Source organism: Pseudoalteromonas sp. SM9913 (genome assembly GCF_000184065.1).
In the GTDB taxonomy this organism is placed as follows: domain Bacteria; phylum Pseudomonadota; class Gammaproteobacteria; order Enterobacterales; family Alteromonadaceae; genus Pseudoalteromonas; species Pseudoalteromonas tetraodonis.
The window spans coordinates 2,826,001-2,883,671 of the sequence record NC_014803.1 but is presented as its reverse complement, the minus strand read 5'-3'; the positions used below and the strand labels follow the sequence as shown (position 1 = coordinate 2,883,671).

The following is a 57,671-nucleotide window of genomic DNA, read 5'->3' as shown; positions in this document are numbered from 1 at the left end:
TGTTGCTGCAACGGATTATATGAAAAACTACGCAGAGCAAGCACGTTCATTTATCCCAAGCAGTAACTACAAAGTATTGGGTACAGATGGTTACGGTCGTTCAGACAGCCGTGAAAACCTACGTCGTCACTTTGAAGTTAACGCAAGCTACGTGGTAGTTGCGACATTATCTGAACTTGCTAAACGTGGTGAAGTTGAAAAGTCAGTGGTTGTTGAAGCAATTAAAAAGTTCAACATCGACACTAACAAACTTAATCCACTGTACGCATAAGAGGTTTTGCAATGAGTATTGAAATTAAAGTACCTGATATCGGTGGCGATGAAGTAGAAGTAACCGAAATACTAGTGAGTGTTGGCGATAAAGTTGAAGTTGACCAATCACTATTAAGCGTTGAAGGCGATAAAGCTGCGATGGAAGTACCTGCTGAACAAGCCGGTACGGTAAAAGAAATTAAAGTAAATGTGGGCGATACAGTAACCACAGGCACTTTAGCATTCATATTTGAAGGTGAAGCGCAAAACTCTGCTGCTGACTCTAAAGAAGCTGAAAAAACCGAAGAAGCAGCACCGGCTGCATCATCGGGCTCGTCAACCAAAGAAGTGACTGTGCCAGATATTGGCGATGACGAAGTTGAAGTGACTGAAGTGATGGTTGCGGTTGGCGATAGCGTAGAAGAAGAGCAATCTATCTTAAACGTTGAAGGCGATAAAGCCGCCATGGAAGTACCAGCACCATTTGCTGGCACCGTAAAAGAAATTAAAGTAAATACTGGTGACAAAGTGAAAACGGGCTCATTAGTGTTTGTTTTTGAAGTCGCTGGTGGTGATAACGACACTGCAGCTGCAAGTGATTCAAAAACGCAAGAGAAGCCTGCTGAAAAAGCTGCTTCATCTAAAGCGTCAGAATCAAGCACAAAAGAAGTTAGCGTACCGGATATTGGTGATGACGAAGTTGAAGTAACAGAAGTCATGGTTGCGGTTGGCGATAGCGTAGAAGAAGAGCAATCTATCTTAAACGTTGAGGGCGATAAAGCTGCTATGGAAGTACCGGCGCCGTTTGCTGGTACTGTAAAAGAAATTAAAGTAGCGACTGGCGATAAAGTTAAAACGGGTTCCCTGATTTTTGTATTTGAAGTGGCGGGTAGTGCACCAAGTGACGCGCCTGCAAAACAAGACGAGCCAAAGGCTGAATCTAAGCCAGCGGCTCAAGCAGAGTCAAAACCAACTGCTGCGCCTGAAAAAGAAAGTGCTGAGAGCTTTGAAAACAACAGCGCTTATGCTCATGCATCGCCAGTGGTTCGTCGTTTAGCACGTGAGTTTGGTATTAACCTTGCGAACGTAAAAGGCACAGGTCGTAAAAACCGTGTTGTTAAAGAAGACGTGCAAAACTATGTTAAGCAACTGGTTAAGCAAGTTGAATCTGGTCAAGTACCTGCAGCTAAAGGCAATGCCGGTGGCGGTGAGCTTGGTTTAATTCCATGGCCAAAAGTTGATTTTGCTAAGTTTGGTGAAATTGAAGAGAAAAAACTCTCTCGTATTCAAAAGCTATCAGGTAAAAACTTACACCGTAACTGGGTACAAATCCCACATGTTACCCAGTTTGATGAAGCGGATATCACGAGCCTTGAGCAGTTCCGTAAAGAGCAAAATGCGCTTAACGAGAAGAAAAAGCTGGGTGTTAAAATTACGCCACTCGTGTTTGTAATGAAAGCAGCAGCTAAAGCGCTTGCTGAGTTTCCGACATTTAACTCATCACTTTCTGAGGATGGCGAAAGCTTAATCCTTAAAAAGTACATCAATATTGGTGTAGCGGTTGATACGCCTAATGGCTTGGTTGTGCCAGTATTTAAAGATGTTGATAAAAAAGGCATTATTGAACTCTCTCGTGAACTAATGGAAGTATCTGTTAAAGCACGTGATGGCAAGTTAAGTTCATCAGATATGCAAGGTGGTTGTTTTACTATTTCAAGCCTAGGTGGTATTGGTGGTACGGCATTTACGCCGATTGTGAATGCACCTGAGGTGGCAATTTTAGGTGTGTCTAAATCTGAAATGAAGCCTAAGTGGAATGGTAAAGAGTTTGAGCCTAAGCTAATGGTTCCACTTTCAATGTCTTACGACCATAGAGTGATTGACGGTGCACTTGCTGCACGCTTTACTGTTACTCTTGCAAGTTACATGAGTGATATACGCCAGTTAGTGATGTGATCACTACAGAGTGAGTAAAATCAAATCCCAGCCAGTTGTTTTTAGCTGGGATTTTTATCATTTGCAATGATACAATATTTGCACAAATGCCCTTTTCTGCCTTGCAGAAACATGGCAGTTAAATTTTGGGGCTGTGTCCCGTTCAAACAATAAAGGTAATAGCATGAGCAACGAATTAAAAACTCAAGTTGTTGTACTAGGCGGTGGTCCTGGTGGTTACTCTGCGGCTTTTCGCGCTGCTGACTTGGGCTTAGAAGTTACATTAGTAGAATCTCGCGAGACATTAGGCGGTGTATGTCTTAATGTTGGTTGTATTCCTTCTAAAGCACTTTTACACGTAGCTAAAGTGATTGATGATGCTGCAGAAATGTCATCTCACGGCGTTACTTTTGGCGCACCAAAAATTGACTTAGATGAAGTTCGTTCTTGGAAAGAGTCTGTTGTTGGCCAGCTTACAGGTGGCTTAGACGGCATGGCTAAAATGCGTAAAGTAAAAGTTGTTTCTGGTTACGGTAAATTCACTGGTAGCAACACCTTAGACGTTGAAGGTGCTGACGGTAAAACAACCATTACTTTTGATAACGCAATTATTGCTGCGGGTTCTAAACCTGTAAACTTACCTTTCATCCCAGAAGATGATCGCGTTATTGATTCAACGGGTGCGCTAGAGCTTAAAGATGTTCCTGAAAAGCTACTTGTTTTAGGTGGTGGTATTATCGGTCTAGAAATGGGTACGGTTTACCGTGCACTAGGTTCTGCAATTGATGTTGTAGAATTTGCAGACCAACTTGTTCCTGCTGCTGATAAAGACATCATTAAAATTTACCAAAAGCATGTTAAAGACAAGTTTAACGTGATGCTTTCAACTAAAGTAACTGGCGTTGAAGCAAAAGACGACGGTTTATATGTTACTTTTGAAGGCAAAAATGCACCAGCAGAGCCAGTACGTTACGACAAAGTACTTGTTGCTGTAGGTCGTACACCAAATGGTAACATGTTAGACGCTGATAAAGCGGGTGTGAATGTTGATGAGCGTGGTTTTATTAACGTTGATAAGCAATTACGTACTAACGTAGAACATATTTTTGCAATTGGTGACTTAGTGGGTCAGCCTATGCTTGCGCATAAAGCGGTTCATGAAGGTCATGTTGCTGCTGAAGTTATCTCTGGTCAAAAACATTACTTTGATCCTAAGTGTATTCCTTCAATTGCTTACACTGACCCTGAAATTGCATGGGCGGGTGTAACTGAAAAAGAAGCCAAAGAGCAAGGTTTAAGCATTGAAACAGCAGTATTCCCTTGGGCTGCATCGGGTCGTGCAATTGCCTCTTCACGTACTGAAGGTTCTACTAAGCTTATTTTTGATAAAGAGAGCGGCCGTATTATCGGTGGTGCTATGATTGGTATTAACGCAGGCGAAATGCTGGGCGAAATCGGTCTAGGTATTGAAATGGGTGCAGATGGTGAAGACCTAGCGCTAACAATTCATGCTCACCCAACATTGAACGAATCAATCGGCCTTGCAGCTGAAATTTTTGAAGGTTCAATCACTGATTTACCAAACAAAAAAGCAGTTAAAAAGAAGAAGTAATTTAACTTTTTAATTTAGTTTTTAAAAACCCAGCTTTTGCTGGGTTTTTGTTTTTATAGCCGCCAATTCAAAAATAGATAAAACAAAACTAGCTTTTGTTGGTATCGTTTTTTATTTTGAGCTGATAGCTGATAGCTGATAGCTGATAGCTGATAGCTGATAGCTGATAGCTGATAGCTGATAGCTGATAGCTGATAGCTGATAGCTGATAGCTGATAGCTGATAGCTGATATCTATTCCCTTTTATTTTAGCTACAATGCGCAGCCATCAATTTATAGGTAATAAACCACAGTGACTCAAGGTTTCAAAAATTCAGTTTTAGCGTTACGTGCCCAGCAAATAAGTGAATCTCGACGCGAGTTTAATGCCCGGGGCGGTAAGATGGACCGCTGTGAGCAATGCTTAATTGCCAAGCATTACTGTATTTGTGAGGGCGCTGAGTACGCAAGTTGCGACGCTGCGGTTTGTTTACTGATGTATCATAATGAAAGTTTTAAACCGTCTAATACAGGGCGTTTAATTGCTGAAATAGTCCCTGACAATTATGCGTTTCGCTGGGATAGAACCTCCCCAGATCCTGCTTTATTAGCATTATTGAATAATGATAAATATCAACCTTTTGTGATTTTTCCTGCAGAAGATGTTGAAACAGATAGAGTAGTAACGCAAGTAGAGCCTGTTGCAGGTAAAACGCCTTTATTTATATTCTTAGATGGTACATGGCGTGAAGCTAAAAAAATGATTCGCAAAAGTCCTTATCTAGATAATTTGCCCGTGCTTTCTATTACTGCACAAAAGCTCTCAGATTACCGATTACGTGTAGCACCCCATGCTCACCAGTTAGGTACGGCAGAAGTGGCTATTATGGTATTGGCATTAGCGAATGAGGTTGATGCGAGTACTAAATTAGAACAGCATTTTATCAAATTTCGCGACGCCTACTTACTCGGTAAGCGCAACAAAGGCAGGCCGGAATAAACTGCAAGATGTTGATACGAAAAGGCTGGATTTGATGTTTGTTCATAGTTTGAATGTATATAATCTTGGCTGACCGCTGACCGCTGACCGCTGACCGCTGACCGCTGACCGCTGACCGCTAATTTTCAGGCAAAAGAAAAGCGCGAACCATCTCTAGTCGCGCTTGCGGAATCTTCTAACTTTGTTGCATCCTGCAATTGAACCTAATCAACTCCAATTTTTACGATCCGTGTTATTACAATATTACTTTCTAGTTCTATGTAATATAGGCTATCCGGGCCTGTCTCCCTAAATCCTTGAAACATCCTGTAAGGTAAAATCTATTACCAATCCTTATTGCACATCCGAGTGCATTCCTTTTGCTACCATTCCGTTGTGTTGCCCTAAGGCCTGTCCGTTTTATTCCCTATCCTTTAGCAACAACTTTTCCGTGTTGTTATCCATTACGCATCATCCTGATGCTATCCCTTATGCAACATTCCATTGCGATACTCATCCTGAGCCTGTCCTTAAATCCCTGTTATCCTAAAAACCAAACCTTGGTATTCGAGTAGTTAGTCCGTTTCCATTTACTCGGTAAGCGTCGTTGCTTATTTATGGGTTAATTATAGAGAGTGATTTGCAGTAAATGTAGGATAAAACCGCTTATGGTTTTGGTTCTTACAAATGAAATATTTTTAAATTATATAAAATACAATAACTTGCTATGTTTTTGTGGTGTTATACAGAGTGTTTTTACTCATTAGCTGTCATAAGCGTAAGAGATGTCTTACAAGGGTTTTCTTTTTTGGGCGTATTTATCACGAAGTGATTATATAAAGTGTGCACTTTTTAGTTCATCGCGGTAAAATTAATGATAATAATTATTAGTTAGGTAAGACAATATGAAAAAAACACTCGCGCTTGTTGTTGGGTTAATTGCCTCAGCACCGGCTGTTGCAACCGATGTTGTGAATATTTACTCATTTCGACAACCTTTTTTAATTAAACCTATTTTAGACGATTTTACACAGCAAACGGGCATTAAAACCAATGTTGTGTTTGCTAAAAAAGGCTTAATAGAACGTGTTAAGCGTGAAGGTAAACACAGCAAAGCCGATTTAGTTTTAACCTCAAACTTTAGTGCTTTAATTCAATTAGAAGAGCTAAATCTTACGCAAACCATAGAAAGCGAGCTGGTTAATAATAATGTCCCGGCGGCATTTCGTGATGGCGATGGTCAGTGGGTAGCGCTCACTAAGCGCGTGCGTAATGTTTACTCTTCAAAAGAGCGTTTAGGCGCATTGCCTAACCTTACCTACGAAGCGCTTGCTGAGCCGCAATACAAAGGACAAATTTGTACTCGCTCTGGCAAACACCCATATAACTTAGGCCTTGTAGCTTCTATGATCGCTCATCATGGTGAAGCACAGACGAAAACATGGCTTGAGGGTGTAAAAGCTAATTTAGCGCGTAAACCTCAAGGTAACGATCGAGCGCAAGTTAAAGCGGTTAAAGAAGGTTTATGTAATTTAGCCTTAGGTAATAGTTATTACTTGGGCAAAATGCTGCAAGACGAAGCACAAAAACCATGGGCTGAAGCCGTTCATATTAACTTTCCAAATCAAACTGACCGAGGATCACATATAAATGTATCGGGTGCGGTTATTACTAAGTATGCTAAAAACCCTGAAAATGCCTTGAAACTCATAGAGTATATGACAGACAATAAGGCGCAAAATATGTATGCCTCGCTCAATATGGAGTATCCGGTTAAGCCAGGTGTGAAACTTTCTAGTTTGGTTGCATCATGGGGAAGCTTTAAGGAAGACAGCTTACCGCTTGATGAAATTAGCAAATATCGTCCGTTAGCACTTAAGCTAATTGATGAGGTGAAGTTCGATCTTTAATGACTTATAAATTTCAGCTGTCAAAATGGCAGCTTATTGCGTGGTCGACGGGGTTATTGCTGTCGACCCCTTTGTTTTTCCTACTATTAGAATCCTTACAAGGCGACTCAGAGGTATTTACCCACCTGTGGAATACCGTACTGTGGGACTATATAAGCAATACCGTATTACTTGTTTTAGGTGTAGGGCTGCTTAGTTGCGCCATTGCATTGCCGCTGGGTTGGTTAACCGCTTATTGCCGTTTTCCTGGTAAAAAACAATTTGAATGGGCACTGATGCTGCCTCTTGCCATGCCTACTTATATTATTGCTTATGTGTACACCGATTTACTCGATTATGCGGGGCCGGTACAAATAACTCTAAGAGAGTGGTTTGGTTGGCAGTCGCCAAGTGATTACTGGTTTTTTGATATACGCACCTTACCAGGGGCTATTGTTATGATTGCGCTGGTACTCTACCCGTATTTATATTTAATTTTTAAAACTGCACTGCGAGAACAATCTTTTAAGTTAGTCCAAGCCAGTCAGTTAATGGGGCTAAATGCATGGAAAAGCTTTTTTAAAGTCAGCCTTGTATTATCCCGTGGTGCCATTGTAGCGGCACTTGCTTTGATCAGCATGGAAACCATGGCTGATTTTGCCACCGTAAGCTATTTTGCTGTCAGTACATTAACCACTGCCGTATACGATACCTGGTTTGGCTATTATTCATTAACTGCAGCAGCAAAAATTTCAGGGGTGATGTTGTTATTGCTGTTCTTAGCATTGATCACCGAGCGTTTTAGTCGTCGTAACCAAGCGGTGTTTGAGCGTCAATCGAGCGTGAACAGCGAGGCGCTTTATATCCTCAAAGGCAAGTCTGCGTGGCTAGCAACTGGGTTTTGTAGCTTTATTTTAATTATTTCGTTTATTATTCCGATGGTTGTATTGCTCAAATATGCAGTTATGTATTTTGATCAAGCATGGAATAGTGAGTTTTTTAGCTATGCATGGCAAAGTTTAAAAGTGGCGGCTGTAGTCAGTGTGGTGACTATTATACTGAGTGTTTTAGTGGTGTTTTATCAGCGCATTGCTAAACAAACAAATCCATTAATACCCGGGCGTTTGGCCAGTACGGGCTATGCGTTACCCGGCACAGTATTAGCGATAGCGGTATTGTTGCCACTCACCCTATTAGAAAATACTATCAACCGCACTTTAGCTCCTTATGATTTAGATATTGGTTTATTACTTACTGGCAGCTTACTCACTATTATTTTTGCTTATATAGTGCGGTTTTACGCCGTTGCACACGGAGCTATTGAGTCGAGCTTTTCACGCATTAGTCCCTCCCTTGATATGGCAAGCCAGTCAATGGGAAAAAGCCAAGGGCGCACATTACGCTTAGTGCACTTACCTTTATTACGCCGAGGCTTATTAACCGCCGGTTTATTGGTCTTTATTGAGTGTATGAAAGAGCTACCCGCAGCTTTGTTGTTAAGGCCTTTTGATTTTGAAAGCTTAGCAACTCATGTGTTTCAGTATGTAAGCGATGAACAATTAGAGCTGGCCTCTATATCGGCTTTGTTTATTGTGGTGGTGGGGTTTATTCCGTTATATTTTATTAACCGTTCAATGGAGCAACGTAGCTAAATGAGTAGTTTGATTTTACAAGGCGTGAGCTATGCATATAACGGGATTAAGGTGATAGATAATTTAGATTTAACCTTAGGTAAAGACGAAATAGTGTGTTTACTCGGAGCCAGTGGCTGCGGTAAAACCACCACACTAAAAGCCATTGCAGGATTAATTGAAGCCAAACAAGGGCAGGTATTTATTGATGGTAAGCTAGTCAGTGATGCTAATACGTTTGTTTCACCTGAGCATCGTAATATTGGCATGATGTTTCAAGACTATGCGTTATTTCCGCATTTAACGGTGGCTAATAACATTGCGTTTGGGCTAAGCGGCATGAGCAAAGCAGATAAACACGCACGCGTAAGTGAAATGCTAAAGCTGGTACACTTGGTAGGCTGCGCCGATAGATTCCCTCATCAACTCTCTGGTGGGCAACAGCAGCGAGTAGCGATTGCACGCGCATTAGCTTATAAACCTAGCTTACTGTTACTTGACGAGCCATTTTCTAATATTGATACCCAAGTACGATTTGAGTTAATTGCCGACATTAGGCGCATTATTAAGGCGCAGCAAGTATCGGCTGTGTTTGTTACTCACTCAAAAGAAGAGGCGTTTGCTTTTTCAGATATGCTTGCGGTTATGCACCAAGGTAAAATTGCGCAGCAAGGTACGCCAGAACAGCTTTTTGCTAAACCGCGTTCAAAGGAGGTTGCAGAGTTTCTGGGTCAGGGCATATACTTAAGCGCAACCGCATTAACCGCCACTGAATATCAAACGCAGTTTGGGGTGGTTGAATCAATACAGCCACAGCAGCATGGCGTGGCGGATAAGGGCGTTATTTATGTGCGTCCGCATCAACTTGAACTTGTTAGTAATAACGATACGCAACAGCAATCTGAGCGGGTTAGTATATTAAGTAGTCGCTTTATTGGCTCCGCTTATGTATACACTGTGGTTATTGATGAGCAAGAAATAGAAGTTGCAGCCCAGTATGGCCAGTCATTTGAAATTAATGAACAGGTTATAATAAAAATAAAACCGCACACGGTGAATTTTTTTGAATCGTAATTAATCGCTGTGTTTTGCTCTAAAAAGTAAGGAATGACAATGGCGCAAGCGCAATCAGGGATTTGTGCTGAAGCAAACTTACACGGTTTGCACTTATTTTTTAATGTACTTGATGGTCACGACGAATCACTTCGCGCTAAGCTTAAAAAAGTGAGCGATATTGAAGATGAGTTTAGTGATCAATTCTCTGAATCTATGCTTTCTTGTATGGTCGCCATTGGCGCGCAATATTGGCCACACATTCTGCCTGATTATATGCCAAGTGAGCTGCAAAGCTTTCCTAATATCACCCATAGCGATTTTGTGATGAGTGCAAGGCCATGCGATTTATTTGTACAAATCCGCTCAGACAGAGAAGATGTAAACCACCTGTTTGCATTGCAAATATTAAAACTTTTCAACCCTGATGTTGAGCTGGTGGAGCAAATTCGAAATTTTCGTTTTTTAGATGGCCGTGATTTTAATGGTTTTATTTATGCGGGCGATACTCCGCATGGTCGTCAAAAACGGGTAACGGCCCTCGTTAATAAGCCTGATAGCTTTGAAGATCAAGGCAGCTATATTCATGTTCAGCGCTATAAGCATGACTTAACGTTATGGCAGCACTTGTCGTTGCAAGAACAAGAACAAATAATGGGGCGTACTCGTCTCGACAATACCCTAATAAGCCCCGCACTTGAAAGCAGCCATGCAACCCGAAGTGAATTAAAAGATGAACAGGGGCAAGCATTATTACTAAATCAAAGTATGCCTTATGGCGACGTGTATGAGCAGGGGATGTTAATGATTACGTGCTCGGCTAAAGGGGATGCGTTCGAGAAAGTACTCAATAGCCGATTAGGGCAGGGGGAGTATTACGACCATTGGCTTGATTTTACTCAAGCAGATATGGGCTCTGCGTTTTTTGCACCCTCAGTGCGATTTCTAAAGCAGCTATAAAACAAGCCAGTAACGGCTACGTATTAGTATAGCCGTAACAGTGATAACCAAACGAGTTTAAACCGTATCAAACAAAATACGCACACGCTCTAATGTGAGGTCTATTTCTGATACTTTCGCTGGCGCAATAAAAATAGTGTCATCGCCGGCAATTGTTCCTAATACGCCATCTGCTTTACCTAATGAGTCAAGTAAACGGGCAATTAGCTGCGCAGCGCCTGGGCTGGTGCGAATAATAATCATCATTTCGTTATGCATAATGTCAATAACTAACTGGCGTAACGGGCTTTTAGCGGTTGGTACACCCATTTCGGCAGGTAAACAGTACACCATTTCTTGTTTTGCATTGCGGGTACGTACCGCGCCAAACTTACTTAACATCCGCGACACTTTACTTTGGCTAATATTATCAAAGCCTTGTTCTTTTAATGCGTCAACTATTTCGCCTTGTGAGCCAAAATTCTCTTCTTTTAAAAGTGCTTTAAAGGCTTTTACCAATGCTTCTTGTTTGTCTTGTGGTTGCATAGTGTCTAATTAGTTATGTTGTCGATACTGCAAATTCTACACAAAAATGCATATTTATGCAGCAGTTGTTTAGGTTTTGCTGCGTTTAAACAGCAAAGTTTACAACTATGGTCGAAAATATAGCTAAAATAGGCAGGATAAATTTGTTTTTAGTCGCTAATTTCTTTATCTTATAAACCACAAATATTTCCTTCCTCAAATCACGGAGAATTCCAATGAAAGTTGCTGTATTAGGTGCTGCAGGTGGTATCGGTCAAGCGTTGTCTTTATTATTAAAAACAGGCTTACCAGCTGGTTCAGAATTATCACTATATGATGTTGCGCCAGTAGTTCCTGGTGTTGCTGTTGACCTTTCTCATATCCCAACAGATGTAAAAGTTGAAGGTTTTGGTGCAGATGCACTAGATAAAGCATTAACAGGTTGTGATATTGTTTTAATCCCAGCGGGTATGCCACGTAAGCCAGGTATGGATCGTGCAGATTTATTTAATGTTAACGCTGGTATCATTAAAACATTAGCAGAAGGCATTGTTGCTAACTGTCCTAAAGCGCTTGTAGGTATTATCACTAACCCAGTTAATGGAACTGTACCTATTGTTGCTGAAGTATTCAAAAAAGCAGGTACTTACGATGCTAAGCGTGTATTTGGTATTACAACTTTAGATGTGATCCGTTCTGAAGCGTTTATTGCTGAACTTAAAGGCGTAGACGTAGCAAGTGTTAAAGTACCAGTGATTGGTGGCCACTCAGGCACAACCATTCTACCGTTACTTTCTCAAGTTGAAGGTGTTACTTTCACTGATGAAGAAGTAGCTACACTAACTCCTCGTATCCAAAATGCAGGTACTGAAGTAGTTAATGCTAAAGCGGGCGGTGGTTCTGCAACATTATCTATGGGTGCTGCTGCAGCACGTTTTTGTATGTCTTTAGTTAAAGGCTTACAAGGTGAAGACGTTGTAGATTATGCATACGTTGCTGTTGAAAATGGCGATGCAGAGTACTTTGCACACCCGGTACGTTTAGGCAAAAATGGCGTAGAAGAAATTCTTTCTTACGGCACTCTAAGCGCATTTGAAGAGCAAGCTAAAAATGACATGCTTGAAACGCTGAAAAAAGATATCAAAGAAGGTGTTGATTTTATGGCGTAATAGCCAAAATTAACCAATAAAAAGCCTGCTATTTGCAGGCTTTTTTATTGCTCGGAATTATCTACACAGTATTACTTAGTGGTCGCGGTCAACCGCTATTCTAGCTAAGCTAATTAGTGCTTGCTTGTAACTCGACTCAGCTAAGCAATCTAAACATGCAATTGCTTTATTAGCTTCTTGCTCGGCTTTTTTCATTGTGAACTCAAGGGCATTGGTATGTTTAAGTGCAGCCAGTATCTCGTCAAGGTGCTCCATACCATTACAGTGCTCAATAGCGTCTCTTATTAACTGTGTTTGATGCTCACTACCGTGTTGCATTGCATATATAAGAGGTAACGTCGGCTTACCTTCAGCTAAATCGTCGCCAATGTTTTTACCAAGTTGGTCGGCATCAGCGTTGTAATCTAAAACATCATCCACTAACTGAAAAGCAGTACCTAAATGCATGCCATACAAATTAAGTGCTTCTAGTACACTATCGTCTTGATCAGTAATAATGGCCGCAAGACCCGTCGCTGCTTCAAATAGCTTGGCGGTTTTAGAATAAATAACCTGCATATAACTGGCTTCAGTGGTATCAGGATCGTTGCAGTTCATTAATTGCAGCACTTCACCTTCAGCAATAATGTTGGTTGCATCAGCCAGTACTTGCATTATTTGCATTTTACCAAGACCCACCATTAGCTGAAACGAGCGGGTGTAAATAAAATCACCCACCAGTACGCTAGCAGCATTACCAAACTCAGCATTTGCTGTAGGTGTGCCACGGCGCAAATTAGATTCATCTACAACATCATCATGTAAAAGCGTTGCGGTATGAATAAATTCAATGATAGTTGCTAGCGTAATGTGATCTTTGCCTTGGTAACCTAGCGCTTTAGCCGCCAAAATAGCCAACATAGGGCGAACGCGTTTGCCACCGCTGTTAACAATATACAAACCAAGTTGATTAACTAACGCCACATCTGAGCGCATTTGCGCATGTATTAGTTGATTGACGTCATTCATATCGCTTTCGATTAACGCCTGGATAGCTTTTATATCCATTGATCTCCGAGCCAATTTTAATGTGTGAACGGCGCAGATTGTACAACAAAAAATGCATTAGCTCGATATTTTGTGATGATTCCTTAAAAAAACACCCTTAAGTAGGTTAAATGACCTATTAACCTTGTGAATAATTGATTAAACATTCTGGTTTAATTTTGAATCACCCCTGGCGGTTAATTGAACTACATAGGCTCGCTTTGCTATTGCTAATTTATTTTCTGTAACCGTTAAAAAGCGCTTGGCAAAGGGGGATTTTAATATAAAATAGGGGAAATATTGAATTGCTCTCAATGCAGCTACTTTTTATTCATTTAATTACAAAAAGAGGCTTGCTAGTTTTTACGCATTAGCGTAAACTTCGCGCCCTATTGAAGAATATTTTAGTTGCGTCGATTTGAGGGCGCACAGACGGAGTTAATTATGTACGCGGTTTTCCAAAGTGGTGGTAAACAGCACCGTGTGACTGAAGGTCAAACAATTCGTCTTGAGAAATTAGACGTTGAAACTGGTGCAGCAGTTGAATTTGATTCAGTACTTTTAGTTGCTGATGGTGAGAAGATCGAGATTGGTGTACCGTTCGTAAACGGTGGTAAAGTAACAGCTGAGGTTGTTTCACACGGTCGCGGTGAGAAGATTAAGGTTGTTAAATTTAGACGCCGTAAGCATTCTCGTAAGCAAATGGGCCATCGTCAATGGTTCACAGAAGTTAAAATCACTGGCATTAGCGCTTAATTAGAGGTACTTAGAAATGGCACATAAAAAAGCAGCTGGTAGTACTCGTAACGGTCGCGATTCAGAAAGCAAACGCCTAGGTGTTAAGCGTTTTGGTGGCGAATCAGTTCTAGCGGGTAGCATCATTGTTCGTCAGCGTGGAACTCGTTTCCACCCAGGCGCAAACGTAGGTATCGGTAAAGACCACACTATCTTCGCAAAAGCAGATGGTAAAGTTCAGTTTGAACAAAAAGGTCCTTTAAACCGTAAATACGTAACTATCGTAGCTGAGTAATCAGTAAGGTAGTTAAAAAACCCCGCCTTTGCGGGGTTTTTTGTTTTAAGCATGTTTAAATATATACCCAAGTGTTTTTATGCTCAGTGTGCTCTATAGGCCACTTAGGTATATAATAGAGTTATTAACAAGCCAATCCCTAAAGTGAGTAATCATGAAGTTTGTAGATGAAGTAGAAATTCGCGCAGAAGCTGGTGACGGTGGCAGCGGCATCGTGTCTTTTCGTCGTGAGAAATATGTTCCAGATGGTGGACCTGATGGCGGTGACGGTGGAGACGGTGGTAGTGTTTATCTACAAGCTGATGAAAACTTAAATACCCTTATTGACTATCAATTTGAGCGTTTTCACAGAGCAGAACGCGGTACAAACGGTCAAAGCCGTAATTGTACAGGTAAAAAAGGTGAAGACCTGATCGTTAAAGTGCCTGTTGGTACACGTATTATTGATGTTGATACACAAGAATCATTAGGGGATTTAACCCAAGATGGTCAACGAATTGTGGTTGCAAAAGGCGGTTTCCATGGCTTGGGGAATGCGCGTTTTAAATCAAGTACTAATCGTGCTCCACGTCAAAAAACACTTGGCACACCGGGTGAAGTACGTAACCTTAAGTTAGAGCTAATGCTACTAGCTGATGTCGGCTTACTAGGCTTACCAAATGCAGGTAAATCAACCTTTATCCGCAGTGTGTCAGCTGCAAAACCTAAAGTAGCTGATTATCCATTTACTACGCTGATTCCTAACTTAGGGGTTGTTCGTCCTGAAGCAAACAAATCATTTGTAATTGCTGATATTCCAGGTTTGATTGAAGGCGCGTCAGAGGGTGCGGGATTAGGTATTCGCTTCTTAAAGCATTTAGAGCGTTGTCGTGTGCTTTTACATATTATAGATGTAATGCCAGTTGATGGCTCTAACCCTGTTGATAATGCATTTGCAATCATCAACGAGCTACACCAGTACAGCCCTAAGCTTGCTGAAAAGCCACGCTGGTTAGTATTTAATAAAATTGATTTATTGCCTGAAGATGAAGCCAAAGCCTTATGTGAGCAAATTGCAGAAGAGTTGGGTGAGTCTGAAAATATTTACAGTATTGCTGCAATTAATAAATTAAATACGCAGCCATTAATTCACGACATCATGACGCTACTTGATAACATGCCTAAAGAGAAGTTTGTTGAAGTGGCAGACGAAGAGGTTGAATTTAAGTGGGATACCTACCATCAAAAAGCCACTAAAGGCGATGATGATGACTGGGATGATTGGGATGAAGATGATTACGACGTAGAAGTTGTCTACGAGCGTTAATAATTGTTTATATTTAAAAGGAGCTAACGCTCCTTTTTCTTTGATTAATAATAAAGTATTGGGTATTTAGTGTGATAATTTCAATGATTGCAGCAATGGCAAATAACCGTGTCATTGGCTTAGATAATAAAATGCCATGGCATTTACCTGGTGACCTTCAGCACTTTAAAAAAGTAACCTCTGGTAAACCCGTTATTATGGGGCGCAAAACATTTGAATCAATAGGCCGACCGTTACCTGGGCGACGTAATATTATTATTACTCGTAATAAAGACTATCACGCATCAGGAATTGAAACAGTAACCACACCAGAAGCTGCACTTGAGCTTGTTAATGATGTTGCAGAGGTGATGATAATTGGTGGCGGAAACATCTACCAGCAGTTTTTAGCGCAGGCGCAGCGCTTGTATTTAACCTTTATAGACTTAGATGTTGAAGGGGATACACAATTTCCTGATTATGAAAGTGTTGCAAACTGGCAAATTGAAGATGAAATGTTGATGGCGCCCGATGATAAAAATAAATATAGTTATAAATTCGTAACTTTGAATAAAGTTTCTTAACATTATTGCGAAAATCTGAGCGTGTTGGTACAATATTAAACAGTCGAGTACGAAAAAAGTATTAATATAGGGTGTCCAATCAATGATTAAATTACCAAAGCTAGTTGTAATTGCTGCTATTGCAGCGGGTTCGTTCGCTTATACTGCGCCTGTAAGCGCTGATGATCAGTTAGCTGTTTCAGTCTGTGAATACATTGCCGCTGATGATAAAAATCGTCTGCGTAGCAAACTAAAAAGTTCACGTGTGAAAGTACGTAATATATATGATGCAGTTTTCTGTAATGGTAACAACTTATTGCGTCACGCTGTTGCAAGTAATGCGGTTGATACGGGTGAGTACATTGTTAAAAACTTATCAAAAAGCTCACTTGAAGATGGCGCAGATATCGCTTGGGCTGAGGCAAATCATGCTGGTTCAGCTTTAATCCCTATTATTAAAGACCGCGCAGGCCTTTAATTAAAAGCTTAATTTAAAAAAACCGCGTTTATACGCGGTTTTTTATTAGTTACTTAAAACATCCTTCTATTGAGTCTTTATCTATCTCTCAATACACCTGACTATTACCCTAATTAAGTCTTTTACATAAAAATGTCATAAAAATTCAATACTCTGTATGAATGTCACTTTTGAGATATGTTTATGCGTGTATCATTTTTTACCCGTCTTTTAGCTATTTTATTAACGTTAGCCAGTGTGTTGCTCGCCGCTACCTTGTTATGGGCAAGTCATACATTACTAAAAATTCAACAACAAGATATTGCTTATAGCCAATTAAAAAATACCATAATGGTCGATCTTGCTGGCCTTTTAGAAGACTACTTGGCACGAGGCAATAGCCAATACCTGACGCAATCTTCAGCTTTAATTGAGCAACTTAAAGCGCAGCAGCTAACTGTACTTCCCTCTGAGTTAGAAGTGCGCCTTTCAACACAGCTATTTTCACTAAATAAAGACATTAACGGTAAATACAGAGCACTAGGAAAGCTCTCAGGTAACGAAACTGCGCTTTTAGACAATGCTCTGAGACAAATGGCGGGCTCAGCGTCATCGCTTATAAATTATGTACAAAAAGCATCAACTCAAAGTAGTCATGCTCTAAGCTACAATAAGTTGGCGAGTGATTATTATAGTGAAGTGGTTAATTTATCTTTATCGACCTATCAACTGCTAAATGATTACCAGCCTGAAATTGAAAAAAGCCTGCAACAAAGCGTAAAAAATTTAAACTTACTCGCTGCAAAAATTGCACAGTTGCCTAATTTAGGAGTGATGACTGAGGTTGATGAATTTGCTTTATTTGTAGATGAGGAGCCAGAGGATTTGGCTGCTGATATAAAAGCGGAGTTGGTTAGTTGGCCTAAGCGCTATTTACGTGATTTAAGCAGTACTTTATCGCAAGCAAAGCAGCGTAATTCTGGAACGAATGAGTTACGTAAACAAATTAGCGTGTTATCAAAAACAGTGATTGAGGCAGAGCAAACATTAAAAGCGCAGCAAGATACCGTTAAACAACAAGTATTTTGGGTGTTTGGAATTGCAATAGGTGGTTTAGTAATATTAGCTTTTGGTGTTTATTGGGTGCAACGTAAACAGGTTTTACAGCCTTTGCGGCAACTGCGAGATGGGTTTGCATTTTTAATCGAAAGTAATGAGTTAAAAAATATTACAGTGAATAATCCTAAAACAGAGGTTGGTGAAATAGCGCAGTATTTTAACCAGTTAATTGAGCGCCAGCGTCTGGAGGCGCAAGAAAGAGCGAGTATGCTTGGTGTCGTTAGTGACTTCATGGAGCAAATGAGTGAGCATTTAGAAAAAATAGGGTCAAAAAGCGCGACTAGCTACGAACAAGTTGTTAAAAATGAAAGTTTACTAGTAAATATTCAACACATAGGTGAGCAGGTTAATCATATTAACGCTCAAGCTGCTGAAAATGCTCAAAGTACTTATGAGGCAATGCAGCAAAGTGTTGGTTTTGCTAAAAATATGCTTAATGCGAGTTCTGATACACAGCAACGTATTGAACAAGGTATGCACAGTGTGCAAGAGTTACTGAGCGGCGTACAAGGAGTGAGTAATATAATAACGGTTATTCGCACCATAGCTGAACAAACCAATTTATTAGCACTGAACGCTGCAATAGAATCAGCAAGGGCCGGTGAGCAAGGCCGAGGTTTTGCGGTGGTTGCTGATGAAGTAAGGCAATTAGCCATGCAAACCCAAGGTTCGTTAAAAGAGATTAACGATCAGCTGGCGTTATTAAGTGAGAACTCTCAAATGGTCTATTCACAAATTAATGCGTTAACTGAGGATGCACAGCTACAAACCGAAAATGCCCAAGAGCTTCAAGCAAACTCTGAAGGGGTCGCAAATAATGCTCAGCAGGCAAACACAGTTGCAGTTGAAGCAATGGAGCTTGCAAAACAGCAAAGCAATTTCCTTAGTGACTTTACCCAATCAATGCATAATATGAAAAGCCAAGTAAATGAGTCGAGTGAGTTGGTGTCTGATATTCGCTCGCAGCTAGAGCTGCAAATGGCAACAATTAGAAAGGGATTGGGTTTAGACAGTGATGCAGTTTAATCGCGGTATAAACTCGAAACCGTAAATATTAACCTGTATGCTAAAAGTCTACGTAATTACCCAAAGGGTTTAACATGATTGAACAAGGTCAAACAATACCCGCAGTTAGTCTATCTAAGCTAACCGATGACGGTATGCAAACACTGACAAGCAATGAATTATTTGCAGATAAAAAAGTCGTGTTATTTGCAGTGCCAGGCGCTTTTACACCAACGTGTTCGAATGCTCATTTACCTGGATATATCGCGCTAGCCGATAAAATTAAGGCTAAAGGTATTAACGCTATCTATTGTGTATCGGTAAATGATGCATTTGTGATGAAAGCGTGGGGTGAGTCACAAAATGCAGAGCATATAGATATGCTTGCAGACGGTGATGCTAGTTTTACCCGTGCTTTAGGGCTTGAAAAAGATACCGCAGGCTTTGGTGGAATACGCTCAAAACGATACGCGATGGTTGTTGATAATGGTGTTGTTACTGGTCTATTTGTAGAACAAGACAAAGAGTTTGTAATAAGCAGTGCTGAAGCTGTTTTAGCAACGCTTTAACACTGACGACTTTAATCAGAGAATAAAAAGCCGATACAGTGTATCGGCTTTTTTTATCTAAAGAGAGGATGTTTTATGGCTGGTATTGACCGCTTAGCGTTAAACCAGAGAATGTTTGATACGCATTAACACTTAAGTGCCATGTTCCCGCTTGAGGATTACTAAAAGTACAAGTTTCGGCGTTACCATTTTTATATGGACGACAATCATAGCTTGAGCTTGTTGGCTGGCTACCAAATTTTACAAATAAGTCTGCATCACCGGTGCCGCCTGACGTTGTAACAGTAAAGTTTGCCATACCCGCCGGTACATCTAGCGTGTAATGTTTCCACTGACCTGCATTTGCTGTGATATCAGACACTGTGCCGCCACCTGCTTGAGGTGTACCTGAACCACCACCTGTTGAACCACCCGTAATGTTACCGACTAAACTCACGCCACTGTAGGCTGAATAACCACGCAGCATTACATGGTAAGTGCCGGCTGTTGGACTATCAATAGAACATTCTTCACTGTTTCCACCTTTATATGGACGACAATCATAAGTGGTTGAGGTTGGTTTACTACCTGCACGTACATACAAGTCAGCATCCCCTGTGCCACCACTCATAGTGAAAGTAACATTGGTTGCACCACTTGGTACTGTCATAGTGTAAAAGTCTTGTGCACTTGCCGCACCGCTTAAACCGGTTTTGACTTCTCCATCAACAAGTTCGTTATCACCCGTTGTTGGCGGTGTACCACCAGATGCTGCAGCAACCGCAGCGGCCGCATCAACAATACCTGTACCACAGCTGGTACACGTGGCAGAGAATGGACGAGTGGTTGTTTTTAAAATACTTTCTATTTCATCAGGAGTCGCGTTTGGTTTTGCTTGTTTGATCAGTGCAGCAACACCCGCAACATGAGGAGCCGCCATTGAGGTGCCTTGCGAAAAGCCATAACTGTCGCTTGATGGTGTTGTTGAACCCGAATTGTAAGTTGATAAAACACCTTCAGAATCATTGGCAAAGCTTTGCGCGCCACCCGGTGCTGCCACATCAATATTACTTCCATAATTTGAGTAATAAGCGCGGCCACCATTACGGCCAACTGATGCAACATTAACAACACCATTACAGTTACCAGGGTTGTAGTTTGCAGAATTATCGTTATCGTTACCTGCAGCAATAACAACAACTGTGCCGTTGTTACGAGCGGTATTAATGGCATTTTGCGTGGTTGAACTACATGCACCCGCACCACCTAAACTCATGTTAATTACATCGGCTGGATTAGCATTTGCTGATGTACCCGATACATTACCACCTGAGGCCCAAATGATACCGTCAGCAATATCTGAGGTTAAACCGCCACATTTACCCAACACACGCACTGGTACTACTTTGGCGTCATAAGCAACACCAGCAACGCCTTCACCGTTATTCGTTACTGCAGCGACAGTGCCTGCAACGTGAGTACCATGCCAACTAGAGCCTTGTGCACCGTTATTACCACATTCACCAGCTGCAACCGCATCCCCTGGATCGCGAGCATCGTTGTCACGGCCATTGCCATCATTGGCGACTGATAGATTAGAGATCATATCGTAGCCTGGTAAAATATTAGCGTTTAAATCAGCGTGAGGGCGGTAGCCCGTATCAAGCACAGCGACAACCACACCACTGCCTGTTGCCGTATCCCAAGCTGTTGGTAAGTTAAGTCCACCGGCTTGCTCATAGTAATGCCATTGATCGCCATAACGCGGGTCATTTGGTGTCGCAAATGGTTTTAGCATTTGATCGACTTCAATATATTCAACATTACCCGAATTAACCATTTCCTGCATGAACTGCTGGGCCTCTTCAGCGTTTAGTTTTTTATCGGCACGCATTACGTGATGGTTATTGAGTGCCATTGCGCGAACATACTTGGCTTTAACTTTGCCTTTTTTTGAGGTGAAGTTTTTTACAAAGCTTTGCGCTTCTTTATTCATCATTGCTGGTGATACATCAGCGGTTGAGGTACTCATCATATCGTTGTTATTCTTATATTTAATGATGAATTGAGTCTCAAAACCACCTTGATTTTGTAACTTAGCTGAGGTTTCTGCCATTGAAGGTGCGATTGCTTGCGCTGGGTTTGCCATGCTTGAGCTGGCAGCAAAGAGTGTACTTATTGTTAGCGCAACAGCGCATTTTTTGAATGAATTATTAGAAGTCATAATTACCCTTAGTTTTATTATTATTTGTGAAAATCCACAAAGCGGGTACAAAGGTAAATGATCTGTTAACTATTTTGAAATATTAAATACGTATGTACCTATTTCATTTAGTTATAACCGCGTATTTAGTGCGCTTTCAGTTGTTTTGTATTTGTTTTATTGCTATTGACGATCCTAATGTATTAGATTTTTTTTGGTGTTTTTTATCATTAATTAACTTTTATTGATAAATTAAAAACAATACAAAAGGGGGGTTGACCTTTGCGGGTTAAAACAAGCCTTGTAGGCTAAGTAACAAATCGAGCAAAGCTACCGCGCCCTGTTTACGCTCAAGATAAACACGTTCTGGCTATCTGGTTATTATTGAAACTTTGTTATAATTCACAAAAGTTTTTAAGAGATAACTAAATGACTCACGTTGATGTGATAGTGATTGGTGCCGGAGCCGCTGGTTTAATGTGTGCTGCACAAGCAGGGTATCGCGGCCGAAGCGTCACAGTACTTGATATGGGTAAAAAGCCAGGACGTAAAATTTTAATTAGTGGCGGTGGGCGTTGTAATTTTACCAATGAAAATGCAAGCCCTAGCAACTATTTATGCGCAAACCCCCATTTTGTAAAATCGTGCTTAAGTCGTTATACGCAACACGACTTTGTAGAGCTTGTAGACCGACATGGTTTGGCATATCACCATAAGACACTCGGGCAATTATTTTGTGACAATAGCGCACAAGACATTGTTGATATTTTACTAACCGAGTGTGAGTGGGCGGGCGTTACTATTAAACTGCGCAGCGAAGTGTTAAATGTCGCTAAAACAGCTACCGGCTATAGTGTGACCACTGAACAAGAAACACTTACTTGTGAGTCGCTTGTGGTTGCATCGGGTGGGTTAACCATGCCTAAACTGGGTGCTACGCCAATCGGCTATAAAATTGCAGAGCAATTTGGCTTAAAGATATTGCCGACTATGGCTGCTTTAGTTCCCTTTACCTTACATCAGCACGATAAAGACCGTTTTGAAGGGCTTTCGGGTATTAGTATTCCTTGTGAAGTTGCAAGCGAAGATGGCACCGTATTTAAAGAGAATATTTTATTTACTCATCGTGGTCTATCTGGGCCTGCTATATTGCAAATAAGCTCATTTTGGCGAGCAGGTCAGGCGGTAACGATCAATTTACTGCCTGAAATAGATTTAAAGCAACAGCTAGCTGATTGGCGAGAAACACAAGCGCAAAAATCGTTGAAAAATAGCCTTGCGACTATCCTACCTAAGCGCTTTGTAGAAATACTCCACGACAGTAACGCCATTCCCGATTGTAATATTAATCAACTGACGCATGGCCAAATAGACGCGCTTGCTGATTATATTCATGCGTGGCAAATTAAACCAAATGGTACCGAGGGTTACAGAACCGCAGAGGTTACTTTAGGCGGCGTAGATACCGACGAGTTGAGCTCAAAGACATTTGAGGCTAAAAAAGCCAAAGGCTTATACTTTATTGGCGAAGTAACCGATGTAACGGGTTGGCTAGGAGGCTATAATTTCCAATATGCGTGGAGCTGTGGATTTGCCGCCGGGCAGTACGCGTAATTGTTTTTAAACAATTATAAAATTTAGCTGCAAACTGCGTATTGACACGCCACTTCATCTTTGAGGTGGCGTTTATTCCTGCTCTGTTTATAACTTAAGTTTTTAACTCGTCTGGGTAAGTTTATACTGCTGCATTTTGCTATTTGGTTTTTCGGGAATAGTCATTTCTATAATTCCAGCATCAATGGCTGGCTTTAAGTAGCGCTCTCTAAAATGTTTACGGTCTTTTAATCCAAGCTTATTTTGTAGCTCTTGTCGGTTTAATGGCTTTTCGCTTTGGGTAAATACATTAATTAAAGCGATGACTTGGGGGGCTTGTAAGTCTACATTTATAGCCTGTTTAACTTGAGGGGGTTGTTGGGGGTTTTTGGTTTTTGTTATTGATTTTAAATCACTTTCTAATGAATTTAGTGCCGCTAGTAATGCTTCCAATATATACTCAATAAACACGGATGAGTCACCGGACTTGGTACTCAGGTTAATGCTTTCAAAATAATGTCGGCGAGTTGTCGCTATAACATTGTTAATATTTATTAGTGAAAATAGCGAATGCCACTGCGATAATTGCAGGGTTTGCCACGTACACGCTATTTCAGTATTACCCTGTGCAAAAGGTTGAATAAACTGTAATTCATAATGGCATACTGCACTACTGATTAAAGGATGATGCGCGGTTGTTTTAAACCAAGCAAATAACTCCTCTACCATTTGTGGTACTCGCATTGCTTGTGGTGCCATTTGCAAACCACTTTTTAACGCTAAACTTTGCTGCCTATAACTGCCCGATTTTTCACTCAGATCTTTGATTAAGCTTCGATGCAAGGCTAATAAGCTATCTGGGGTTGATAGACCAGATGATATTGATTGAATATCAAGGTTATTGATTTGCAGGGAGGCGGTTTTTTGTTGCTTATAGTGCTCAAGCATTGCTGGCGAATATAAGGCACTGATTTTACCTAAAACTTCACTAATATTTACCATACTGTGAGTCATGCTAGCTGAAATAGAGAAGGGGGGAGTGGCGTTGCTCATTTTGGTATAGGGGTTATTCAAATCAGGGGGTTAAGAATACGCGAACTGAGTTTAAAAGTCAGTTTTAATGGGTTTTTAGTCTGGTTTTTTGTGCTGTTATTAGTTCTTTATAATTAGTTTGGTGTGTGTCGATACATTAATTGGCTATCTTACTTAGTTATAAGAGGCTAGCTGAAGCGACTATCGTTAGTTTATTGTCGCTAAAATAAACTGAATTACGACCATTATTTTTAGCTTCGTATAGTGCGCTATCGGCACGTTCTAACACGCTAATAACTGAATCATCAGAACTGATGGTAGCTACCCCTATGCTTATGGTTAGCTGAATGTTGGCAACAGGGTGCGTCGAAATATAGTCTTTTAACGCGTTTGCTTGTGTTAATGCATTGGTCAGTGAGGTGTTTGGTAAAATAATAGTAAACTCTTCTCCCCCCCAACGCGCAATTAATGAATGGTTGGGCATGTTACTTTTAATCAGTTTAGCAAACTCAGCTAACACTTTATCACCGACTAAATGACCATAGGCGTCGTTTATTTTCTTAAAGTGATCAATATCACAAATAAATAAGCAGTTTGTGGTTTTTGTTTCTTTGCTGCTGGTAATGACTTGCGACAATGCATAATCAAATTTTTGTCTATTATAAAGCCCTGTGAGTTTATCTGTTTCAGCGAGATGTTGAATCTCTATATTACGGGTTGTTAAATGCGCATATGCAGAAAAACGTGTTTTTTCATAAAATCTGAAAATTAAGATATGGGCAATGCTGACCTCAATGATATTAAATAAAGAGCCCAGCCCGATAGTGACGGTTAGCTGTTGTTGCTTATAAGTTAGGTAAGCACAAATACAAAAAGCAATGGCGCTAAAAATGCTCCCCCAATTTCTACCCACTAAAAAAAACGCAAAAGGGGGAATAAGTGTTGCCCAAAATAAAGAGTGAGCAAGGCCACCGACAGAGATAACAAATGTCATTATTAAACTAACGACCATAAATGTAACTGCCCATGCCGCAGCACTTACATTTGCAGTTTTACTAAACCAGCCATAAATAGCTAATGATATAACTAAGCCTAATGCATCAATGGCGGCAATATCGTAACTGTGAAAGTAGAACAGGTTGAGTAGGGTTAAAACTAAAAAGTAGCAGGTTGCCGTTAATAATGAATGAGCAATTAAGCGTGTGCGCCAAAAGTCTTTATGATCTTTTGGATACTGTGGTAGTCCTTTGTACCAAAAATCTAGCATGCTTTATTTCTCTTAGACTGTGTCTTTTTTATTGACTGATTATTACTCATAACCCGCTCATATAAAAGTACCGAGTAAATAACTACAAAAAGAAAGGGTTATCTAGCTTGCGCTATTTTTGTATGCAAAATACAGTTCTGCATTGCAGTGATAGCGAGTAGATCTTCAGCTAGAGATATGACGGGCACATTATTACTTTGGACACTCTCTTTAAAGTGATGATGATTACATAGTTAAAAACCCCGATATCACGCAGTGCTATCGGGGTTTTTTAACTTCTAGTGGTTACTCTTCGATAAACGCTTCACCTTCTTTCATCCACTTAGCGGCCGGTTTGCCTTTAAGATAATGATCAAAGTACTGCATCATACGCACTGAAAAATCGACCTGATTAGGAAACTTTTTCAAGTGGTGTGGTTCACCTTCGTATTGTAAAAAGGTTGCATCTTTACCTGCGCGGCGAAGCGCTAAGTAATATTGCACGCCTTCATGCCATGGCACCGCATCATCTTTGTCGCCAAACATAATTAAGATAGGCGTGTTTACTTTATCGGCAAAAAATACCGGTGAGTTTTCAATATAAAGCTCAGGTGCTTCAAATAAATTTTTACCAATACGGCTTTGCCCTGTTTCGTATTGAAATTGGCGTGCAAGTCCAGATTTTAAGCGAATGCCACTGTAAGCACTGGTCATGTTAGACACTGGCGCGCCCGATACCACTGCTTTAAACATATCAGTTTGGGTGATCATAAATGCACTTTGATAACCCGCCCAAGAGTGGCCTTGTAAACCTATTTTATCTGGGTCGGCAATGCCTAAATCAATCAGCTTTTGGGTGGCGTTGATCATGGTTTGAGTTGAAGATTTACCGGGGTGTCCTATTTCAAAGCGAATGTCAGGTAAAAAAATGGCGTAGCCATTTGAGGTAAACATCGGGAAATTAGGGCGATGATTTAATTCCATTTTTGGAAAGTCATACATGCGCTGGCTCATGTAGCGGTAAAAGTACACCACAACAGGCACTTTATCGCCTTTTTTGTAGCCGGCAGGCTTGATTAATACCCCTTGTAAATCTTCACCATCAAAGCCTTTATAGCTAATGAGTTCAGGTGCTTGTCCCCAAGCAAAGTTGCTTATCTGAGGGTTAAGGTTAGTTACGCGTTGTGGTTGTTTAAAGTTAGAGTCTGTTTGATAAATGTCTGGAAATTGCTGATAGGTTTGCTCAGTAAATAAGTATTTATCGGCATGTTTGGCCTTTTTAATTACATCAAAGCGCTTATTACCTGTAAGTAATTCAGTGACTTCAAGAGTTGCTAAATTAAGTTTTGCCACTTCACTTTGCTTGCTTTGTAAATTAATTGCAGAAAGCAGGAGCGTATCATTGTTGTTAAAGGCTACTTGGTTTTTATCAAGTTTGATCACTCTGTATTGCGTGTTACTTTTTTTACCATTAGTTAAGCGTTTAGCTTGCTTGGTATTGACGTTAAACGACCAAATATCGTATTTGCTGTAAACCAGTATTTCGCTGCTATCGTTCAGCCAGCCTGCAAAACCATAACCAGGCTGCTTGGATGGATAGTCGTGTTTGTCATCGGCAAACGTGGCGTTAATCGCCTTGCTGAGTACGCTCACTTTATTATTACCTAAGTTTTTAAGCTGTACTTGGTTATTATCAAAGTAAGCAGCAAACTGCCCATTGGGCGCAAGGCTCGGTCTAAATGGATAGTCGTTAATGATAGGAGTCTGTTTACCCGTGTTTATATCAACAGCAAAGTAGTCAGCAAAAAAACCGCCATACATTACTTTTTCAAGATGCGCTAAATTTGAGTAGCCTAACAATGAAGTGGCACGCTCAGTATTAAGCGACAGCTCAGGCATATTTGGCGTGCTTAACTGAACGACTTGCTGTGAGTTTACATGGTATACCGCCGTGTAATGACGGTTTTTATTATTTTCATTCCATTGCTGCTCTTCGCGAGGTTTAATTTGCGCGTCATTGTTGTGCCATACATTTAACCCTTTATGGTCGCGAATTACCTCAAAGTCATACAGTGATGACTCATCTGTGTATTCTTTTTGTTTAATTTTTGCTGCGAGTTTTGGGCGGTTTTCAAAGTATAAACGTGTACCATCTTCGGCCCAAGTTAATGTCGCGGTTTTGCCCATTAACCATTCTGGGTTAGGTGATTGCACAGTGGTTAGCGTGTCGTTTTGCCACAGCGTTAATTCGTACTGACGACGACGCTTATCATCGTTTACATAGTTGCCTAAGGTAAACGCAACGGTTTTTTCGATTGGGTGCCACGCTATTTTGCTAGCAACCACACCAGGCTCATCAATTAATACGGTGCTGGTAAAATTATCGAGTGAAAATAAGGTAATTTGATTATTGCCGCCATCCACATAGCTTTGACTCACCAATAGTTGATCGCTGGTGGCACTAATGCCATAGGTAAAGGCACTTTCAAGAGTATGAGTGCGTTTGTCACTTAAGTTGATGATAACCAGAGGATAGCTTTTATCTTTTTTGTCGGCAGTGATAGCGCTGTCGCTGTCGAGCTTTTTATCGTCTTCTTCAGCGTTTTCATTTTTGCGATAGGCCAGCCACTGGCCGTTATTAGCTAGCACGTAATCTTTTACATTATTAAAGCTTTGCTGCTCACCGGTTTGGGTGTTCACTAATACTAAGTTATTTTTTAAGTCACTTTTTTTCTTAGTGGTTTCTTTTTCAAGCAGAGTAGGCACCTGCGTAAATGCGACCCAGTTAGCCATTTTGCTAATGGTAGGACGGGTTCCTCGTTCCACTTCAGCAATAAGCTTATTGCTATTGAGTGAGTAGACTTTCCCGGTAGCATTCCCGCGATAAGGGGTTGCACTTAAAGAAAGGATTTGACCATTTTCAGAAAGCTGCGTGCCTTTTGCAGATTTAAAATCAAATACATCTTTAAATTCTAGTGGCTTATTAGCTAAAGCACTGGCGCTCGTTAAGCTGGTAATAAGTGCACAGCCTACAAGAGTGAGTTGTGTTTTCATTATAGATTCTCGTTTTTTAACATTATTTTATTGTAACGAGTTTTAATAACAATTCGAGTAGATACGATAAGTGGTAGCAGGGCAGAGATGAGAGGTTAAAAATATAAGGTAAAAGGTAAAAGGTAAAACTTTCGGGCTACGGAATGCGAGGTGCTAAGTATCCGTAAAAAGTTAGGGAAGCGGAAGTTTAATTGTGGTTTTCAATTTTTTTACTTTCAGCTCTGTGTTCAAATTTATTTTTAAGTCTAATTTATAAAAAGAACACAGAGTTTATGTGGAATAGATTATAAGAAATGGCTAAATAGTTTAATTTAATAACCTTGCTAGCAAAATTAACTAAAACCTTATAACCAAATTTTTTGAAGCTCTGGCCATTGTTTTTCAAATTGCTCGCTAGGTCGTGCACTAAAATTACTGCGCACAAACTGATTCATTTTACCTTCAACGTAGGCAAGCAAAAAGTTAGCTAGGGTTAACTCATCGCTTTGGAAGTTTTTACCTTCACGTAGCTTACGCTCTCTAAGGATTTGTTTAAATTGGGTTTCTAGCTTTTCAAATAAGCCTTGTACACGCTCACGAAGTCGCTCTTGTTCACCCTGTAGAGCATCGCCTGTTAATATACGGGTTATGCCTGGGTTTTTTTCGGCAAACGTTAGCAGCAGTAATAGGGTGTTGTATACACGTGCTTTACTTTCTTTCTCGTTATCTAAAATAAGATTAATACGTGATAGCAGCGTGTCTTCAATAAATTCAATTAACCCTTCAAACATGCGCGCTTTACTAGGAAAGTGGCGATAAAGAGCGGCTTCAGATACGCCAACTTCTGCGGCAAGTTTGGCTGTTGTAATACGCTGGCCTGGGCTGGTTTCTAACATTTGTGCGAGTGCTTGCAGTATTTGCTCTTTGCGATTACTTTTTTTTGTCGCAGGCATGAACATTCCTTTTTAATAGTTATTTTTTTCAACATAAATGTGCGATAACACAGCTTTGTGCCAAGTGTTACAGCGCGCAATACTCAATGGGGTGTTTTTGCACGTATTACAGCGATACATTAGTAATGCGCAAGCGTTAAGCTATTTTAGCGTAGTAAAATTACACCAAAAGGTCACAAGGCGTCATCATGTTAATGTTTTATTCAGTTTGTTTCCAGCCTTTTTATAATCGTTTGGCGAGCTGCTCGATCACTTTAACCGCTATTTCTATTTTACTGGTTTCAGGTAAGTCGAGTTGTTCATTTTGCCAATACAGGGTGAGTGCGTTGCGCTCAGAATTAAAGCCTACATCACTGTGCGATACATCGTTGGCACAAATCATATCGAGGTTTTTATTGGTTAGTTTCCCCTTTGCGTAATTAGCAACGTTCTGCGTTTCTGCGGCGAAGCCGACGGTGTAAGGGCGGTTTTGTGTGAGGTTTGCAACCGCGGCTATTACATCTGGGTTTTTAACTAAGCTAAGAGTGAGTTCATCGCCTTGTTTTTTCATTTTTTGCGTGGCGATACTTGCTGCACGATAATCGGCCACAGCGGCACAACCAATAAAGGCATCTGAGTGAGGCGCATATTTGAGTGACTCATGCAGTAACTGTTCAGCACTTTCTATATTAATTAAATTAACACCTTGCGGTGCTGTAATAGTTACCGGGCCTGAAATTAAGTTCACGTGTGCGCCAAATGATAACGCAGCTTGCGCCAGTGCATAGCCCATTTTTCCAGAGCTATGATTTGATATAAAACGAACAGGATCGAGAGGTTCACGGGTTGGGCCTGCGGTAATTGTAATTGTTTTACCTGCTAAGAGTTGTGGTTGCGCAGGTTCAGTGCATAAACTCACTAATTCATGCGGTTCAAGCATTCGCCCAGCACCGACATCACCACAAGCTTGCTCACCCTTACCTGGTCCCCAAACAGCAACGCCACGAGCCTTTAAAGTGGCTATATTAGTTTGCGTTGCAAGGTGTGCGTACATTTGCTGATTCATAGCTGGCGCTATGGCAACTTTTGCGGGGGTCGCCAGTAATAAAGTCGTGAGCAAGTCGTCAGCAATCCCTGCGGCCATTTTCGCAATAATATTGCTGGTGGCAGGGGCAACTAAAATTAAATCAGCCCATTTGGCAAATTCAATATGTCCCATAGCGGCTTCGGCTGATGGGTCTAGCAATGAGTCAGACACCATTTCACCACTCACAGCTTGCATGGTTAGCGGGGTGATAAAATGTTTTGCTGATTCGGTCATTACTACTTTAACGTCACAACCATGGTCTTTTAAGCGTCTTACGAGTTCAGCACATTTATACGCTGCAATTCCACCGCTAATACCCAGCACTATTTTTTTATTTGTTAAATTAATCATGGTTGTTCATCAATTTTATAAAATATGGTGGCTAAAATAACAAATCTTGAGCGTGACAGCTAAGATAAAATGCGTTTTATCGCGCTAATTTTTGATTTTGCATTACAGTTATACAGTACAGTAATCTTTCAAGGATGAATCATGCAATTAACGTCACTGCCTAATTCGCTCCGCCCGCGAGAAAAACTGCTAGAAAAGGGCGCAAAGGCACTCTCTGATGCTGAACTATTAGCTATATTTTTGCGCACGGGCCTACCCGGCATGAATGCCATAGAGTTGGCGCAGCATCTGATCAACGAAAATAAAACCCTGCATAATTTGTTTAATGCCAGTATGGATGAATTTTGTGCGCAAAAAGGCTTGGGAATGGCTAAATATGTTCAGCTACAAGCAGTACTTGAGCTAAGCCAGCGTTACATGCAAGAAGGCTTTGTACGCGACGCCGTTTTTAACTCTCCACAAGCCGTTTATGACTATTTAACGCTGCAAATGCGTGGATTGCAGCAAGAGGTATTTATGGTGTTGTATCTTGATAGTCAAAATCGTTTATTAAAAGATGAAATATTATTTTACGGCACAATTAATGCGGCCAGTGTATATCCGCGTGAAGTGGTAAAGGCGGCACTGAAAAATAATGCGGCGGCGGTTATTTTTTCACATAATCACCCCAGTGGTATTGCAGAACCGAGTCAGGCCGATAAGCTCATTACCAATAAGTTGTGCCAAGCACTGCAATTAGTCGACATAAATGTGTTGGATCATATTATTATTGGTGGTGAAAGCAGTGTTTCGTTTGCCGAACGGGGACTGATTTGAGTTTATCGCTTCAGATATGTGCTAAAAATGAGCGGTTTAGTGCGTTTTGGCAAATTAGTTTAATTTAAATGCAGTTTTTACTTTCCCTAAGGGCATTCGATCTTTATAATTAGCCGCTATCAAATTTACACATGAGCTGGTTGGATAAGATCAGTATTTGATCTTTGCCTGTAAAAGCTGTATAAAGAGCGCCCTTCGATTTATCTCTAGGGCACAAATACATGGCCTTAGGGAAAATTAAGCTCGAGCGAAGTTATTGGAGATATATAGACATGTCTAAAGTATGTCAAGTTACAGGTAAGCGTCCAGCGGTTGGTAACCACCGTTCACACGCGAGAAACGCGACTAAACGTCGTTTCCTACCTAACCTACAAACACACCGTTTTTGGGTTGAAAGTGAAAAACGTTTTGTAACATTACGCACTACTACTAAAGGTATGCGTATTATCGATAAAAAAGGCATTGACACGGTTCTTACTGAAATCCGTGCTCGTGGCGAAAAAGTTTAAGGAACTGAATTATGCGCGATAAGATCCGTTTAGTTTCAACTGCTGGTACTGGTTTTTTCTACACTACCGACAAGAACAAGCGTAACATGCCTGAAAAAATGGAAATCAAAAAATTCGATCCTAAGGCTCGTAAACATGTGATTTTCAAAGAAGCTAAAATTAAGTAATTTAGTTTTCTTTCAGAAATGTAAAAACCCAGCTTATGCTGGGTTTTTTGTTTTTAAAATCTGCTCTATCATCTACCGAAACCATATCACCGTAATGATACCCATTGAATTAAATCGCTAATTGGCTTTTGTTAAGCACCACGAATTATTCCGTAGATAATGGCATCAGTTGTTTATAACTAAAAAACATAAAGAGTATGAGCATTAAATAATTTTACGAGCTAAGTCGTTTGGTGTTGTGTATTTAGAGTGGGGTTATGAGCTGTTTAAGTATGCCTGAAGAGGAATAAGGGGGCTTTACGCTGACTTACTAGGGTATGAGCTGTAAGTAGCTCTAAGGCTACTTACAGCGCGATATTTATACTTTAAAGTTCTCTACTGATATTCTTAGTTCTTCGGCTAATTTAGCCACTTCTGAACTTGAAATATTCGTTTGTACAGCGCCTTCTGCTGTTTGCTCGGCAATAGCAACAATAGACTCTAAGCGCTCACTGATCTCTTGTGATACTTGTTGTTGCTCTTGTGCTGCTGTTGATATCTCTTCACTGACATTATGCGCTTGTGATACTGCAAGGGTAATTGAATCCAGTGCACTGTTGGCTAAGTCACTTTGCTCAACACACGAAACCGCGCGTTCTTTACCTTTTTCCATAGCTTTAACCGCTTCTTCAGCGCCCGACTGTAGTGACTCAATCATAGATTGAATTTCTTGGGTCGACTCTTGTGTTTTACTTGCAAGTGATCTTACTTCATCAGCTACCACAGCAAAGCCTCTGCCGTACTCTCCGGCACGAGCGGCTTCAATCGCTGCATTAAGTGCAAGTAAGTTAGTTTGCTCGGCAATACCGCGAATAACATCTAAAATACTACCAATTGATGCGCTATCTTTGTGTAGTTTATTGATAACACTTGATGCTTCGTCTACCTCGTAGGCGAGTTGCTCAATGGTTGCTTTATTTTGATTTGAAATACCTTTAACGCGCTCCGCTTCTTTATCGGCATTTTTAATTTCGCTCAGTGCTTGTTGCGCACTATTACTCACTGTTTGTGATGTGCTGCTCATTTCAGTGGTTGCGGTTGCTGCTTGCTCTACTTGCGCTTGCTGATTACTGATTGCTTTGCTTGATTCACCGGTAATTGTTGAGGTTTGCTCAGAAGCGGCTGCAAGTTGTGTTGAACGTGAAATAATACCGGTGATTAAGCTACGTAAACTATCAATTAAGGTATTACAGCTTTTCGATAATTCACCAAATTCATCTTTTGCGCTGTCATCTAAGCGTTGAGTCATATCACCACTGGCAACAATATCTAGAATACGATTTACTTCCGCTAATGGCTTAGTAATACGGTTAACCGTAATGATGGCTACAAGCACAGCGATAATAGTCGCAATGATCATACCTATCCATGTCCATAAATTAGCTGAGTTTACGTCACTACGTACGCCCTCTTGTAATGTAAATGCAACGCCACTGGCTTGTAATACTAATTCGTCAATTTGGCTGAGCGCTGTTTTAGTCGCTTTTTCAGACTCTGCTAATTCACGCTCGGTTGTGCTTATTGCGTCAATAAGGCGTTTTTTATTCGCTGAAAGGCTATCGTTACCTAAAATATTGCTCTCTAGGGTATCTACATAACCCTTTAAGTCATTAAACAAGCTGCTGTGACTTTGCTCTATCGCCGGCTTTATTAATGAAACGGTACGAACGACTTCTTCAAAGTAATACACTTGCTCGTTTTTGATAATATCGAGCGTGTTAAGCGTTTTAACGGTTAGCATGTCGGTGCTGCTGGTAACCACGGACATAAAGTTATTTTCTAGATTATTAGCTGCTTGATAAGCGCGTGGATGATTATCCTCTAAACCATCAATATCAATAATATCAAGTACCATAGAGTTGGCATCTTCTGCTGCTAGCTCTACGGTTTCTAGTTGCGCTTTGAGCTTTTTGTTAAGCACTAGCTGGGTGTTTTTATCTTTAAGCAGGCTGTTTATGATATTTGAAAAGCTCTGGTAGGTTTTTTCAACTTCAAGGCTGCTTTTGTTTAACTGTGGATCGTCTTTAACAACTTGTTGTAGTTCGCGGTGCAATTTATTAAATATTTGTTTTTGCTCTTCTATTTGCGCTTTTAACGTGGCGAGTTCTTGAGCCGATGTTATATGGAAACTAGCTTGAGCGGCTTTACTCATCAAAATAAATTCTGCTTGTAACTGAGCGCTCTTGTTTAATGCAGGAAGCGATAGCTGATTAACTTTTTGAGTTGAACGATCTATATTTGCTATTTTTATTAAAGAGTTACCGCCAATAATTAAAAGTAATAAAGTGATAAATATAAAACCACCCCAAATACGTTGACTCACTGTTAGATTCATATGGTTTTCCATTCAAAAATACGTCTATTAAAACTTATCGGCGCTTTCAACAATAAGTTAAGTAATTAAAAATAATTAATTTTTACTGTTAATAGTTAGTTGCTAAATTTACCGCAAAACTTAATTACAAACTAAGTCTTTTATTAAAGATAAAAAATAATGTAGGCAATAACACTCGTTTACTGTCTATGTTTAACTCAATTATAAGAGCATTGCTATTTTTTACACATTATTGTGAATGTTTTGTAATTATACAATTTAACATCCACTCTTAAACTTAACAGATGTATTAACTTTTTTCAGTTTATTTAGACAAAAGTTGTGATTTTTCTGAAAATTTTTGCTTACTTTGCAGTTCTATTAGTGTCATTGAGCCACCCCATACGCAACCCGTGTCTAGAGCATAAAGGTGGTTGTAGGGCGTTTTGCCTTCAAGTGCTGCCCAGTGTCCAAAAATTAGGTCATGTTGAGCGTTCATAATGGCAGGATGAGAAAACCAAGGAATTAGTGATGATGAATTTGTTGTTGCTTCTTTTGCATTAAAATCGAGCAAATTATCAGGCGTAATAAAGCGCATGCGAGTGAAATAATTAACGATGTAACGAAATTTAGCAGCATCATCAAGTTGCTCAGTCCATTTTAGCGGGTGAGGCTGATACATGTTTTTAAAATAGAACTCGGCATTGTTTTGACTGTAACACTGTTGAGCAAATTGAGCGTGTTTAATAGCGTGTGCGCACGACCAATCAGGGTTAAGGCCTGCATGAGAAATAAAACAATTATATTGTTCTAAATAAAGTGCTAAAGGCTGAGTTTGTAAAAACGCGATGTAGTGGGGCAGTTTACTACTGTTAAACAGTGCAGTGAGTCTGTCTTTGGGGTTAGGTGTAACATTATTTAAATAACAGGCAATCATGTGTAAGTCATGATTGCCTAATGTGACGCTAACGCTGTCTTGATGTTGATAAATATAATTAAGGCACGCTTTAGAGTCTGGGCCGCGAGCGACAATATCACCCACTAAATATAAGTGATCTTTGCTAGGGTTAAAGTCGACTTGCTTTAACAATAAACTAAATTCGTCAAAGCAGCCTTGTAAATCACCTATCGCGTAGTCGGCCATTGTTACCTGTTTTTGTCAGTGTAAGATATTAGGACAGGCTAAGCGGAATACGTTTATGGGTGCTTTAAATTCAGCACCAAACTCGTTACGTAAAGTGTAATGTCCCTGCATGGTGCCTACCGGTGTATCTATTATTGCACCACTGGTATATTTGTAGCTTTCACCTGGGGCTATATCTGGGGTTTCACCGACCACACCTTCGCCTTGCACTTCTACTTCTTTGCCATTGGCATCAGTAATTAGCCAATAACGGCTAAGTAACTTTGCACTGCATAAACTGTGGTTTTTTATAGTAACGGAGTAGGCGAACACAAACTTATCTAGTTCAGGTTGCGATTGCTCTTCTACATAAAACGTTTCAACAGATACCTTTACAGGTGATCCTATATTACTGCTTGTTGTCATAAATCCAGTTAGCTATATCAATAAATTGTTGTAACGACAGGCTCTCAGCACGCAAAGTAATATCAATGCCAATGCTGGTTAATTCGTCAGCTGTTAGAAGGTTGCCAAGGCTGTTACGCAACGTTTTACGGCGCTGATTAAACGCTTCTAAACAAACGGTGTTTAATATTTTAACGCTTTTAGCGGTGCGCTGCTGTGCCTTTTTAGGGATTAAGCGAATAACCGCAGAATCGACTTTAGGTGCCGGTTTAAAGCACTCAGGCGGTACTTCTACCACAGGCATCGCATGACAATAATACTGAGTCATCACACTCAAGCGACCAAAGGTTTTACTACCTGGGCCTGCTACCATGCGCTTTACCACTTCTTTTTGCAGCATAAAATGCATGTGCTCAATATGATCGGCAAATTCAAACAAGTGAAACAACAAAGGCGTTGAAATGTTGTACGGCAGGTTGCCGAATACTTTTAGCTTTTTGTCATCTTTAACCAGGCTTGCAAAATCAAACTTCATTGCATCGCCTTGGTTTACGGTTAATTTTGGCCCTAAAAAAGGGTGTTCAATTAAACGCTGGGCTAAATCTTTATCTAGCTCAACAACCGTTAAATGGCCACTTAAATCGGCAACAGGTTCGGTAATAGCGCCTAGACCTGGGCCAATTTCTACTAAATTATCTTGCGGTTTAGGATCGATAGCGGTGACGATTTTGTCGATGATTGACTCATCGAATAAAAAGTTTTGGCCAAAACGTTTACGGGCGCGGTGTCCTAAGTGTACTTTATCGGTCATTGATTCTGTGCTTTTTCATGGGCGAGCTTAATTGCTTCGCGGATCGCTAATTCAAAACTGCCAACATCAGCATCGCCTGTACCGGCTAAATCAAGCGCAGTACCGTGGTCGACTGAGGTGCGAATAAATGGAAGGCCAAGAGTTATATTCACTGACTTACCAAATCCTTTATATTTTAGCACAGGTAATCCCTGATCGTGATACATAGCCAGCACTGCATCGGCTTCATTTAGGTATTTATCTTGAAATAGGGTATCGGCTGGTAAAGGACCGATTAAGTTCATCCCTTCAGCCCTTAGTAGGTTGAGCGTAGGCGTAATCGTGTCGATTTCTTCGCGGCCTAAATGGCCATCTTCACCAGCATGAGGGTTTAAGCCACAGACTAAAATGCGTGGTTGCTCAATACCAAATTTCGTTTTTAAGTCATGATTAAGAATATTAGCTACTTTAACTAGTCGCTCTTGCGTAATGGCACGAGAAACATAAGCAAGCGGAATATGTGTGGTTACTAGGGCAACACGCAAACCTTCAGTGGCTAATAACATAACCACATCGGCTGTACCTGATTGCTGAGCAAAGTACTCAGTATGGCCACTAAAAGAAATGCCGGCTTGGTTAATAATACCCTTGTGAACAGGCCCCGTAACAACGGCATCAAATGTGCCATCCATATTCTTCTCGCTGGCAATACGTAATGTATCTAACACGTATTGTCCATTGGCGTCATTAAGCACGCCAAGCTCAACGGGCTCTGCTAAATTAATTTGCTTAATATATAAGCTGCCAGCCGCTGTTGGCATTGCTTTGGCTTGTTCATCAAATTCAATTAATTCAATGTTTAAACCCAAATGCTTAGCGCGTTGTTTTAGTAGCGATGCATCTGCAATCGCTACTAGTTGCGCATCCCAGCTGTGCTGTGCCAGTTTTAATAGCAAGTCTGGGCCAATGCCTGCAGGCTCACCGGGGGTTACCGCAATTCTTAAGGTCATAATTATTCGTCTATTGGGAAAATTTCAACGTGGGCTTGTTCGCGCATTTCTTGCTGCCAGTTAAAGCTTTCTTCTTTAAATTTACGATTAAACAACATGCCATGTGCACGATTGCGTTTAGCTTGCTCTGTCTTATCTGCAACACGTTTATCTAGTAACTGCACAATGTGCCAGCCAAACTGACTTCTAAATGGTTCGCTGATTTCGTTTTTATCAAGTGATAGTAACGTATCTCTAAACGCAGGCACGTAGGTGGTTGGATCAGTCCAATCGTATTGACCGCCTTTAAGTGCTGAACCTGGGTCTTGTGAATGCTCTTTAGCAAGTTCTGCAAAGTCAACATCGCCGGCGCGTAAATCTTTAACAAAGCCTGCTAACATAGTGCGAGCTTTTTCTTCACTTAAAATAATTGAAGGCTTAATAAGAATATGGCGAGATTTAACTTCAGTGGTTTCTACTACTTGGCGGCCACGTACGTCTTGCACTTTAATGATGTGGAAACCCGCACCGGAACGAAGTGGACCAATAATCGCATCTTTCTTTTTACCTTTTACAGCTTCTGCAAATAACGATGGCATTTCGTTAATGCCCATCCAGCCTAATTGTCCGCCCTCAAGCGCTTTTGAGCCGCTTGATGATGAAATGGCAATACGTTTAAATTCTTGGCCATCTTCCAGCAGTTCAATAACTTTGTCTGCGCGTGTTTTTGCTGAGCTTACGTCGTCTGCAGCAGCACCACTTGGAATATCGATAAGTATGTGACCAATATCGTATTCTTCGGCATTTTGGCCTTGGCTATCCATAATTTTTAGTAAGTTATCAATTTCTTGGTCGCTTACATATATACGGCGGTCTACGTTTGCACGTGTAACTTGTTGCGTGGTTATCTCTTTACGAATTTCTTCGCGGTAAGCTTGAAAGCTCTCACCCGACGCTTCAATAGTACGACGCAAATCAGCAATTGTACCGCCTTGCTCTTTAGCCATGTTGGCAAGTGTTTGGTCAAGCTGGCTATCTGAAATTTCTAAGCCCATGCGCTCAGCCATCTGCATCATCAAGGTTTGATTTACTAAACGCTCAATCGCCTGAACACGTAGTGTTTCGTCTTTTGGCAGCTGTTGGTTTTGTTTTTCTGCTTGTTTTTTTACGCGATCAACAATAGTGTCTACTTCACTTTTTAAAATAACGCCTTGGTTTACAATACCAATTACTTTGTCTATTTCGACAGGGGCGGCAAATGCACTTTGGCACAAGCTGAACGTTAAAACTGCTGATGTTAATAATTTTTTTAAATTCATATTCTTTTTACTACTCTTACTAATAGTACTGTTGTAATGCTAAATACGGCTAAATTAATATAGTTATTTGTAAATTTTTACTATAAATAAAGCAGTTTAGTCATTAAGAAAATACGGCCTACGATAACCAAAAATACCTTGTTGTAATAATTTTTGAGCATCGTAACGGCTTTTACTACCAAGCCCTTTTAATACAAAATTCAAACGAATGCTCGAATCAAAAGTGGCTTGGGGTTGCCCAATTGACTGATTTAAATCAGTTTCAATTTGGCGATGGCCAGTAATTTGGAACGCCCAACAGCACGATTCATACTGTAATCCACTCAATACTTCAATACTGCGGTTATTATCAAGATCGCGATGGTAACTTGCAATAAATTGCCACTCGTCACTGATAGGGATGCTTGTAAATAAGCCCGCTTGCTCGATTGTATTTCCTGAGACATCATTTGCATAGCGATGGTTCAATTGAACCAGCTGATTATCGTCACCTTTATAGTCTAAGGTTAAATTTGACTGGATAATTTGCTTGCCATCCGTGTCGTACTGAATACCACCCGATAAATACCAGCGGCGGTGCCAATGTAACATGGTTTGCGCTGCAAACAAGGCATTGTAGTTACTATCGCTATTAAGTCCTTGCTCTGTAGGCTTGGCTGAGTCACTTAAATAAAATATTTGGCCTGCGCTGAAGTTAAATACTTCTTCATTTTTCTTATCAAATAAACGCGTTGTAGCCCCTAATGTAAATTGATTAGCTGCGGCAATTCGGTCAACACTTGAAAAACGCGCATCCCTGAATAAACCAAAAAAGTCATCTTGTAACTTGGTGGTATCGTATAAGCCAATGTCAGACTGATCTTTATTAGGCGTATATAAATACTGAATTTGTGGCTCTAGAGTTTGAATACCATCGTCAATAAAAATTGAGGTGTCGCGCTCAAAGTTAAGCTGAGAATATAAGCGCACCTTAGGCAAAGTACGCGAAACATTATCGCTATACTGTGTACCCTGTAAATCACCGTCTTGTTTATAGTTAGTTTGCAATAAGCTCACTTCAGATAAAAATGACCAGGCATACTCTTTGTAATCAAAGCGTGCTTTAGGTTCGATGTGCACGCGAGTAGCTTGGTCAATTACCGCGGAGCTGTTAGTAAAATGGCTCAGCTCGCCTGAAACACTAAAATCGAAATAATCAATTTTCCAAGGGGTGGTTTGGGTAAAGCTAATTTGTGGTAACGCCGTGTATGATTCTAAGTGGTCACCGAGTACTTCAAAGTTTTGCATTTTTATATCAGTACGCCACATTTCGCCCATATGGGTTAGCGAGCCGGTACGATAAAGCTGCGTATCGGTTTTACTTGCATAGGTTGAGTTTAAATCAGTGAGGTAGTTATCATCACTAACATTGGTAATATCAATACTGGCTCGCCAGTCTTCACCAATATAACTTTTTTGTTGCCAATGAAACAAAAAACGCTCGTTAAGCTCAGGCTCTGAGTCATCTTTATTTAAATATTCTACAGCCACTAAACCTTGGTGCTCTGGGGTTAAATATCTAAATTCAGTTTGTAATTGTAGCCCCTTACGTGACATATAACGCGGGGTAATAGTGGCATCATAATTAGGGGCAATATTCCAATAATAAGGCGTAATCGTTTCTAATCCATAGCGATCTGAACTTGAAAAGCTGGGCGTTAATAAGCCTGACTTACGGCGCTCATCGAGTGGGAAAGTAAAATAAGGTAAATAGAGTACCGGCGTATCTAAAATACGTAGCACGGCATTGTAGGTTTCGCCCCAGCCTTCTTCACGTGATAAGTTTATTTCATCGGCTTCAATAGCCCACACAGGCGTATTACCTGGGCACGCAGTAAAGCTTGCATTCATCAGCATTAAGCCAGACTTATCGACGGTGAGCTTTTCCGCGCCGCCTTTGCCTTGTTGTTGTGTTAGGCTATATTGTGCGCCTAATAAACTAAATGCTGAGTTATTTAAATCGGCATTTAAGCCCGAACTTTGTACGTGGCTTACATAATCGCGATAGGTAATTGGGCCAGTGGCATTAAGCAGGCCACGTTGTTTATCAATCAGTGCTGATTGTGCGGACAAACTCATGTTAACGGTGTTAATATCAACATTGCCAGTAAATTCAGCGCTTTGCGTTCCTAAAAGCTCAACGTCATCAGCGCTGATATCAACCGTTCCAAGCTCAAGGCCAGCAAGCGGTTGCCAAGCTCTGGTTTGCATTGAAGTGCCACAAAAATTGTGTGTCAGTTCAGTTTCGGCAAGCGATGGTGCGCTCAGTACGCTTAGCATCAAAATGCCCCAGGTTTTGCTCATTTATCGACCTTTATGCTCTGTGATTAGTTACAAGCTATACATAATAAAGGAAAACAATGGCAAAGTAATTAGTGAAAAATAGATAGCTTATAAAATGACACGCTTTGAGAGTTTACAACAGTTTATTAATACTCACTTTGGTGAGCAATCCTATGCGCTTAATGCAATAACCGCAGATGCCAGTTTTCGCCGTTATTATAGGTTAAGCGCTGAAAATAATCACTTTATTGTGATGGACTCCGATCCAAAAAAAGTTAACAACGTCCCCTATATTGCATTAAATAAGGTGTTTTCTGAGCAGGGTTTTTTATTACCATCCATTATTCATAGTGACGAGCAGCAAGGTTTTTTTATTCTAAGTGATTTAGGTAGCACCCATTTAGCCGACTTACTTGATGATGCCAATCGCAGCGAGTATTACCAGCAACTGATCAGTTTAAGTGCCAAGTGGGCAAAAACTCCAGCCGCGCCGTCAATGAATCCGTATGACCTTGATTTTATTGCACTTGAACTGGATATTTTTAAAAATTGGCTGGTTAATGATTTTATTAGCGCAGAGCTCAGCGCTGAGCAGCAACAGACTTGGCAAACAAGCACAGCGCTGCTAATAAATACACTGCTTGAGCAACCCACAGTCACAATGCACCGGGATTATCACAGTCGTAATATTATGCGCTGCGAGCAGCAATGGGCGATTATTGATTATCAAGACGCGGTACAAGGCCCATTATGTTACGACTTAGTCTCACTTTTAAGAGACTGCTACTTTAAATTGCCTAAAGACGAGCTTGCTCACTTACTTGAGTTTGGTTACGACGAATTTAAACGCCAAGGTTTAATAACTCATGAATCATTTGCAGAATTTAAATATTGGTTTGATTTAACCGGCTTGCAGCGCCATTTAAAAGCGGCGGGTATTTTTTGTCGCTTGTACCTACGTGATGGCAAAAAAGGTTACTTAGCGAATATACTTCCTACGCTTGAATACGTAATAGAGGTAGCGGCACAATATCCGGAGCTTTGCGACTTATCAGATTGGATAAAAAATTACGTGATACCAAAAGTACAGCTGCGGTTAAAAGGAGAGCAACTATGAAGGCCATGATTTTAGCTGCTGGACGCGGTAAACGTATGATGCCGCTCACCGCACAGCTGCCAAAACCTATGTTATGTGTGGCAGGTAAGCCACTTATTGAACATCATATTATGCGCTTAAAAGCGGCTGGCATTAGCCAAATTGTGATTAACCTTGCGTGGCAAGGAGATAAAATAAAAGCCTATTTTGCAGATGGCAGTGCATGGGGGGTAACCATAACCTACAGCCAAGAGGTGACTGGCGGGCTTGAAACTGCAGGGGGTATTATTCAAGCGCTTCCTTTACTCGGTGAGTCATTTATTGTGATTAATGGGGATGTTTACAGCGACTACGATGTCAGTGCATTAATGCAGCTACATTTACAGCCTAAAGAGGCGCACATTGTATTGGTTGAAAACCCTGCGCATAATCCTGATGGCGATTTTGCACTGAGCTACTTACCGACAAATAGCCAGCGGTATACCTTTTCAGGGATAGGGCGTTATCAAGCTGACTTTTTTGAGGGGCTAGCCCCAGGCATTCGGCCATTAGGCCCTTTGCTACGTGAAAAATTAAATGAACATTTAGTCTCCACTGAACTCTATATTGGCCAATGGGACGATATAGGCACACCAGAGCGTTTATCGGCTCTTAACCAACAATTAGCACCATAAGCTAAATATAAAAGACTAGAGGTAAGTTTTAAAATGTGGGGAAAAATTCTCGGTTTCTGTTTTGGTTTTATGTTTGGCAAAATATTTGGTGCCATTTTAGGCTTATACCTAGGCCATATGTTTGATAAAAGCTTAAAAAAAGACTTTGATAAAGCTGGCGGCTTTTCTAACCTTTTTAAAGGCGATGATGTTAACGAACGCCAAGCGTTGTTTTTTTCGAGTTGCTTTGCGGTAATGGGGCATATTGCCAAGTCGAATGGCCGTGTTAGCGAAACCCACATTAAAGCAGCGACGCTGTTTATGGATGAAATGGGCTTAAAAGGCGAAGAGCGCCGTGAAGCGCAGCAGGCATTTCAATCAGGTAAAGATAGCGACTTTTCACTCAAAGATACGGTTTATGATTTTAAAGAACGTTTTGCTAAACGTTATGATTTACTGCAGTTATTTTTAGAAATTCAAATTCAAATGGCGTTTTCTGACGGGGTACTTGCTGCACAAGAAAAGCAATTACTGCAAGAAGTTAGTAAGCAGCTAGGTGTGTCTAAAGCACACTTTGCCTTTGTATTAAAACGTTATCAAGCAGAGTTTAACTTTAGGCAGCAACAACAGCGTTTTAAACAGCAGCAAAGTCAAAGTAGCAGCTACCGCGAAGGTTCAGGACATCATGTACCACCAAGTAATGATATGAACCGTTCGCAGGCATTGGCCTTATTAGGTTTAAATAAAGACGCGTCGCAACGTGATATTAAAGTAGCCTACCGTAAGCTCATGGCTCAGCACCACCCTGATAAACTGGTATCGCAAGGTTTACCTAAGCATATGATGGAAGTGGCAGTTAAAAAAAGCCAAGATATTCAAGCGGCATACGAGTATTTAAAAAAGGCGGCGTAAAAACCCGTCTATTTCTTTGCTTAGCCGCGCATGTTGCTGCGGCGCATCGCGTAATCCAAACAGCTGGCGCTGGCGATAATCAAACTTTGCATTTCGATTAACCCAACGCTGGCGGTTTTTAAGATTCATTAAAATATCATTACTGTCTGTAGCAAAATAAATATCTAACAAAGCAGGGGTGACCAAAGATGTTATTTGGCTTAACTTTGCATTGCGTTTTGTATTAGGAAGGTAACTGCTCAAACTAATGAAGGCGTTTATTTTTGAGTCTGAAAACTCAGCGTAATGCTCCAATAACACCCCAGCACTGGTGCCTTGTGCAATAACAACAATATTCTCAGACTCAATCGCAGCCTTCTGATATAAAGCGTCGTAGCGAGCGAGTAGTTTTAACTTGTAATTGTCTACCACCTCAGTATTTACTTGCTCAACATAGTCAGCATGATGGGGCTGTTTTTGTGTACTGGTGTTTGGCTTAGTATTTGCGTTGGCTGTTTTATTATTTGTGCCCACGGAATCATTTGTCGTTTTTGCTGCATCATCTTGAGCTGCTTGCCAATCAATATCAGGCACTGTCATCGCATAAGAGGTATACCCGTGGTTATTCAGTTCTTTACGTAAAAAGTTCATGCCTGCATTGTTTGTTGGCGTTGATTGCCAGTCAGGAATGAGTATGACTACACCTCTAAAGTTCGCACTCATATATTCACTGTATAAAGTTAAAAACTCAGTATCACCAGCTAAAATAGGCTTTACTTCATCACTTTGGGCTAAGCGAGAGATATCCGCATCAATATTTTTTGAAAAGGGAGGAGGAGCGATATACTCAGCACTCAGCGCTTGAAAACTGATTAACGTACAGCCAAGCACAAGAGTAGTAATAATGACTTTAAACATCTGCGTAATAAACATAATAAGCTTTTAATTTAAATCTTATTTATGTATCGGCGTAGTGCTCTTAAAGTTTAGCTATTTACTGTAAATAGCTAAAAGATTAAACCGTGTTAAAACTCGCTCTCAGCTTCAAAAGTAAGTACTTGCTCCGTTACAGGGTGTTTGAGTTGTAGCATTTGTGCATGTAATTGTAACCGAGGAGCAGCAGCAAGTGCGTCTTTATGGGCGTAGAGGCGATCGCCTAAAATAGGATGGCCTAAGCTTAGCATATGCACGCGCAGCTGATGTGAGCGCCCTGTAATAGGAGTAAGCTCTACACGGGTTGCCTGTGCTTCACGTTCAAGGACTTTAAAATGAGTGAGCGAAGGTTTGCCATTGTCATGATCAACCATTTGCTTAGGACGGTTCGGCCAGTCGCAAATAAGCGGTAAGTCAACGGAGCCTGTTTCAGTTTCAAGTTGTCCGTATACTCGTGCAATGTAACGTTTTGCTGTTTCGCGCTCTTGAAATTGCATACTTAAATGCCGATGAGCGGCTTTGTTCATTGCTAAGCAAAGTATGCCTGAGGTAGCCATATCTAAACGGTGAACAATTTTAGCACTAGGAAAAACACGGTTGACGCGATTTATTAAGCTATCGGCATGTTTTGGGTCTTTACCTGGGACGGTGAGTAATTCGCTAGGCTTATTTACAATAAGTAAATCATCATCTTGAAACAGTATAGTTAAATACGGGCTCATAGGGGGATTGTAGTTAACTAACACGGCAGACCTCAGTGATTTTGAAGTGCGCTATTTTAGTGGAGTGAGGGCAAAGGCTCAAGTAAAAAGCGCGATATAAATATCGCGCTTTTTTCAATGCACACGCTAGTTGATCTTTAACTAACGACTGACAGCTAGATTCTCTAGTGCGAAACCACAATCAAACGAATCGCATCGAGTTTTAACTGCGCTTTTTCAATATGTGCGGTGAGCTCATTGCGTTGTTTATCGTAAAAGGTAATTTCCTCTTGGCGAATGTTTGGATTAATTTGTTTCAGTGCAACTAATCGCTGTTGCTCTTCGCTCAACGATGTTTGCATTTTTGCTAATGACTCGGCACGAATAACATCCAGCTTTTGTTGCGCCATGTCTTTTGCGGTATTGATCATTGGATGAACCGCACTTTGCAATGCACCTGCTAATTTACTTGCTGTTTGACGACCTACCGCAGATAGTTGCTGATTAAAGCCATCAAAACCAACATTTTCACCTAAGTTATTACTGCTCTTATCGAGTAAAATACGAATTGGCGTAGGGGGTAAAAAGCGACCCACTTGCAGGACTTTTGGTGCCATGGCTTCGGCAACAAATATTAGCTCAACAAAAAAGGTGCCTGGTGGTAACTTTTTGTTTTTAAGTAACGCCACCGATGAACTACCAAAATCATCATCACAAATCATATCCATAGTGCCTTGCACCATAGGGTGATCCCAACTAATAAAGTGCACATCTTCCTGAGAAAGCGCGGTATCGCGGTCAAAGGTTACTGTCATACCATCGTCTTTTAGCGATGGGAACGAAGCGTTTAACATGTGCTCAGTGGGCTTTAAAATAATGGTGTTTTCACCTTTATCTTCTTGGCTTACACCAAAGGTGTCGAACACGTTGATCATGTAGCTTGGCAGTTCAAACTGGTTATCGAGCTTTTCAATGTCAGCTACAAGTGAGTCAGCAGCACCTTGTCCCGATGAATGTAGCTCTAGTAAGCGATCTCGACCACTTTCCATTTGTTTGCGTAATACTGCATTTTTCTGTGCTACTTGCTCAAGGAGTGGATCTAGCTCATCTTCATCACAATTATGAGCTGCAATGTACTCAAGTAAATCTTCGCTAAACTCTTTATACAGCAACTGCCCAGTGGTTGATGTGCTTTCAAACGCATCTAAGCCTTCGTTATACCAACGCAGTAGTACTTCTTGTGCTGTGTTTTCAAAGTAAGGCACGTGAATGTTCACATCTTGTGTTTGCCCTATACGGTCTAATCGACCAATACGTTGCTCAAGTAAATCGGGGTTGAGTGGTAAATCAAATAACACTAAGTGATGTGAGAACTGGAAGTTACGACCTTCTGAACCAATTTCTGAACACAGTAATATTTGTGCGTTATCGTATTCATCGGCAAAGAATGCCGCAGCGCGATCACGTTCAATAATCGACATGCCCTCGTGGAACACAGAGGCTTTAATTGCTTCGCGTTCACGTAATATTTGCTCCAAGCTAATTGCTGTTTCGGCTTTAGCACAAATAAGCAGTACTTTTTCACGCTTGAGTGTTTTTAGCGTTTCGATTAGCCAATCTACACGGGGGTCAAATAATCCCCAACTTGCGCTTTCACCTTCAAATTCTTGAAATATTTTTTCAGGGAAAAGTGCACGTTGCGCACTGAGTTCGGCATTTTGAATGCCACTCATATTACCCAGTACGGTCATTGCTGTTTTGTATTGCTTAGGTAATGCCATTGGGTAGGCATGTAATTTACGGCTAGGGTAGCCATCAATGCCACTGCGGCTATTTCTAAATAATATGCGTCCAGTGCCATGGCGATCTAATAACATATTGAGTATTTCTTTGCGTGCAGCAAGGTCGCCTTGTTGGGCTTTTTCAAGGATATCGGTGATATCTGTTTCTTTTAATAGCTCAATTAATGTGCCCTTTGCGCTGTCATCCAGTGCTTGTTCTTGTAATAACTGATTAGCAGCTTCGGCAACGTCTTTGTAGTTTGCTTCTTCTTCTTTAAACACGTCATAGTCGTAAAAACGATCTGGGTCGAGCAGTTGTAAACGAGCAAAATGACTACGATGACCCAGTTGGTCTGGCGTAGCGGTAAGAAGAATTAGCCCTGGAATATCTTGGCTCAGCTCAGCCATACGTTGGTATTCAGCACTGGGTTTATTGTTATTAATGCTTAAATGATGCGCTTCATCGATTACTAATAAATCCCAGTCGGCCAACGTAGCTTGTTCAAACCAGCGTTTTTTCTTGGTTAAAAACTCAAGGCTAGTAAGCACCAATTGCTCGGTATCAAATACATTAGGTGAATCAGCAAACGCTTCGTCGCAGCGTTCTTCATCAAAAATAGAAAAACGTAAATTAAAACGGCGTAGCATTTCTACTAACCATTGGTGTTGTAAGTTCTCAGGCACAACAATAAGTACACGGCTGGCACGACCGGTGATAATTTGTTGATGTAAAATCATGCCCGCTTCGATGGTTTTACCTAAGCCTACTTCATCAGACAGTAATACCCGCGGTGCAAAACGTTTACCGACTTCTTGAGCAATATAAAGCTGATGCGGAATAAGATTAGCGCGTTGACCAATTAAGCCTTTAATAGGTGACTGCTGACGTTCAAACTGATGTAACCAAGTTTGATAGCGCAAAGTATACCGATCAAAACGGTCCACTTGGCCTGCAAATAAGCGGTCTTGCGGTTTATTGAACTTGATAAAGTGATCTAAAAAAGTTTCTTTTAATTGTGCTTTTTCACCGTTATCAACACGTTCACCGTGATAGCACAATAACTCACCCTGTACTTCAATAGACTCAACTTGTAATTCCCACTCCTCAACGCTTCGGATCACATCACCAGGATTAAATGCTACGCGGGTTACCGGAGCTTCTGCAGAAGAATAAACACGGTTTTCACCACTGGCAGGAAATAAAATGCTGACTTGGCGGCCATCAATGGCAACAACGGTGCCCAATCCTAAATCTGACTCTGTGTCACTTATCCAACGCTGACCTAAGGAAAAATTCATGTATGTCTCGTCTATGAAGAAAAAGGCGGCTATGTTACCTGTTAGATAACACCACTGCAAGGCGCTATTTGCCTGACTTTTAATTAATTTTATAAGTATGAATTATTACCAACCCTAAGCGCTCATTAGTGCGTCGATTTTGTGGAAAATTCAAACTAAATGATATTTGTCATAAAACAGACTTTTATGACAAATAGACTAAACTCAAATTATACCTAAGTAATTAATCAAGTTTATTAGTAACCACTGATTAGTTTATTGGGTATAGCATAAAAATCATAAAACGTAAGGAAAGTACTATGGGAAAAGCTTCAAATTTTGATAGTAAAATGTATGTGCTAGATACCAATGTATTACTTCACGAACCCCTCGCGTATTTGTCATTCCAAGAGCACCAAGTTGTTATCCCAATGACCGTATTGGAAGAACTTGATCATATAAAAGATAGAAAACACGATGTGAGCCGCGATGCGCGAGTGGCTATTCGTGGCCTTGATGGGGTGTTGAGTCAGGCAACTCCCGAACAAATGTTACAAGGTGTGGCGCTGCCAAGGAATAAACAAGGCGGATCGACAGGCAGCTTAATTATTGTAAACGACCATTTATTTGCCGATTCTATTTCTGGTTTGCCGGGCAATGAAAACGACCACCGTATTATTAATTGTGCGGTGCATTTACAAAACCAGCACAGCGATAAAAAAGTCATATTAGTAACTAAAGATATTAACATGCGCTTAAAAGCCAAAGGGGCGGGGCTTAAATATGTTGAAGACTATCGTACTGATCAATTAATTGACGATATTGATTTACTCACCAGTGGTCATAAAAAAATTGAGGGCGATTTTTGGCAGCATGTCGGCCAGTGTAATACTGAGCAACACGGACGTGAAACAGTTCATCATATCCCTAAAGATTTAATTCCTGATGTGTTTTGTAATGAATATTTACTTGATGATGGCGATCAGTTTGCCGCTAGAGTTAAATCGTATGATGGTGAGCATATTACCATTAAAGATATTGGTGCAGAGCGATTGATGCATCAAAGTGCATGGGGAATAAAGCCAAAAAATATTTACCAAGCAATGGCTCTTGATGCCTTGCTCGACACGTCTATTGAGCTTGTTATTTTAACCGGCCCTGCGGGATGTGGTAAAACTTTACTGGCACTTGCGTGTGCGCTAGAGATGGTGATTGAAAAAGGTATTTACGACAAAGTCATTGTAACCCGTAATACCCCTGAAATTGCAGAATCAATTGGCTTTTTGCCTGGTACCGAGGAAGAAAAAATGGCGCCTTGGTTGGCTGCCATAACCGATACCTTAGAAGTGCTGCATAAAGGTGATGAAAACCCAATTTCGAGCCGTAATTACATTATGGAAAAAGCCAATATTCAGTTTAAGTCGGTGAACTTTATGCGCGGACGTAGTATTCAAAATGCGGTGGTGATTTTACAACCCCGAATTGGAAAGATTTTAAAGTTTTTACCCCCTTGTTTTTATTGGCCTGTAGAAAAAGTAAAAAGAATTTCTCTAAACATGGATTTTTGTAACGACTTTAAGCATTCCCACAATAGCCAATCTTTACAGAGTATTTGTTATTTGGGATGTAAGTACAACACGCATTCTAGCAACGATGCAAACTTTTGGAGGGCTGCGTCATGAAAAGCTCTGTTGAAAACCGAAACCCTCGTGTTCTTGACACGTCTGCGTTGGTTCATGATCCAAAAAGTATCCTGTCATATCAAGATGATATTTACATCTGCCTAACAGTTCTAGAAGAATTAGATAACTTAAAAGAAAGAACTAACAAATCGGTTAGTGCTGATGCTCGTGTATGTATTCGTATGCTTGAAGATATAATCAATGGGCACAGTGCAGAAGAGATGGAAGCTGGTATTCCACTGCCTTCTACTGAAACAGCTAAACGAGGAAAACTGTTTATTGGAATTGATACCCAGCTCGATATGGCTAAAGAGTTAAAGCACGGTATTGGAAGTGACGCTGACAATAGAATAATTAACTATGCACTGTATCTTCAGAAGGACTTAGATAAAGACGTAGTAATTGTTAGCCGTGACATTAATATGCGCTTGAAAGCTCGAACCGTAGGGGTCATGGCAGAAGACGTTGCCGTAGATAATCAAATATCAGATATTGATCTTTTATACACAGGGGTACAAGCCTTTAAAGGAGATCTTTTTGATCGAATTAAATCAGACAAAGACTTCAAGGTTTCAGGAGAAGTTTATACTTTCCCAATAAGTCTATTTAATGATGAAGTTCAGCCAAACATGTATTGGTACGATGAAGCTGGACACATTGGGCGAATTTCAGAAGTAACAGATACTGAGGTATTCACAAAGTTATTGCCTCGTAAACAAGAAAAAGTATGGGGCATTTTGCCTAAAAATCAGCGTCAGGCAGTAGCTTTAAGCCAATTAACAGATCCATATTATGACTTAAATATCATCCTTGGCCCTGCTGGCTCCGGAAAAACTTTTTTAGCAGTTGCTTCGGCGCTGCATCAAGTATTGGAGTTAAAAAAGTACAAAAAAATCGTTGTGGTGCGCTCCAGAGACTTTATGGACGATGATCCGGGGTTTTTACCCGGTGACCTGACAGAGAAATCAATGCCGTTATTAGCAGGTATAACAGATGCGCTTATATCAATGCATTCAGGTGATAACAATGAAGGTAATATTAGTGCAACTGTTGAGCATGTGATCGAAAAAGCCAATATAGAATTTACTAGTATGGCTTACTTCCGAGGTCGTTCAATAGACGATGCTGTTTTAATCATTGATGAAGCTCAAAACATGACTAGAGCGCAAATTAAGGGCATGTTAAGCCGTGGTGGCAAAAATTGTCGCACAATCGTGTTGGGCAACTTAGCCCAGATTGATGATAAGTTTGTCACACCCGCATCTTCAGGTGCTAGCGCGGCTGTTAACGTGTATAGAAACTATGAAAAAGGCTCAGTATTGATATTTGATGAAGTAGAGCGTAGTAGCTTGGCTGAATTCACTGAAAAGAACATGTAGGCATCAAACTACAATTCACATTTCCTTATAATATTGCGACAATAGCCACTGCTTTTTGCAGTGGCTTTTCAGAGAAGCCCGTTCCCACGAAAACAGGACGAAATGGATTTACTCTGAACTAAAAGATTAAATATTCACAAAAACTGAGTGACATAGGTGCGTGGCCTAGCGTTGCCGTTTTTTGGTGTATTGATGTCTTTTAATAAAGAAGACCTGCTAGTAAATATAAAAAGGCAGGCAAAACGATTATCTAAATTATTAACTATTCCCCTTGGACAAGCCCAAGAAGCCCTAGCTATTTGTCTGTATGACTGTAACAGTTACAGCGATTTACTAGTAAAAATAAAAGCTGAATCCTTTGACAACCCATTGATAGCACTGTCTGCTCTCTCACCAAACTCGGAAATATTTTTAGTAAAAATATTAGCTAGCCACCTAGATAGCATCATTGGAAATTTTGAAAAAAAATTTCCCGGTTCCAATATAAATGAAGAATTAGTCATATCCCTTTTCGGACTTAGCTTTGATGAGTTCAAAGCCAAAATTTCTGACTGATTTTGTACAAATCCGTAAGTTGCCATTTAAAAATTTAGCGATATTATGAGTGAAAGGTTGTGCGGACAGCCTACGCCTACACATGTTTTTCGCCTTGAAAAACGTGAACAGTGAAGCGGAGCATCCGTAAAAATTTGGTTATTTGAACAATAAATAAAGCAATGTGTTGGTAGGCCATTGTTTATTGGAAAGTTGTTTGGAGAACTAAGTGATCTCACTTTATCAATTAAAGAATAAGCTCAATAAACAAGCAAAAGAGTTTGCTGAGTTATTAGAGTTTCCTGATCTTTACGCCCAAGGCCTGTGGGCTAGAGGTGTTTATAACTGCCCTCATTTTTCTGATACCCATAAATATCTCTCTGAAGTATTTGAAAAGAAAAAGCTGGACTCAATTCTAAAGCACGATTCCCTGAAATATTTAATGATCAACGAATACGATGATCAAGAAATTATTGAATCGCTTCATAAAGAAATTGAGTCAATGGCAAACCGTATTGAAAGCCTGATGCTGGTAGATATCGAAACATTAGAGTTAGTTTCAGTGATATACCAAGTTTTAGGGTTGCCTGAAAATGCCAAGTTTATTGTAAATACAGGTGCAGACTTCCGCTTAGAGTGGCGACCATACTTTGATGCCTTTGATGATCCGTTGATAGTTCAATATGCAGATTTAAAAGTTCATGGTTGTTATTTCAGGCTAATCGCTTGCAAGTTTCCGTTTGAAAAGCTTTCCTTGGATGACATTAGAAAATACATGTACATCAATCATGTAAACCATAATGGTGAGTTTGAAGGCTGTATTTCTGAAGGAAATACATTTTCTAAGCATGTGCACTGGCTGGTGTTGACACTTGAATTATTCAGTAGCGGCAAAGTAAATAAGGCTCAGTTCAATCCAACAACCTTCAAAATCGAAGGTATGCGCTATTTGGTATATGGCTTCCCATTGATTCCTTCCTTTGTATCTGATTGGCACAAACCTGATTTATGTCTACGAGTCAAAAATCTAGATGGCGATCAGAAGTTCATTGTTCGTATCGAACAGCAAGATCTTGTTTTTTATGCGAGGCGCGTTGATACCAACTTTTTTAACACAATCGATTATGAAAAATACATTTCGTTGTATCAATCTAGTGTTCTGTCACATTTTGATGCTGACAACAATTTGCTTAAAGTTGATGGGGTTAAATATCTAAGTTTTTTTCGTCCTTTTTCTGTAGAAGATATGAAAGGAGTTCAAGCATGAGACCTAGAGTAAAACTAACCAACGCAAAACTTATCTCAATTCAATCTGATACAGAGGAAAAAGTTGAACGGGTGCTTTACGGCACATTTGCTGACGAAAATGAAAATGGTAAAGAAGGAGATGCTTTATTCACGATAAAGGTTTTGGAAATCAATGGTCTAGAAAGTAAGTGCTTTGGTGTTGACTTTTATATCTTAGATGCTGAATCTAAAGAGTTTGATGTAAATGCATTTGAGTTTAATTTAATGCATGAGTGTATGTATTCTCCTAATGAGTTATTAGAGCTGCGAGATATGCTCCCGGCTAGTTATTAGTAAGGGAATACGTTGGATAGAATATATTTAAAGGATGCCTACATAGTATCTGTTTACGACTATAAAGAATTTGAAAAAATATTTCTTGGCGAGTTTTTATCAGGGGGGGTTATTGAAGATGAAACATTCAGGTTTCGGCCATTTCAGCAAATCGTGACTTCAAAGATTGTTAGCAAATCTGCTGATGAGGATAAGTTAGAAATATACACACATAGTGGGAGTTGTTATGTGATTGATGCTGACCATAAGTTAATTGATATTTCATTTGTTGAACTGGTTGTTATGAGAGCAGGAGCTTATTCGGCAGATCGAGTTTTAGAAATGAGAGAGCAACTTAAGTCTCAAAATAAAAGCCATTGAATAGCGAAGATAAGAAGTCTGATGAGATTATTATTTGTCACTTACCTCTTTGAAAAATTTGACGATAATCAAATATTCATAAATGTTTATACAGCATCAATTGACTTAGTCAAAAATTTGCATTAGTATTAGAGATGTATATTTGTAAGAGAATTTTATGTCTAAAGCATTTTCAAAAGTCTTAGTAATGACGCTTATGCTGGTTGCCTTTGTAGGGCAAGCATTTGCGTATTCTGCTATGCCTTGCGAAATGTCATCAGGTTCTCACGAATCACACATGAACATGAACATGAACATGAACATGGATCATGGTGATATGAATAAAAGCAGTAATGGTCAATCAGAAGATTGTTGTGACGTTGAATGTATTTGTCCTGCAAATGCTTGCTCATCTACGACAGTCCTAAATTCCAGTATTGATTCGACAGATATTCAAATATTCAGTGAATCTGTAGCTGCTCTGCAATCTAAACAACCTCATTCAATTTCCACTTCCCTTTATCGTCCACCAATTTTTGCCTAATACAGGATTAGTGCGTCCAAATTTCTCGCACATGTAATTAATTTTTCTGTTAGTCAATATAGCGTCGTAGCGCTATAGATATTTTCCAGCGATGTCTGGGGGCAAAAATGATCAATAAGTATTTAAAAATAGCAGTAGTAATGCTGCTTTCACCTGCGTTTGCAAACGCCAACGAACATAACCATGCACACAATAACGACGTAACACCTTTGGAGTTAATCGTTTATAAAACCCCTACTTGTGGGTGTTGTAAAAAATGGATAACTCATATTGAAGACAAAGGGATCGTTGCGCATTCCAAAGATTTCCGAAACATCGGCAACATCAAAACTAAGTATGGTATCAAACCTAATTACCGTTCATGCCACACGGCAGTGAGTAGAAATGGATTTGCCTTTGAAGGTCATATACCTGCTAAATTTATTCAGCAGTTCTTATCAGAAGAACATCCCAATGCGATTGGGCTTTCAGTTCCAGCAATGCCAGTTGGCTCTCCCGGTATGGAAGTCGATGACCGCTTTATGCCATACAACGTGTTAATTCTATTTAAAGATGGAACGAGCAAAGTCTATGCAAAAGTTAAGACATACGAGGAGCAATTCTAATGAAATTGAACTCTTCAAACCTTACTTCACTTTCAACTGCATTAATACTCGGCTTATCTGTATTCTCAGCTCAAGCTGAGAAAGTAGTGTCGCTTGAACAAGCTATCACCTTAGCTCAGCAAAATGATCCTTGGCTTCATGGTAGCCGATTGAAACAAAGTGCAGTTGAAAATAGAAGTATTGCTTCAGGTACTTTGCCTGATCCGAAAGTATCGCTAGGGATAATGAATTTACCAACAGATACTTGGGATTTAGATCAGGAAGGAATGACTCAGCTAAAGGTTGGCGTCTCTCAAATGTTTCCGAGAGGCGACAGTCTAGAGATCAAGAAAGACCAGTTACAAATTGAGTCCACGAAATTTCCACTGTTACGAGAGGATCGTAAAGCTAAGTTGAAAAGCCAAGTGTCACAACTTTGGTTAGATGCTTACTTAGCCCAACAAACTATTAAATTGATTGAAGATGATTGGTCTCTCTTTGAGCAGATGGCGGAAGTGGCTAAAGCTAGCTATTCAAACGTTGTTGGTAAAACTAGACAGCAAGATGTTATTCGTGCTCAGTTGGAAATCGTGCAGTTAGATGACAGATTAACTTCGCAAAAGCAGAAACTAGAAACGACAATCGCTCGTCTCAATGAGTGGCTTCATATTTACGATGCGGATCGTTTGAATGAATCATTCAACTTTGACGCGCAACCATTAGAGTTTAGCGTCTCAAAAGAATTGCCTTCGATTCAATTGAATAATCCAACAGTCCTAAAAGCATCTAATTACTCAAGAAATCTATTGGCTCAGGAGCTTTCGAATCACCCAGCCATACTTGCGATTGATATAAAACGCAAAGCTTCAGAAAAAGGAATTGAGTTAGCCAAACAGCAATATGAGCCGCAATGGGGTGTTAATGCTAGTTATGCCTATCGCGACAATATGCCCTCTGGTGATAGCCGAGCTGATTTATTTTCTGTTGGGGTAACGTTTGATTTACCCTTGTTTACCGAGAACAGACAAGATAAGCAAGTTGCAGCTTCTATTGCAGATTCAGAGACTATTAAAACCGAGAAACTATTACTGACAAAGCAAATGATCAGTGTTTTAGAAAAAGAACTAAGACAGCTTAAACGCTTATCAGATAGACAATCTATCTATCAAGAACAACTCCTTAAACAAACTCATGACCAAGCAGAAGCGTCATTGACAGCCTACACAAATGATGATGGCGATTTTGCCGAAGTTGTTCGAGCAAGAATTGCCGAATTAAATACCAGAATATCAGCTTTAAGAATTGATGTTGACGCACTTAAAACAGTTGCTCGTATCAACTATTTCTTTGCGCATTCTCAATCTAACTCAAATGCTGAACATAAGTCGATGCAAACTTCACACAAAACTAATCAGCACTTATCCAGTCAGCAATTTGGAGAAAAATAATGTCAACGAATACAAAAACAATTATTGCCATCATCATTGGGGCAGCACTTGGTGCTGGAGCATTGAGTTTATATCAAGGTACTGGCTCAAACAGTAATAGTAATGAAGCAACATCAGGAGAAAAAAAGCCTCTGTATTGGGTTGCACCGATGGATTCTAATTACCGCCGGGACAAGCCCGGTAAGTCGCCTATGGGGATGGATCTAATTCCAGTGTATGAGGAAGGATCATCTGGTGATGACTTTGGCCCCGGAGCAGTAAAAATTGCGCCTCATGTAGTGAATAACCTTGGGGTTCGCACTGCACCTGTTGAACTGAAAAATATGCATACTGAAATCTCAACGGTAGGTTATGTTCAATATGATGAAGATAAGCTAATTCATATCCACCCACGGGTTGATGGCTGGATTGATAAACTTTACATCAAAGCAGCAGGTAACCCTGTAGAGAAAGGGCAGCCTCTTTATACACTATATTCTCCTCAGTTAGTTAATGCTCAGGAAGAGCTGTTAATAGCGTTAAAGCGCAACAATAGTTCTTTAATTTCAGCAGCCAAAGATCGCCTAAAAGCGTTACAGCTTTCAGCAGACTTTGTTCAAAAGCTAGAAAAGACACGAAAGGTTCAGCAAACAATTACCTTTTATTCACCACAAGCAGGTGTTGTCGATGGTTTGAAGGTTAGAGAAGGTTTTTATGTAAAGCCGGGAAACACCTTATTAAGCATTGGCCAGCTAGATCAAGTTTGGGTTGAAGCAGAAGTGTTTGAACGTGACGCAGCCTTAATTAAAAAAGGACTTCCTGTATCAATGACACTGGATTATTTACCCGGTGAGGACTGGGCTGGTGTCGTTGATTATGTTTATCCAACATTGAACAGTAAAACACGCACACTCCGAGTGAGATTGAAATTTGATAACACAGACTATCAATTAAAACCAAATATGTTTGCACAAGTCTCTATTCACGCTAATCAAGCTGATA

General features: G+C 40.4%; 51 protein-coding genes (2 of these 51 only partly in view). 33 read left to right on the top strand and 18 right to left on the bottom strand.

The window, feature by feature from the left end; translation table 11 throughout:
- The 8 genes from aceE to PSM_RS13190 form a co-directional block, all read left to right on the top strand.
- Nucleotides 1–271, top strand: partial view of a pyruvate dehydrogenase (acetyl-transferring), homodimeric type gene (aceE, locus tag PSM_RS13225; protein WP_013465930.1) — the 3' portion only. 2,396 nt of this gene lie to the left of the window's left edge; only the last 271 of its 2,667 coding nucleotides appear in the window; the start codon falls outside the window, past its left edge; its stop codon occupies nt 269–271.
- Between the two features lie 11 nt (nt 272–282).
- Nucleotides 283–2,208 (top strand): pyruvate dehydrogenase complex dihydrolipoyllysine-residue acetyltransferase, encoded by a 1,926-nt coding sequence (aceF, locus tag PSM_RS13220; protein ID WP_013465929.1) that lies wholly within the window; start codon nt 283–285, stop codon nt 2,206–2,208.
- Between the two features lie 163 nt (nt 2,209–2,371).
- On the top strand, nt 2,372–3,799 hold the full coding sequence (gene lpdA / locus PSM_RS13215; protein ID WP_013465928.1) for a dihydrolipoyl dehydrogenase: 1,428 nt from the start codon (nt 2,372–2,374) through the stop codon (nt 3,797–3,799).
- Between the two features lie 292 nt (nt 3,800–4,091).
- Nucleotides 4,092–4,778: a tRNA-uridine aminocarboxypropyltransferase gene (locus PSM_RS13210; protein ID WP_028835611.1), complete on the top strand. Its 687-nt coding sequence runs from the start codon at nt 4,092–4,094 to the stop codon at nt 4,776–4,778.
- 884 nt (nt 4,779–5,662) lie between these two features.
- On the top strand, nt 5,663–6,667 hold the full coding sequence (locus PSM_RS13205) for a Fe(3+) ABC transporter substrate-binding protein (RefSeq protein WP_013465926.1): 1,005 nt from the start codon (nt 5,663–5,665) through the stop codon (nt 6,665–6,667).
- Nucleotides 6,667–8,298, top strand: coding sequence for an ABC transporter permease (locus PSM_RS13200; RefSeq protein ID WP_013465925.1), 1,632 nt, complete (start codon nt 6,667–6,669; stop codon nt 8,296–8,298). Before PSM_RS13205 ends, PSM_RS13200 begins: the two co-directional genes overlap by 1 nt.
- The gene (locus tag PSM_RS13195) at nt 8,299–9,351 is read left to right on the top strand and encodes an ABC transporter ATP-binding protein (protein ID WP_013465924.1); all 1,053 of its coding nucleotides are present in this window, start codon (nt 8,299–8,301) and stop codon (nt 9,349–9,351) included. It begins immediately after the preceding gene.
- A gap of 39 nt (nt 9,352–9,390) precedes the next feature.
- On the top strand, nt 9,391–10,290 hold the full coding sequence (locus tag PSM_RS13190) for a Dyp-type peroxidase (RefSeq protein WP_013465923.1): 900 nt from the start codon (nt 9,391–9,393) through the stop codon (nt 10,288–10,290).
- A 57-nt stretch (nt 10,291–10,347) separates the two neighbouring features.
- On the opposite strand, the gene argR is transcribed toward PSM_RS13190, so the two are convergent.
- Nucleotides 10,348–10,815, bottom strand: coding sequence for a transcriptional regulator ArgR (gene argR / locus PSM_RS13185; protein ID WP_008114955.1), 468 nt, complete (start codon nt 10,813–10,815; stop codon nt 10,348–10,350).
- Between the two features lie 215 nt (nt 10,816–11,030).
- Here argR and mdh point away from each other — a divergent pair, with 215 nt between their 5' ends.
- On the top strand, nt 11,031–11,963 hold the full coding sequence (mdh, locus tag PSM_RS13180; protein WP_013465922.1) for a malate dehydrogenase: 933 nt from the start codon (nt 11,031–11,033) through the stop codon (nt 11,961–11,963).
- A 75-nt stretch (nt 11,964–12,038) separates the two neighbouring features.
- On the opposite strand, the gene ispB is transcribed toward mdh, so the two are convergent.
- A complete protein-coding gene (gene ispB, locus PSM_RS13175; RefSeq protein ID WP_013465921.1) occupies nt 12,039–13,010 on the bottom strand; it encodes an octaprenyl diphosphate synthase in 972 nt (323 codons plus the stop codon).
- 423 nt (nt 13,011–13,433) lie between these two features.
- Here ispB and rplU point away from each other — a divergent pair, with 423 nt between their 5' ends.
- The 7 genes from rplU (at nt 13,434) to PSM_RS13140 (ending at nt 19,017) form a co-directional block, all read left to right on the top strand.
- Complete coding sequence (rplU, locus tag PSM_RS13170) at nt 13,434–13,745, top strand: 50S ribosomal protein L21 (RefSeq protein WP_004587921.1); 312 nt, start codon at nt 13,434–13,436, stop codon at nt 13,743–13,745.
- Between the two features lie 16 nt (nt 13,746–13,761).
- Entirely contained in the window at nt 13,762–14,019 is a 258-nt protein-coding gene (gene rpmA / locus PSM_RS13165) for a 50S ribosomal protein L27 (protein ID WP_008114963.1), read from the top strand.
- A gap of 154 nt (nt 14,020–14,173) precedes the next feature.
- Nucleotides 14,174–15,325: an Obg family GTPase CgtA gene (gene cgtA / locus PSM_RS13160; RefSeq protein ID WP_013465920.1), complete on the top strand. Its 1,152-nt coding sequence runs from the start codon at nt 14,174–14,176 to the stop codon at nt 15,323–15,325.
- A 71-nt stretch (nt 15,326–15,396) separates the two neighbouring features.
- A complete protein-coding gene (gene folA, locus PSM_RS13155) occupies nt 15,397–15,888 on the top strand; it encodes a type 3 dihydrofolate reductase (protein WP_029609908.1) in 492 nt (163 codons plus the stop codon).
- Nucleotides 15,889–15,970: 82 nt separating this feature from the next.
- Entirely contained in the window at nt 15,971–16,345 is a 375-nt protein-coding gene (locus PSM_RS13150) for a DUF3718 domain-containing protein (protein WP_013465918.1), read from the top strand.
- 183 nt (nt 16,346–16,528) lie between these two features.
- Entirely contained in the window at nt 16,529–18,469 is a 1,941-nt protein-coding gene (locus PSM_RS13145) for a methyl-accepting chemotaxis protein (RefSeq protein ID WP_013465917.1), read from the top strand.
- 74 nt (nt 18,470–18,543) lie between these two features.
- A complete protein-coding gene (locus PSM_RS13140; RefSeq protein ID WP_013465916.1) occupies nt 18,544–19,017 on the top strand; it encodes a peroxiredoxin in 474 nt (157 codons plus the stop codon).
- 73 nt (nt 19,018–19,090) lie between these two features.
- Here PSM_RS13140 and PSM_RS13135 read toward each other — a convergent pair whose 3' ends face one another.
- Entirely contained in the window at nt 19,091–21,220 is a 2,130-nt protein-coding gene (locus PSM_RS13135) for a S8 family peptidase (protein ID WP_013465914.1), read from the bottom strand.
- Between the two features lie 408 nt (nt 21,221–21,628).
- On the opposite strand from PSM_RS13135, the gene PSM_RS13130 reads away from it, so the two are divergent.
- A complete protein-coding gene (locus PSM_RS13130) occupies nt 21,629–22,813 on the top strand; it encodes an NAD(P)/FAD-dependent oxidoreductase (RefSeq protein WP_013465912.1) in 1,185 nt (394 codons plus the stop codon).
- 102 nt (nt 22,814–22,915) lie between these two features.
- On the opposite strand, the gene PSM_RS13125 is transcribed toward PSM_RS13130, so the two are convergent.
- The 5 genes from PSM_RS13125 to coaBC form a co-directional block, all read right to left on the bottom strand.
- A complete protein-coding gene (locus PSM_RS13125) occupies nt 22,916–23,806 on the bottom strand; it encodes a Fic family protein (RefSeq protein WP_016899194.1) in 891 nt (296 codons plus the stop codon).
- A 196-nt stretch (nt 23,807–24,002) separates the two neighbouring features.
- Nucleotides 24,003–25,091 (bottom strand): GGDEF domain-containing protein, encoded by a 1,089-nt coding sequence (locus PSM_RS13120; protein WP_013465910.1) that lies wholly within the window; start codon nt 25,089–25,091, stop codon nt 24,003–24,005.
- Nucleotides 25,092–25,376: 285 nt separating this feature from the next.
- Nucleotides 25,377–28,124, bottom strand: a complete 2,748-nt coding sequence (locus PSM_RS13115) for a S9 family peptidase (protein ID WP_013465909.1) — start codon at nt 28,122–28,124, stop codon at nt 25,377–25,379.
- Nucleotides 28,125–28,468: 344 nt separating this feature from the next.
- A complete protein-coding gene (slmA, locus tag PSM_RS13110) occupies nt 28,469–29,056 on the bottom strand; it encodes a nucleoid occlusion factor SlmA (RefSeq protein ID WP_008113236.1) in 588 nt (195 codons plus the stop codon).
- A 223-nt stretch (nt 29,057–29,279) separates the two neighbouring features.
- The gene (coaBC, locus tag PSM_RS13105) at nt 29,280–30,473 is read right to left on the bottom strand and encodes a bifunctional phosphopantothenoylcysteine decarboxylase/phosphopantothenate--cysteine ligase CoaBC (RefSeq protein ID WP_013465907.1); all 1,194 of its coding nucleotides are present in this window, start codon (nt 30,471–30,473) and stop codon (nt 29,280–29,282) included.
- 141 nt (nt 30,474–30,614) lie between these two features.
- Between coaBC and radC the strand changes: the two genes are divergently transcribed.
- The 3 genes from radC to rpmG all read left to right on the top strand — a co-directional run bounded on the left by radC (nt 30,615) and on the right by rpmG (nt 31,965).
- On the top strand, nt 30,615–31,289 hold the full coding sequence (radC, locus tag PSM_RS13100; RefSeq protein ID WP_013465906.1) for a RadC family protein: 675 nt from the start codon (nt 30,615–30,617) through the stop codon (nt 31,287–31,289).
- Nucleotides 31,290–31,561: 272 nt separating this feature from the next.
- Nucleotides 31,562–31,798 (top strand): 50S ribosomal protein L28, encoded by a 237-nt coding sequence (gene rpmB / locus PSM_RS13095; protein ID WP_008464111.1) that lies wholly within the window; start codon nt 31,562–31,564, stop codon nt 31,796–31,798.
- An 11-nt stretch (nt 31,799–31,809) separates the two neighbouring features.
- A complete protein-coding gene (gene rpmG / locus PSM_RS13090) occupies nt 31,810–31,965 on the top strand; it encodes a 50S ribosomal protein L33 (protein WP_004587947.1) in 156 nt (51 codons plus the stop codon).
- Between the two features lie 358 nt (nt 31,966–32,323).
- Here rpmG and PSM_RS13085 read toward each other — a convergent pair whose 3' ends face one another.
- From PSM_RS13085 to lptD, 7 genes are all read right to left on the bottom strand, one after another.
- The gene (locus tag PSM_RS13085) at nt 32,324–34,339 is read right to left on the bottom strand and encodes a methyl-accepting chemotaxis protein (protein ID WP_013465904.1); all 2,016 of its coding nucleotides are present in this window, start codon (nt 34,337–34,339) and stop codon (nt 32,324–32,326) included.
- 304 nt (nt 34,340–34,643) lie between these two features.
- Entirely contained in the window at nt 34,644–35,462 is an 819-nt protein-coding gene (locus PSM_RS13080; RefSeq protein ID WP_013465903.1) for a symmetrical bis(5'-nucleosyl)-tetraphosphatase, read from the bottom strand.
- A gap of 15 nt (nt 35,463–35,477) precedes the next feature.
- Complete coding sequence (apaG, locus tag PSM_RS13075; RefSeq protein WP_008113223.1) at nt 35,478–35,867, bottom strand: Co2+/Mg2+ efflux protein ApaG; 390 nt, start codon at nt 35,865–35,867, stop codon at nt 35,478–35,480.
- Nucleotides 35,851–36,657 (bottom strand): 16S rRNA (adenine(1518)-N(6)/adenine(1519)-N(6))-dimethyltransferase RsmA, encoded by an 807-nt coding sequence (rsmA, locus tag PSM_RS13070; RefSeq protein WP_008113221.1) that lies wholly within the window; start codon nt 36,655–36,657, stop codon nt 35,851–35,853. The genes apaG and rsmA overlap by 17 nt, the downstream gene beginning before the upstream one ends.
- Nucleotides 36,654–37,646, bottom strand: a complete 993-nt coding sequence (pdxA, locus tag PSM_RS13065) for a 4-hydroxythreonine-4-phosphate dehydrogenase PdxA (protein WP_013465902.1) — start codon at nt 37,644–37,646, stop codon at nt 36,654–36,656. The genes rsmA and pdxA overlap by 4 nt, the downstream gene beginning before the upstream one ends.
- A gap of 2 nt (nt 37,647–37,648) precedes the next feature.
- A complete protein-coding gene (surA, locus tag PSM_RS13060; protein WP_013465901.1) occupies nt 37,649–38,944 on the bottom strand; it encodes a peptidylprolyl isomerase SurA in 1,296 nt (431 codons plus the stop codon).
- Between the two features lie 96 nt (nt 38,945–39,040).
- On the bottom strand, nt 39,041–41,287 hold the full coding sequence (lptD, locus tag PSM_RS13055) for an LPS assembly protein LptD (protein ID WP_041695801.1): 2,247 nt from the start codon (nt 41,285–41,287) through the stop codon (nt 39,041–39,043).
- A gap of 94 nt (nt 41,288–41,381) precedes the next feature.
- On the opposite strand from lptD, the gene PSM_RS13050 reads away from it, so the two are divergent.
- From PSM_RS13050 to djlA, 3 genes are read left to right on the top strand one after another with little or no spacing between them, the layout of a single operon-like run.
- Nucleotides 41,382–42,383 (top strand): aminoglycoside phosphotransferase family protein, encoded by a 1,002-nt coding sequence (locus PSM_RS13050; protein WP_013465899.1) that lies wholly within the window; start codon nt 41,382–41,384, stop codon nt 42,381–42,383.
- On the top strand, nt 42,380–43,036 hold the full coding sequence (murU, locus tag PSM_RS13045) for an N-acetylmuramate alpha-1-phosphate uridylyltransferase MurU (protein ID WP_013465898.1): 657 nt from the start codon (nt 42,380–42,382) through the stop codon (nt 43,034–43,036). Before PSM_RS13050 ends, murU begins: the two co-directional genes overlap by 4 nt.
- 33 nt (nt 43,037–43,069) lie before the next feature.
- Nucleotides 43,070–43,927 carry a co-chaperone DjlA gene (djlA, locus tag PSM_RS13040; protein WP_008113211.1) on the top strand — a complete coding sequence of 286 codons (858 nt, stop codon included), beginning with the start codon at nt 43,070–43,072 and terminating at the stop codon, nt 43,925–43,927.
- Here djlA and PSM_RS13035 read toward each other — a convergent pair.
- From PSM_RS13035 to rapA, 3 genes are all read right to left on the bottom strand, one after another.
- Nucleotides 43,910–44,839, bottom strand: a complete 930-nt coding sequence (locus PSM_RS13035) for a DUF3530 family protein (RefSeq protein WP_013465897.1) — start codon at nt 44,837–44,839, stop codon at nt 43,910–43,912. The genes djlA and PSM_RS13035 overlap by 18 nt on opposite strands.
- Before the next feature lie 92 nt (nt 44,840–44,931).
- Nucleotides 44,932–45,585, bottom strand: coding sequence for a bifunctional tRNA pseudouridine(32) synthase/23S rRNA pseudouridine(746) synthase RluA (gene rluA / locus PSM_RS13030; protein WP_028835629.1), 654 nt, complete (start codon nt 45,583–45,585; stop codon nt 44,932–44,934).
- 140 nt (nt 45,586–45,725) lie between these two features.
- Nucleotides 45,726–48,620 (bottom strand): RNA polymerase-associated protein RapA, encoded by a 2,895-nt coding sequence (gene rapA, locus PSM_RS13025; protein ID WP_013465895.1) that lies wholly within the window; start codon nt 48,618–48,620, stop codon nt 45,726–45,728.
- A 299-nt stretch (nt 48,621–48,919) separates the two neighbouring features.
- Here rapA and PSM_RS13020 point away from each other — a divergent pair, with 299 nt between their 5' ends.
- The 10 genes from PSM_RS13020 to PSM_RS12975 all read left to right on the top strand — a co-directional run.
- On the top strand, nt 48,920–50,281 hold the full coding sequence (locus PSM_RS13020; protein WP_013465894.1) for a PhoH family protein: 1,362 nt from the start codon (nt 48,920–48,922) through the stop codon (nt 50,279–50,281).
- Nucleotides 50,278–51,660, top strand: coding sequence for a PhoH family protein (locus PSM_RS13015; protein ID WP_008464132.1), 1,383 nt, complete (start codon nt 50,278–50,280; stop codon nt 51,658–51,660). The genes PSM_RS13020 and PSM_RS13015 overlap by 4 nt, the downstream gene beginning before the upstream one ends.
- Nucleotides 51,661–51,852: 192 nt before the next feature.
- Nucleotides 51,853–52,215 carry a hypothetical protein gene (locus PSM_RS13010; RefSeq protein ID WP_024595179.1) on the top strand — a complete coding sequence of 121 codons (363 nt, stop codon included), beginning with the start codon at nt 51,853–51,855 and terminating at the stop codon, nt 52,213–52,215.
- A 208-nt stretch (nt 52,216–52,423) separates the two neighbouring features.
- Nucleotides 52,424–53,461, top strand: a complete 1,038-nt coding sequence (locus PSM_RS13005) for a hypothetical protein (protein ID WP_013465892.1) — start codon at nt 52,424–52,426, stop codon at nt 53,459–53,461.
- Nucleotides 53,458–53,775: a hypothetical protein gene (locus tag PSM_RS13000; protein ID WP_008109627.1), complete on the top strand. Its 318-nt coding sequence runs from the start codon at nt 53,458–53,460 to the stop codon at nt 53,773–53,775. Before PSM_RS13005 ends, PSM_RS13000 begins: the two co-directional genes overlap by 4 nt.
- A gap of 12 nt (nt 53,776–53,787) precedes the next feature.
- A complete protein-coding gene (locus tag PSM_RS12995) occupies nt 53,788–54,135 on the top strand; it encodes a hypothetical protein (RefSeq protein ID WP_016899198.1) in 348 nt (115 codons plus the stop codon).
- 157 nt (nt 54,136–54,292) lie between these two features.
- Complete coding sequence (locus PSM_RS12990; protein WP_010558035.1) at nt 54,293–54,658, top strand: hypothetical protein; 366 nt, start codon at nt 54,293–54,295, stop codon at nt 54,656–54,658.
- A gap of 107 nt (nt 54,659–54,765) precedes the next feature.
- On the top strand, nt 54,766–55,263 hold the full coding sequence (locus PSM_RS12985) for a DUF411 domain-containing protein (protein WP_004589252.1): 498 nt from the start codon (nt 54,766–54,768) through the stop codon (nt 55,261–55,263).
- Entirely contained in the window at nt 55,263–56,690 is a 1,428-nt protein-coding gene (locus tag PSM_RS12980; protein WP_004589253.1) for a TolC family protein, read from the top strand. The genes PSM_RS12985 and PSM_RS12980 overlap by 1 nt, the downstream gene beginning before the upstream one ends.
- Nucleotides 56,690–57,671, top strand: partial view of an efflux RND transporter periplasmic adaptor subunit gene (locus PSM_RS12975; RefSeq protein ID WP_004589254.1) — the 5' portion only. Its footprint extends 761 nt past the window's final position; the window shows 982 of its 1,743 coding nt (coding positions 1–982); its start codon is at nt 56,690–56,692; the stop codon falls past the right edge of the window. The genes PSM_RS12980 and PSM_RS12975 overlap by 1 nt, the downstream gene beginning before the upstream one ends.

Coding starts and splice junctions, on each gene's coding strand:
- apaG (WP_008113223.1), bottom strand. CDS start 35,867: ATGACAACAAGCAGTAATATAGGATCACCTGTAAAGGTATCTGTTGAA.
- PSM_RS13150 (WP_013465918.1), top strand. CDS start 15,971: ATGATTAAATTACCAAAGCTAGTTGTAATTGCTGCTATTGCAGCGGGT.
- rpmG (WP_004587947.1), top strand. CDS start 31,810: ATGCGCGATAAGATCCGTTTAGTTTCAACTGCTGGTACTGGTTTTTTC.
- PSM_RS13120 (WP_013465910.1), bottom strand. CDS start 25,091: ATGCTAGATTTTTGGTACAAAGGACTACCACAGTATCCAAAAGATCAT.
- PSM_RS13000 (WP_008109627.1), top strand. CDS start 53,458: ATGAGACCTAGAGTAAAACTAACCAACGCAAAACTTATCTCAATTCAA.
- PSM_RS13050 (WP_013465899.1), top strand. CDS start 41,382: ATGACACGCTTTGAGAGTTTACAACAGTTTATTAATACTCACTTTGGT.
- rpmA (WP_008114963.1), top strand. CDS start 13,762: ATGGCACATAAAAAAGCAGCTGGTAGTACTCGTAACGGTCGCGATTCA.
- PSM_RS13115 (WP_013465909.1), bottom strand. CDS start 28,124: ATGAAAACACAACTCACTCTTGTAGGCTGTGCACTTATTACCAGCTTA.
- lptD (WP_041695801.1), bottom strand. CDS start 41,287: ATGAGCAAAACCTGGGGCATTTTGATGCTAAGCGTACTGAGCGCACCA.
- coaBC (WP_013465907.1), bottom strand. CDS start 30,473: ATGATTAATTTAACAAATAAAAAAATAGTGCTGGGTATTAGCGGTGGA.
- PSM_RS13130 (WP_013465912.1), top strand. CDS start 21,629: ATGACTCACGTTGATGTGATAGTGATTGGTGCCGGAGCCGCTGGTTTA.
- PSM_RS12990 (WP_010558035.1), top strand. CDS start 54,293: ATGTCTAAAGCATTTTCAAAAGTCTTAGTAATGACGCTTATGCTGGTT.
- rpmB (WP_008464111.1), top strand. CDS start 31,562: ATGTCTAAAGTATGTCAAGTTACAGGTAAGCGTCCAGCGGTTGGTAAC.
- lpdA (WP_013465928.1), top strand. CDS start 2,372: ATGAGCAACGAATTAAAAACTCAAGTTGTTGTACTAGGCGGTGGTCCT.
- aceF (WP_013465929.1), top strand. CDS start 283: ATGAGTATTGAAATTAAAGTACCTGATATCGGTGGCGATGAAGTAGAA.
- PSM_RS13015 (WP_008464132.1), top strand. CDS start 50,278: ATGAAAAGCTCTGTTGAAAACCGAAACCCTCGTGTTCTTGACACGTCT.
- PSM_RS13125 (WP_016899194.1), bottom strand. CDS start 23,806: ATGACTCACAGTATGGTAAATATTAGTGAAGTTTTAGGTAAAATCAGT.
- PSM_RS12980 (WP_004589253.1), top strand. CDS start 55,263: ATGAAATTGAACTCTTCAAACCTTACTTCACTTTCAACTGCATTAATA.
- PSM_RS13145 (WP_013465917.1), top strand. CDS start 16,529: ATGCGTGTATCATTTTTTACCCGTCTTTTAGCTATTTTATTAACGTTA.
- PSM_RS13085 (WP_013465904.1), bottom strand. CDS start 34,339: ATGAATCTAACAGTGAGTCAACGTATTTGGGGTGGTTTTATATTTATC.
- surA (WP_013465901.1), bottom strand. CDS start 38,944: ATGAATTTAAAAAAATTATTAACATCAGCAGTTTTAACGTTCAGCTTG.
- rplU (WP_004587921.1), top strand. CDS start 13,434: ATGTACGCGGTTTTCCAAAGTGGTGGTAAACAGCACCGTGTGACTGAA.
- PSM_RS13200 (WP_013465925.1), top strand. CDS start 6,667: ATGACTTATAAATTTCAGCTGTCAAAATGGCAGCTTATTGCGTGGTCG.
- PSM_RS13035 (WP_013465897.1), bottom strand. CDS start 44,839: ATGTTTATTACGCAGATGTTTAAAGTCATTATTACTACTCTTGTGCTT.
- ispB (WP_013465921.1), bottom strand. CDS start 13,010: ATGGATATAAAAGCTATCCAGGCGTTAATCGAAAGCGATATGAATGAC.
- djlA (WP_008113211.1), top strand. CDS start 43,070: ATGTGGGGAAAAATTCTCGGTTTCTGTTTTGGTTTTATGTTTGGCAAA.
- slmA (WP_008113236.1), bottom strand. CDS start 29,056: ATGCCTGCGACAAAAAAAAGTAATCGCAAAGAGCAAATACTGCAAGCA.
- PSM_RS13205 (WP_013465926.1), top strand. CDS start 5,663: ATGAAAAAAACACTCGCGCTTGTTGTTGGGTTAATTGCCTCAGCACCG.
- cgtA (WP_013465920.1), top strand. CDS start 14,174: ATGAAGTTTGTAGATGAAGTAGAAATTCGCGCAGAAGCTGGTGACGGT.
- PSM_RS12985 (WP_004589252.1), top strand. CDS start 54,766: ATGATCAATAAGTATTTAAAAATAGCAGTAGTAATGCTGCTTTCACCT.
- argR (WP_008114955.1), bottom strand. CDS start 10,815: ATGCAACCACAAGACAAACAAGAAGCATTGGTAAAAGCCTTTAAAGCA.
- PSM_RS13195 (WP_013465924.1), top strand. CDS start 8,299: ATGAGTAGTTTGATTTTACAAGGCGTGAGCTATGCATATAACGGGATT.
- PSM_RS13135 (WP_013465914.1), bottom strand. CDS start 21,220: ATGACTTCTAATAATTCATTCAAAAAATGCGCTGTTGCGCTAACAATA.
- PSM_RS13020 (WP_013465894.1), top strand. CDS start 48,920: ATGGGAAAAGCTTCAAATTTTGATAGTAAAATGTATGTGCTAGATACC.
- mdh (WP_013465922.1), top strand. CDS start 11,031: ATGAAAGTTGCTGTATTAGGTGCTGCAGGTGGTATCGGTCAAGCGTTG.
- PSM_RS13190 (WP_013465923.1), top strand. CDS start 9,391: ATGGCGCAAGCGCAATCAGGGATTTGTGCTGAAGCAAACTTACACGGT.
- PSM_RS13140 (WP_013465916.1), top strand. CDS start 18,544: ATGATTGAACAAGGTCAAACAATACCCGCAGTTAGTCTATCTAAGCTA.
- radC (WP_013465906.1), top strand. CDS start 30,615: ATGCAATTAACGTCACTGCCTAATTCGCTCCGCCCGCGAGAAAAACTG.
- rsmA (WP_008113221.1), bottom strand. CDS start 36,657: ATGACCGATAAAGTACACTTAGGACACCGCGCCCGTAAACGTTTTGGC.
- PSM_RS13080 (WP_013465903.1), bottom strand. CDS start 35,462: ATGGCCGACTACGCGATAGGTGATTTACAAGGCTGCTTTGACGAATTT.
- PSM_RS13010 (WP_024595179.1), top strand. CDS start 51,853: ATGTCTTTTAATAAAGAAGACCTGCTAGTAAATATAAAAAGGCAGGCA.
- rapA (WP_013465895.1), bottom strand. CDS start 48,620: ATGAATTTTTCCTTAGGTCAGCGTTGGATAAGTGACACAGAGTCAGAT.
- pdxA (WP_013465902.1), bottom strand. CDS start 37,646: ATGACCTTAAGAATTGCGGTAACCCCCGGTGAGCCTGCAGGCATTGGC.
- murU (WP_013465898.1), top strand. CDS start 42,380: ATGAAGGCCATGATTTTAGCTGCTGGACGCGGTAAACGTATGATGCCG.